Origin of the sequence: Pseudomonas sp. Irchel s3h17, from assembly GCF_900187505.1 — a bacterium.
Classification (GTDB): domain Bacteria; phylum Pseudomonadota; class Gammaproteobacteria; order Pseudomonadales; family Pseudomonadaceae; genus Aquipseudomonas.
In genome coordinates this window covers 1-56036 of the sequence record NZ_FYDL01000008.1, presented here as the reverse complement: position 1 = coordinate 56036, position 56036 = coordinate 1, and the positions used below count along the sequence as shown (strand labels likewise).

Here is a 56036-nt window from a genome sequence, read left to right as displayed (position 1 = left end):
AACAGCCCAATTACACAGGACCGAGCACTCCTCAAGAACCGGAGCCTGAAGCCTGTCCGCTACGGATTTGGTTGCACAAACAGACGTATCGACCATAAGTCGAATTGCCTCCCGCACGCTGAAGTGAGTTCATAGGAACCCTGAAGCCGGTGGGTAGCGTCTGTCGAAGTTGCGAAAAATTGCGAAGATTCGGACATGGCGATCCTGGCCATGGGTGACCCGGGGCACAACAGAACATGCCCTGTAACTCCTGGCAGCTATGCCGACAATTTGGTGCTGCAGATTTTGGAGACGCGTTAAATGGCGCATAACGAAGCAGTCGACGTGGTATTGGTTGGGGCGGGCATCATGAGTGCCACCCTCGCCGTGCTGCTCAAAGAGCTCGACCCCGCGATCAAGCTGGAAGTCGTCGAGCTGATGGATTCCGGTGCCGCGGAGAGTTCCAACCCGTGGAACAACGCCGGTACCGGTCACGCCGGGCTGTGTGAGCTGAACTACACGCCACAGGCCGCTGACGGCAGCGTCGACATCAAGAAAGCCGTGCACATCAACACCCAGTTCGAGGTGTCGAAGCAGTTCTGGTCGTACCTGACCAAAAAAGGCACCTTCGGCTCGTCGAAATCCTTTATCAGCCCGGTCCCGCACCTGAGCTTCGTGCAGGGTGACGCTGGCGTTTCGTTCCTCAAGGAACGGTTCAAGGTGCTGAGCAGGCACCACGCCTTCACGGACATGGAATACACCGAAGACAAGGCAACAATGGCGCAGTGGATGCCATTGATGATGCCTGGTCGTCCGGCGGATGAAACCGTCGCCGCGACCCGTGTGATCAATGGTACCGACGTCAACTTCGGCGCCCTGACCAATCAGCTGCTCAAGCACCTGACCAGCGCACCCGATGCCCAGGTCAAGTACTGCAAGCGCGTGACCGGTCTCAAGCGTAACGCCAATGGCTGGACCGTCAGCATCAAGGACGTCAACAGCGGCAACACCCGTGATGTCGATGCCAGGTTCGTCTTCCTCGGCGCCGGCGGAGCGGCCTTGCCGCTGTTGCAAGCCTCGGGCATCGAAGAAAGCAAAGGCTTCGGCGGCTTCCCGATCAGCGGCCAGTGGCTGCGTTGCGACAACCCGGAAGTGGTCAAGCATCACCAGGCCAAGGTCTACAGCCAGGCAGCCGTCGGTTCGCCGCCGATGTCGGTGCCGCACCTGGACACCCGCGTGGTCGATGGCAAGACGTCCCTGCTGTTCGGACCTTATGCCGGCTTCACCACCAAGTTCCTCAAGCACGGTTCGTTCATGGACCTGCCGATGTCGGTACGCGCCGGCAACATCGGCCCGATGCTGGCGGTCGCGAAAAACAACATGGACCTGACCAAGTATCTGGTCAGCGAAGTGATGCAATCGATGGAACAACGCCTGGAATCGCTGCGTCGCTTCTACCCTGAAGCCAAGGCCGAAGACTGGCGCCTGGAAGTGGCAGGCCAGCGCGTGCAGATCATCAAGAAAGACCCGAAAAAGGGCGGCGTCCTGCAGTTCGGTACCGAACTGGTGGCGGCCAAGGACGGTTCTCTGGCGGCATTGCTCGGCGCTTCGCCGGGTGCCTCGGTGACCGTTTCGATCATGCTTGAGCTGATCGAGAAATGCTTCCCGAACAAGACCTCCGGTGAATGGGCTGCCAAGCTGGCAGAAATCTTCCCGGCCCGGGAAAAGGTTCTGGAAACCGACGCTGCGCTGTATCGCAAGATCAACACGCAGAACAATGTCGCCCTGGAACTGGTAGAAGAAAGCAGCGAGACCCCAAGCTTCGCTTGATCCTCGCCCATGAAAAACGCCCCGTTCTCCTTGAGAGCGGGGCGTTTTTTTTGCCGCTTCGAAAACCTTAGCCGCGTGCTTTGCGGATCAGTTCGATGTAGTCCTCGGCATTGCGCTGGTCCGAGACCAGGGCAATGAAGTCATTGCCGTGCTCATCCTTGCCATCGAAGTCATGGCCAGCCTCGACAAAGAACACCAGAAAACGCTCGAAATCGTCGATACGCAGGCCCCGGTAGGCCTTGATCAGTTTGTGCAGGGACGGTGAAGTCGTGTCAGCCGGCTCGAAATCGAGGAACAATTTGATCTGCGCATCGCCGATCTCGTCACCAATCAACTGCTTCTTATCTTTACGCATTGCCGACTCCAGCTCGCAGACATTTCGTTGGGCCGGCAGTTTACCCCTGCCCTGACCCAAGCCTCAACGACCAACCTTCAGCGCGAGCGCACGGCCCCGGTGTGCAGATCCGCCCAGACATGGCCATTGCCATAGCTGAGGAACTGGCAATACACCGTCCCGCTGCGCAGCAAGTCGATCACCACCCGGTACTGGGCCATTGGGTAATACAACGTGAGGGTCTTGGCCTGCTCGTCGTAAATCGGCTTTTTCAGGCTTTTGCTTTCGCCATCAAAGTTCACCAGCACCTGACTGATGCTCGCCCCTTTGTTCATGGCTTTGCCTTTGAGGCGAATCGTCAGGGGGGACGTGACCGGAATCGGTTGCTGGCTGGACTGGCGCTGGCTGCCGACCACCACCGAATACTCGGTCACCTGCAGCAATTGCTGCTGCTCGGGCGGCGTATCACGCAGGGTCAGGTCATCGGGGGGCAGAAACTGCCCGTGCATCAGCGCAGGGGCGGCCGCCAGCGGCAGGCTGACGCTCAATAACAGCGCGGCGCAACTGCGAATCAAAAGGCTCATGACGGGCTCCAGAATGCGGCTGAGCACTCTAGCATGGGCGCCAGGGCAGCAGACAAAGCAAAAGACCGCAGCCTGCGGGTTCGCGCAGATTGCGGTCTTCTGAAGGCCCTTGGGGGTCTTACATGCCTTTAACGGCGTAGATCCCGTTGGCGTTGCGCCAGTAACCCTTGTAGTCCATGCCGTAACCGAAGATGTAACGGTCGATGCATGGCAGGCCGACGAAGTCCGCCTTGAGATCAGGACGCGCCTTGCGGTCGTGGTCCTTGTCGATCAGTACGGCGGTGTGGACCTTGCGGGCGCCGGCGTGTTTGCAGAAGTCGATGATCGCGCCCAGGGTGTGACCTTCGTCGAGAATGTCGTCGATGATCAGCACGTCACGGTCGATGAACGACACTTCCGGCTTGGCTTTCCAGAACAGGTCGCCGCCGCTGGTTTCGTTGCGATAGCGGGTCGCGTGCAGGTAGGAAGCTTCCAGCGGAAACTTCAGATGAGTCAGCAGCTTTCCGGAGAAAATCAGGCCGCCGTTCATGACACAGAACACCACCGGATTGCTGTCAGCCAGTTGTTCGTTGATGTGTGCACCGACGCGGGCGATGGCCGCCTCGACTTCAGCTTCGGTGTACAGGCAGTCAGCCTCTCGCATGATTTGACGGATATGCTCGAGATCAGCGGACATGGCGCTCTCCAAGGGGGTGGCGGATTCGGAAAAGCGGGCAAAGGTACGCATCCAGACGAGCCAGATCAAGCGTTTCTGGACTAACGTACTGTATGTCTATAGGACAACACCCTCGGATAGATTAATCTAGGCCGGTTTTTTTGCCCGCCGCCGGAGCCTTTCCCTATGCCCATCCGTGAGATCCGCCACCCGCTGATCCGACACAAACTTGGCCTTATGCGCCGCGCAGACATTAGCACGAAGAATTTCCGTGAGCTTGCTCAGGAAGTCGGTGCACTGCTGACCTACGAGGCGACCAAAGACCTGCCCCTTGAATCCTATGACATCGAGGGCTGGTGCGGCACCGTTTCGGTCGAGAAAATCGCCGGTAAGAAAATTACCGTCGTGCCGATCCTGCGCGCCGGCATCGGCATGCTCGAAGGTGTACTGAGCCTGATCCCGGGCGCCAAAGTCAGCGCCGTGGGCGTGGCGCGCAACGAGGAAACCCTCGAAGCGCACACCTATCTGGAGAAGCTGGTTCCGGAGATCGACGAACGGTTGGCCATGATCATCGACCCGATGCTCGCCACTGGCGGCTCGATGGTCGCGACCATCGACCTGCTGAAAAAGGCCGGCTGCAAGGACATCTGCGCCATGGTCCTGGTGGCCGCCCCCGAAGGCATCGCCGTGGTAGAGAAGGCTCACCCGGACGTGACCATCTACACCGCCTCCATCGATCAGAAACTGAACGAACATGGCTACATCATTCCTGGGCTTGGCGATGCTGGCGACAAGATCTTCGGCACCAAGCAGAAGGACGCGTGAGCATGCAGGATGAGTTCAACGATCCGCTCTGGCGCCAGGTGTTGTCGGGTGCGCAGATGCTGTTCGTGGCGTTTGGCGCCCTGGTGTTGATGCCGCTGATTACCGGCCTCGACCCCAATGTCGCGCTGTTCACGGCGGGCCTGGGGACCATTTTGTTCCAGGTCGTGACCGGACGTCAGGTCCCGGTGTTCCTGGCGTCGAGCTTTGCCTTCATCACCCCGATCATTCTCGCCAAGGGCCAGTTCGGCCTGGCAGCGACCATGGGCGGGGTCATGGCGGCCGGTTTCGTCTACACCTTCCTGGGCCTGGCCGTGAAGATCAAGGGCACCGGGTTCATCGACCGCTTGCTGCCGCCGGTAGTCATTGGCCCGGTGATCATCTCGATCGGCCTGGCCATGGCGCCGATTGCCGCGAACATGGCCATGGGCAAGGCCGGCGACGGTACCGAGCTGATTCCTTACCAGACGGCAATGATGATCTCCATGCCGGCGCTGCTGACCACCCTGATCGTGGCGGTGTTCGGCAAAGGTATCTTCCGCCTGGTGCCGATCATCTCCGGCGTGCTGGTCGGGTTTGGCATGGCGTTTTTCTTCGGTGTCGTCGATACCGCGAAGATCGCCGCCGCGCCCTGGTTCGCGCTGCCGCAATTCACCGCACCCGAGTTCAACTGGCAGGCGATTCTGTTTATTGTCCCGGTGGCCCTGGCCCCGGCCATCGAACACATCGGCGGCGTGATCGCGGTCGGCAGTGTGACCGGTCGTGACTACCTGAAAAAGCCTGGCCTGCACCGTACGCTGTTTGGTGACGGGATCGCCACCACTGCAGCCGGCCTGCTCGGCGGCCCGCCCAACACCACCTACGCCGAAGTCACGGGCGCGGTGATGCTGACCAAGAACTACAACCCGAAGATCATGACCTGGGCGGCGATCTTTGCCATGAGCCTGGCGTTCATCGGCAAGTTCGGCGCGCTGCTGCAAAGCATTCCAGTGCCCGTCATGGGCGGGATTCTGTGCCTGTTGTTCGGTTCGATCGCGGCGGTGGGGATGAACACCATGATCCGCCACAAGATCGACCTGGGCGAAGCGCGCAACCTGGTGATTGTCTCGGTCACGCTGGTGTTCGGGATTGGCGGTGTGCTGGTCGGTACCGGTACCGGTCCGGATGACTTCGGCCTCAAGGGCATCGCGTTGTGCGCCATTGTGGCGATGGCGTTGAACCTGATCCTGCCGGGAAATGACGGCTGGAAGAAAAAACTGCCGGATGAACCGTCGTTGTAACCGACGACTCAATCCTCTGTGGCGAGGGAGCTTGCTCCCGCTGGGTCGCAAAGCGGCCCCAAGATCCTTGCAATCCATGAAGATTTTGTGAGTGCTGCGCACTCAAGCGGGAGCAAGCTCCCTCGCCACGACATACCCGCCTTCACTTCAATGTGTGTGTGTTCCTGCAAAACTATCGATGCCCTTTCACACAACCTCGCGGAACTGCGTTGAACCTGATCCTGCGGAGGAATAATGGCTGGAAAAAAACTGCCGGATGAGCCGTCGTTGTAACCGACGACTCAATCTCTGTGGCGAGGGAGCTTGCTCCCGCTGGGTCGCAAAGCGGCCCCAAGATCCTTGCAATCCATGAAGATTTTGTGAGTGCTACGCACTCAAGCGGGAGCAAGCTCCCTCGCCACGACATACCCGCCTTCACTTCAATGTGTGTGTTCCTGCAAAGCTATCGATGCCCTTTCACACAACCTCGCGGAACTGCGTTGAACCTGATCCTGCGGAGGAATAATGGCTGGAAAAAAACTGCCGGATGGGCCGTCGTTGTAACCGACGACTCAATCGCCTGTGGCGAGGGAGCTTGCTCCCGCTGGGTCGCAAAGCGGCCCCAAGATCCTTGCAATCCATGAAGATTTTGTGAGTGCTGCGCACTCAAGCGGGAGCAAGCTCCCTCGCCACGACATACCCGCCTTCACTTCAATGTGTGTGTTCCTGCAAAGCTATCGGCGCCCTTTCACACAAGGTGTTCAACGCCTGCGCCCACTGCGGGTCATCGTTCAGGCACGGCACCAGCACCAACTCCTCGCCGCCCGCCTCGCGGAACTGCTCCCGCCCACGATCACCGATTTCTTCCAGGGTTTCGATGCAGTCGGCGACAAACGCCGGGCACATCACCAGCACCTTCTTCACACCTTGTTTGGCCAACTGATCGAGACGGGCTTCAGTGTAAGGTTCGATCCATTTGGCGCGCCCCAACCGCGACTGGAATGACACTGACCATTTGCCGTCGGGCAACCCCATGCGCTCGGCCAATGCGGCCGCCGTGCGCAGGCATTGACCGCGATAACAGGTGGCAACCACCTCGGCAGGCGCACCGGCACAGCAATCGCCGCCGCCTTCAAAGCTATGGCCCGGGTTGAGCTTCTTCAGGTGCCGCTCCGGCAACCCGTGAAAACTCAGCAGCAGGTGATCGTAGTCCTGCTCAAGGTACGGCCTGGCACTGGCAGCCAAGGCATCGAGGTACTCGGGCTGATCGTAGAACGGCTGGAGAATCGAGAACTGCACATCCAGCTTCTTCTCACGCACGACCCGCCTGGCTTCCTCGACGACGGTCGTCACGGTGCTGTCAGCAAACTGCGGATACAGCGGTGCGAGCGTGACCTGCTTGATGCCTTGCGCAGCGATGCGTGTGAGCACCGTCTCAATCGACGGCTCGCCATAACGCATCGCCAGCTCGACCGGCCCTTGGGTCCACTGCGCGGTCATCACCTGCTGCAAGCGACGACTGAGCACCACCAGCGGCGAGCCTTCATCCCACCAGATCGAGGCATAGGCGTGGGCCGACTGCTCGGGGCGCTTGATCAGAATCAGCGAAACCAACAAGCGTCGCACCGGCCAGGGCAGGTCAATAACGTAGGGGTCCATCAGGAATTGATTGAGGTAGCTGCGCACGTCCGCGACTTGTGTGGAAGCGGGCGAGCCCAGGTTGACCAGGAGCAACGCGTGATCGGTCATGCAACGTCCTATTTCAAAGGCGGCTGGACAAGTCGTCCAGGGCCGCACGCAAATCAGTAAACCGGAAAGTGAAACCCGCCGCCATCAAGCGTGACGGCGTTGCCCGCTGGCCACCGAGCAGCAGCAGTGACAACTCGCCAAGGCCGACCTTGAGCACAAGGGATGGCAATGGCATGAACGCCGGCCGGTGCAGTACACCGGCCAATGTCTTGGCAAACTCGCGATTGCGCACCGGTTTGGGCGCGCAGGCATTATAAGGACCACTGGCGTCATTCTGATGCAGAAGAAAATCAATCAGGCCGATTTGATCCTCGATATGGATCCACGACATCCACTGCCGACCATTGCCAATCGGCCCGCCCAGCCCGGCTTTGAAGGGCAACAAGAGCCGCGACAAAAAGCCGCCGTCCGCCGACAGCACCAGGCCCGTGCGCACCAGCACCACGCGAATACCCAAGGCCTCGGCCCGCTGCGCGGTTTCTTCCCAGGCAATGCACAACTGGCTGGCGAAATCCTCGCTGACCGGGGGCGAGTCCTCGCTCAACTCACGTTCGCCACCGTCGCCGTACCAGCCCACGGCCGATCCGGAAATCATCACCCGCGGTTTCTGTTCGCGGCTGTCCAGCCATGCCAGCAGGGTTTCTGTCAGGCTGATCCGGCTACTCCAGAGCATTGCCTTGCGTCGATGGGTCCAGAGTCGGTTGGCGATGGGAGCCCCGGCCAGGTTGATCACCGCGTCCACCGATGCGGGGCCAATGTCTTCCAGGCGGCCAATGCCACGCACCTTGGCGCCACATAAGGCAGGCACCTTTTCCGGCTTGCGGCTCCACACCGTCAGGCTGTGCCCCTGGCTCAACCAGAGTCGGCACAGCTGACGTCCTATCAAACCAGTACCGCCGGTCAGCAATATGTGCATGACGTGTTCCTCGCGTGGCGTTTTACCCCGATCACTAGTCTATTTTTATAGGCAGGGATGTTTCGGATCGGGCGGCTCTGTGATTAACAATAGGCCAAGCTGCCAGAACGAGAACGCTGAAAGTTATACCAAAAAATAAAATTGTACAGGTTTGGCCCGAAGCGTAGCCTGTAGAGAAAGGTAAACGAGGCCCCCCATGACTGTACCCATCGCAATCATCGGCACCGGAATCGCCGGACTTTCTGCGGCACAAGCCCTGCAGGAAGCCGGGCACGTCGTGCAATTGTTCGATAAAAGCCGTGGCAGTGGCGGCCGCATGTCGAGCAAGCGCAGCGATGCTGGCTCACTGGACATGGGCGCACAGTATTTCACCGCCCGTGATCGCCGTTTCGTCACTGAAGTCCAGCGCTGGCATGCCAATGGCTGGGTCGCTGAATGGGCGCCTCAGCTCTACAACTTCCATGGCGGACAACTCAGTACCTCGCCGGACGAACAGACCCGCTGGGTGGGCACGCCCCGCATGAGCGCCATCACTCGCGCCCTGATCGGCGATACGGAAGTGCATTTCGCCTGCCGCATTACCGAAGTCTATCGTGGCGAAGAACATTGGCACCTGCAGGACGCCGAAGGCTTCACCCATGGCCCCTTCAGCCATGTCGTGATTGCGATGCCGGCACCCCAGGCCACGGCCTTGCTGGCGGCGGCACCGAAACTTGCCGGGGTTGCCGCGGGAGTAAAAATGGACCCGACCTGGGCCGTAGCCCTGGCCTTCGAAACGCCACTGGAAACGCCCATGGAAGGCTGCTTCGTCCAGGACAGCGCGCTCGACTGGCTGGCCCGCAATCGCAGCAAACCCGGGCGTGACAATACCCTGGATACCTGGATCCTGCATGCCACCAGCGCCTGGAGCCGACAACACATCGACCTGTCCAGGGAAGCGGTGATCGAGCAACTGCACGGTGCCTTCGCCGAGCTGTTGCACAGCGCCATGCCCGCCCCCAGCTTCAGCCTGGCCCATCGCTGGCTCTATGCCCGCCCGGCCGGCAACCATGAGTGGGGCGCACTGGCCGATGCCGACCTGGGCTTGTACGTGTGCGGCGACTGGTGCCTGTCCGGACGCGTAGAAGGCGCCTGGTTGAGCGGCCAGGAAGCTGCCCGCCGCTTGCACGCGCACCTGCAGTGAACACAATCGAATAAACAGGCCGCACGAACAACGCCCCGCGCCACCCCTGGCCTGCACCCACGAAAACTTATACAAACAATTTGACTTGTACATCATCGAATCTATGATCAAACAAAGCTGTACAGCGCCAATTACTTGTACAGGTTCAGATCCGAGGCACTTCGATGAACAGTCAGAGCGCGAGCAAACCGAAAATCGCTATCAGTGCCTGCCTGATGGGTGCCGAGGTCAGGTACAACGGCGGGCATAAAGCGTCCCGGCTGTGCAGCCAGGTCCTGGGCAATTACGTCGAGTGTGTCCCGGTGTGCCCCGAAGTCGCCATTGGCCTGGGGGTACCTCGCGAGCCGATTCGCCTGGTCGGCGACCTGCGGCAACCGCACGCCGTCGGCACCCTGAACCCCGAACTCGATGTCACCCAACAGTTGGCCGACTACGGGCAGCAGATGGCGGGTGAACTCGGCGACATCTGCGGCTATGTGTTCATGCAGAAATCACCCTCCTGTGGCCTGGAGCGGGTCAGGGTCTACCACACCAATGGCAACCCCCAGGACGGCGGCGCACGTGGCATCTACGCCCAGGCATTTTGCGCCCGACACCCAAGCATGCCGGTGGAAGAAGACGGCCGGCTCAACGATCCGATACTGCGCGAGAACTTCCTGACCCGAGTGTTCGTCTACGCCGCCTGGCAGGCCATGTTGCAAGCCGGGTTGAGCCGCCAGGGCCTGACCGACTTCCACGCCCGCTACAAGTACCTGCTGATGGCCCACAACCCGGTGCAATACAAGGTCTTGGGCAATCTGCTGGGCCGCTCGGACCCGAGCGATCCGAATGAGCTGGGCCCGCGTTACTTCAAGGCGCTGATGACCGCCCTCGCGCAATGCGCCACCCGCCGCACCCACAGCAACGTGCTGCAACACCTCGCCGGCTATTTCAAGCGCGCCATCAGCCGTGAGGATAAACAGGAAATGCAGCACCTCATCAGCCAGTACCGCCACGGCATCGTGCCGCTGGTGGTTCCCCTGACGTTGCTCAAGCATCACTTGCGCCAGCATCCCGACCCGTACGTTGCGCAGCAGGTCTACCTGCAACCGCACCCGGAAAATCTCAGCCTGCGAAATGCGATTTAAATGAAAAACCAACCCGATACCCTCGCCCAGGATGGCGGCGCCGGTTACCAACAGGCGCTGGCTGAAGGCTGGCTGCCGATCCGCGACGTGGCGCGCGTGACCGGCGTCAATGCCATCACCTTGCGCGCCTGGGAGCGCCGTTACGGGCTGATCGTGCCGCAGCGCAGCCCAAAGGGGCACCGCCTGTTCTCGGCCGACCATGTACAACGCATCCACACCATTGTGACCTGGCTCAACCGTGGCGTAGCCGTGAGCCAGGTCAAGCCGCTGCTCGACACGCCGCTGGCGTTCAGCACGGAGGTGGAAAGCGAATGGAAAGTCCTGCGCCAGAAACTGACCCGGTCCATCAGCCAGCTGGCCGAGCGGGAGGTCGACGATCTGATCAACCAGGCCATGTCGCTGTACCCGCCACGGACGTTGTGCGAGCAACTGCTGATGCCGCTGCTGGGCGAGCTCGAACAGCGCTGGCAGGGGCAGTTCGGCGCACGGATGGAACAACGGTTCTTCTATGGCTGGTTGCGCAGCAAATTGGGCGCCAGGCTCTACCACAACAACCGCCAGTTGCGCGGTGCGCCGCTGTTGCTGATCAACCACTCCGACCTGCCACTGGAGCCGCAACTGTGGCTGGCTGCCTGGCTGATCAGCAGCACCGACTGCCCGGTGGAAGTGTTCGACGGGCCGCTGCCGGCAGGCGAACTGGCCTTGGCGGTCGAGCACCTGCAAGCACGCGCGGTACTGCTGTATTCAAGCACGTCGATCAACCTCAAACAGCTGACAAGACTGCTGCACAACGTCAGTTGCCCAACCCTCATCGCCGGACCCACGGTGTGCATCCACCACACCGAACTGTCCGTGAGTACCACCAACTGCACTGATTTACTCCTCGCCAAAGACCCCTTGGCGGCCCACCAGATGCTGCTTGCGCGTGGACTCATTTAAATGCCCAAGGCCAACCCGACCCTGCAATTGATTTGGCTGCGTAACGACTTGCGCTTGCATGACAACACAGCGCTCTCGGCCGCCACGGCGCGCGGCCCGAGTGTGGCGCTGTACCTGTTGAGCGCCGAGCAATGGCTGGCCCACGATGATGCACCGTGCAAAGTGGACTTCTGGCTACGCAACCTGCGGCCATTGAGCCAGGCACTCGGCGAACTGAACATTCCCCTGCTGATCCGCAGCGCCCCCCACTGGGACGACGCCCCCGGGGTACTGGTCGCACTGTGCAACGAGCTGAACATCGAGGCCGTCCACGTCAACGAGGAATACGGCGTTCATGAGACACGCCGGGATACGGCCGTCAGCCAGGCCCTCGACGCCAGCGCAGTGGCTTTCCATCACTATCTGGACCAATTGCTGTTCAAGCCCGGCAGCGTGCTGACCAAGACCGGCACCTGGTTCAAGGTTTACAGCCAGTTCCGCAAAATCTGTCATGCCCGCTTGCAGGGCGCGCTGCCCCGGCTGGTGGCGCCCCCCAAGGCCCAGGCCCCCATGGCAATCGACAGCGACCCGATTCCCGAGCAGATCCCCGGCTTCGACACGCCGAGCGCACAGTTGCGCGCACTCTGGCCGGCAGGCGAGGACGAAGCGCTCCGACGACTTGAGTATTTCGCCCAGGCACAGATCCACTGTTACCAGGACGAACGCGACATGCCGGCCAAACCCGGCACCAGCCAGTTGTCGGCCTACCTCGCCGCCGGTGTGATTTCGCCCCGGCAATGCCTGCACGCCGCACTGCAAGCGAATCAGGGCGAGTTCGACAGTGGCAGCGTTGGCGCAGTGACCTGGATCAACGAGCTGCTGTGGCGCGAATTCTACAAACACATTCTGGTGGGCTACCCACGGGTCTCCCGGCACCAGGCCTTTCGCCCGGAAACCGAAGCCGTGGCCTGGCGCACAGCACCTGACGAACTGGCCGCCTGGAAAGAGGCGCGCACCGGCTTGCCCATCATCGACGCGGCCATGCGCCAACTGCTGGCCACCGGCTGGATGCACAACCGCCTGCGGATGGTGGTGGCGATGTTCCTGAGCAAAAACCTGTTGATCGACTGGCGTGAAGGCGAACGCTTTTTCATGCGTCACCTGATCGACGGCGACCTGGCGGCGAACAACGGTGGCTGGCAATGGAGTGCCTCCACGGGCACCGACGCGGCACCCTGGTTCCGGATCTTCAACCCGTTGAGCCAATCGGCAAAATTCGACCCCGAAGGGCTGTTTATCAAACACTGGCTGCCGGAGCTGGCCGGACTGGACAGCAAAGATATCCACAACCCGGCGGCCATGGGCGGATTGTTTGCCGTGGCAGGCTATCCGCTGCCCATCGTCAACCTCAGTCAAACGCGGGAGCGTGCACTGGCGGCGTTCAAACACCTGCCTGCGTCCCCGGACGGGTGTCGGGGCATAACGTGATGTACAGGTACCCACATTGGTTGACTGAAAGGAGAACGGGATGAGTCTCACGCCTCCACGGCGGTACTGGCTGACAGGCGCCAGCAATGGCATTGGCGCCGCTCTGACCGAAGAACTGTTGAAATCCGGTGCGCACCTGGCCGTCAGTGCACGCAAGAGCGCGTCCTTGAAGGTGCTCGCGCTGCGCTATCCCGGGCAAGTGCTGGTGGTCCCCGGTAACCTGACCAACAGCCAGACCGTGCGTGAAATCGGCGAACAGATCCAGCAGGCGTGGGGTGCGCTGGACAGCGTGATGCTCAACGCCGGCACCTGTGAATACGTCGACTCCCAACCGTTCGACCCATCGATCATCGAACATGTGGTGCGTACCAACCTGCTGGCCTGCAGCTATTGCACTGAAGCCGCCCTGCCCTTGCTACGTGCCGGCACGGCGCCCCATCTGGTGGGCATTGCCAGCCCGGTGACTTACCTGCCGCTGCCTCGGGCAGAGGCCCATGGCACGTCGAAGGCCGGCCTGCGTTACCTGTTTGAATCCTTGCGTATCGAACTGGCACCGGAGGGTATCGAAGTCACCATGGTCAGCCCCGGCGGGGTCGACACCGGACTGATCGAGGCAACGGAGTTCCCGATATCCCTGAGCTGGCCCGTCGATAAGGCAGCGCGGTACATCGTCGGGAAACTTAAACAGCGCCCATTGGAAATCGCCTTCCCGGCCTTGCATATGTCGCAACTGTGGCCACTGTCGAAACCGACTGACCAGGTCAAACTGGTGATCGGCAAACCCATGCTCAGGAGCTCGCCGCCCATCAAGGACTCGCCATGAGTGTCGCCGGCCGCAAGGCTGCGGCAAAACGTCCGTCAGAGCGTTCACACAGCCATGGCTCGCTGCCTTACACTGCCGGCCATGAACACCATCCCCCTCACCGAAATCGTCGAGCCTGCGGTCACCTGCTCAACCTGCGCGGCCTGCTGCTGCCAGCTCGAAGTCATGCTGATCACCGACACTGGCGTACCTGACCGGTTCATCGACACTGACGATTGGGGCGGGGAAGTCATGCTGCGCCTGGACGACGGCTGGTGCGCCGCACTGGATCGCGACACGATGATGTGCACCATCTACGAAAAACGCCCGCTGATCTGCCGGGAGTTCGAGATGGGGGCGCCAGAGTGCATCGAAGAGCGCCAGGGAATTGCGACGGCGTACCGCTGAGCGGTCGGATATTAACGGCCCGACTGACGCTTGGGTGGCAGCGACCCGCTGTTTGACGAACCAGGCTCGGAACAACAGAGGGTTTCCCACGCACAGCTGCCAGACTGACAGCTATGCAACCTGCACTACACCTCCACGCTTCAGCTGAAAAAACCTACAGCATTCAAAGAAGCGCCTGATTTAATTCCCTCCCCCTCCTCGCCTAGCGTGCTCGTCCCTACCGATCACATAAGGACGTGTCTGGCATGAGGCGCTATCACATCACCGTCGGAGCCAAAACCACCGTCAACGGCACCGTGCTTACCGGCTACGCATACAGCACCATCAATGGCCAGGCCATGGCCCGCGAAGGCGATGAGGTCGATTGCCCGGAATGCGACAGCACCGGGGTCATCGTCTGCGACGGCCCGCACCTGGTGGACCTGCTGGATGGCCGCCCCGCCGCCCTCGACGGCGACCTCTGCAGTTGCAAGTGCGACCCGCCGCCGCGACTGATTGCCAACCAGAATCTCAGGTGCCAGTTGTTCGACGATGTCGCGCCACGCCCCCGAGCCACTGCTCAACCCGCAGCGCCAACCGCACGCCACCCGGTAGCCGAGCCGCGCCCCTCCAGCTTCACCCCTGCACCGGCGCCGAACCGTCCCTCGTCGACCTTCGCGCCGCTGCCCGGACAGGTCTGCGAGAACCTCTGGCGCGAGTACCAGCAAAGAGCCGAAGCCATCGTGGCGCCAGGCGGCACCCTGATCGCCGATCCCAAGGCACGTAACCGCGCGATCAATGCCGCCTACGCCCAGCTCTGGCTACACGATCCGCGCTTGCAGTGGGCCGGGCTCGCCGCCTTCGCCTCGAAACAGGTGGGCTGTGGCCTGCTGCACGCCGCCGACTCGATCGACAAGATCCAGGCCGAACATGAAGCCGCACAGCACCTCAAGCGTAGCGCCAGGACAGGGTTGTTTGGCTTGTTCAGCAGCAGTGAAGATGAGCGGCAAGCGAAGCTGGGGGACTACGAGCAGGCACAACGGGACTACGAGCACGCCATCGGCAACAACCCGCTGCCGAGCATCGACCTCAGGCGCGAGGGTGAACCGCTGTCGATGGCGCAGCAGCTGTACCAGTATGTGTATGAGATGCTGGCCATGGGCAATACCACGCTGTTCCTGGACGTTTATCCGCTGCATGTTTTCTACAAGGAGCGGGGGTTGGGGGCGCTCGAAACCTGCCTGCCTTCGCGCAAGAATATTTATGGGTCTGACCAGTACCCCGTGCTATGGCCGGTCGGGCAGGAGACACTAGAGTTCGGTACTAATTATAAGGAAATCCTGCAAGCCTTCGAGGCCATTGAGGCTGGCAATATCGCCAAAAGTGTTGACCATCTTGCTAGGCACGAACAGGTCAATATTTTGCAACCGTCGATGTACAGCGACCCGAAACTAGTCGCTCTGCTGCGCGGCAATCACTTCTCTTATGTCACGAACTTTCCATCCGGCGTCGCTCAAGCTATCGAACTGACCCTGGCCAGCCAATGCCGGCCTGTCGATGACGGACGCACCATTGGCTTCAGCAACAACCCCGTAGCCGACCTGTCCGATATCCACCAGCGAATGGCGTTCGTGCTCAAGGCCGCGGCACAGTTTGATAATCTGTTACATAGCGGCAACCGCTACCAAATTCAGCAGTCGATTGAGGACATCGCCGCAGGTGGGGGCGTGCGATAAGCCTGACGCAACGTGTCGGTTGGCGACGCGGTGTGTTTGCACTCGCGGTCGCGGCCCTCATTGCATGGGCGGCGATTGCAGCGCAATCGGAAAAGGAAATCGTGCTGATGATAGGTGAACCTTACGAGGCCATGCGCCAGCGCTCCAGTGCGGCCATTGGTCCAGCCATTCCCGGGCAAGTGTCGTTCAACATTCCCCAGTCGGATGCCCGCCTGCTTTTCATAGACCCTCAATATGGGTTTGTGACCCCATTGGCCCGTTTCTTCACCGTTATCTACCGAAATGAGTTGATCTACAGTGTCCGAATGTCCCCACAAATCGAGCCGCTGCTACTCGACGATACACTCAAGGTCGTGCTGGAGCTGCAGGAGCAATGGCGCAAAGCCGGCTGGATACCGACCCGGGCCAATGACTTTCCACCGTTCGCCGACACCCCGCAATGGCGAGCTCAATTGCGAGACGTAAGTAAAGGGGGAACAACCTACTGGCAAGCGGGAAATCAGTACCAAGTGATGATGGTGGTCAATCGCTTCAGGGACTATAAGCGCCCCACTGAAGAGCGTTACCTCATCAAACTGCAGCTTGCCACGCCATGGGTGAAGCCATGACCCATCGCCTCGATGATGGACACACCATTGGTTTGGACAACAACCTCATGACCAACCTGTCCGACCTCCATCAGCGCATGCCTTTTGTGCTCAAGGCCGCGGCACAGTTTGACGAGCTGTTGCATGACGGCAACCGCTATCAGATCGAACAGGCGCTTCGGGATATCGCCGCAGGTGCGGGCGTGCGATGAGCCTGATGCAACGTCTGGGTTGGCGACGCGGTGTGATTGCACTCGCGGTCGCTGCCTGCATTGCGTGGGCGGCGATTGCAGCGCAATCGGAAAAGGAAATCGCGCTGGTAATTGGCGAACCTTACGAGGCCATGCGCCAGCGTTCCAGTGCGACCATTGGTCCAGCCATTCCTGGACGAGCCTGGTTCAATATGCCCAAGTCGGATGCCCGCCTGCACTTCATCGACCCTCACTTCGGGTTTGTGACCCCACTGGCTCGCTTTTTCACGGTTATGTTCGATGATGAATTGATCGACGGTGTCCGAATGTCCCCGCAAATCGAGCCGCTGCTACTCGACGATACACTCAAGGTCGTGCTGGAGCTGCAGGAGCAATGGCGCAAAGCCGGCTGGATACCGACCCGGGCCAATGACTTTCCACCGTTCGCCGACACCCCGCAATGGCGAGCTCAATTGCGAGACGTAAGTAAAGGGGGAACAACCTACTGGCAAGCGGGCAATCAGTACCAAGTGATGATGGTGGTCAATCGCTTCAGGGACTATAAGCACCCCACTGAAGAGCGTTACCTCATCAAACTGCAGCTTGCCACGCCATGGGTGAAGCCATGACCCATCGCCTCGATGATGGACACACCATTGGCTTGGACAACAGCCTCATGACCAACCTGTCCGACCTCCATCAGCGCATGACTTTTGTGCTCAAGGCCGCGGCACCGTTTGACGAGCTGTTGCATGACGGCAACCGCTATCAGATCGAACAGGCGCTTCGGGATATCGCCGCAGGTGGGGGGCGTGCGATGAGCCTGACGCAACGTGCGGGTTGGCGACCCCACAGGCTCTCTTTTTCACGGTTATGTTCGATGATGAATTGATCAACGGTATCCGGGCGGCAAATCGAACCGCTGCTGTTCGACGACACGCTCAAGCGTCGTGCTGGATTTGCAGGAGCAATGGCGCAAAGCTGGCTGGACGCCGATCCGGATCAAGGAAGACCCACCATTCGCCGACACGCTGCAATGGCGTGCCCAATTGCGGGACGTGAACAAAGGCGGTACGTCTTGCTGGCAAGCAGGCAACCCGTATCAAGCAATGCTGGTGGTCGGTCGTCTCGAGGACAATAAGCGCCCCGAAGAAGAGCGCTACCTCATCACGCTGGCAATGGCCAAGCCATGGGTCAGGCCTTGAGCCGGCACCTAGTTGTATGCCCGTGCTTGCACCCAAGCCAGGCCATCATTGCCCGCGACAACCATTTCACCAACGCGATGGAGAAACCTTTGCCGCCTACAGCGGCATCGTGTAGTGCAACGAGTAATTCTCGACACCGTCGTTCGGGTGGCTGATGCCGCCGTTGGAGTAATGAATGGCGCGAAACCCGACCTCGTGTCCGCCGGTAAAGCGCAGGCCGAAGCCAAAGCGGTCTTCGAACTGAAAAGACGATCCGAGCTGGTTGTCTTCCACTTCCGTATGAACAAACGCCGCCACGCCAATCCCGGCTTCCAGGTAAGGCTTGATGTTTTCCCCGGAGAATTCATAAACGAATACAGGCGAGAACGACAGGCTATGATTGCTCGATGTCTCGTCGCCATCCCAGAAGGTGTAGGCCCCGCTCCAGTAACCGGTCACGCGGCCGATGTCACTCTGCAACCAGCTCTTGTCCCAATCGAATTGCATACCCAGGCGGTAGACCATGGTCGATTCGCTGGTCTCACCCACCGCGAACTCCACACCGGCTGCTTGCGCGCCATAGCTTTGCCCCAAAAGTGCGGCTGCAATCGCAGCCAGGCAGAACAGTCGCTTCAGTCGCTTCATCAGAAACATCCTTTTCGCGAGCGTTTTTGTAGTTTTTTTGGCTTGGTAGTCGCTGCAATAGAATGAAGCCTTCGCGTGAACGTTCGGCCCGATTGAATCGCTTCCTGACAACGACCTACAGGCTGAAGCTTCGCACAACCCCGGCGTTATTCCAGAGTATCGGCAAGATATTTCCAAAGTGCTGCGCGCTGCCACTGGTCCAGAACTGCGCAGGGCTCGCCGGCCCCTCGGCCAGCAGTTCGCGTTCGGCCAGCAAGCGCTGGAGCTGTCGGGCCACCGCGGCACCGGTATCGATCAGGCTGATGTCGGTCGGAATCAGTTGCCTGAGCAACGGCTTGAGAAAGGGGTAATGGGTGCAGCCGAGAATAATGGTGTCGCAGCCGGCCGCCAACAAGGGTTCGAGGTAACCGCCCAGCAGAGCGCGCAATGCCGGGCTGTGCAGGTCCCCCGCTTCAATCAAGTCCACCAGGCCAGGGCAAGGTTGAGTGACGACCTGGACATCGGTCGCGAAACGGTCGAGCAAGGCCGCGAACTTGGCACTCTGCAAGGTGCCGGTAGTGGCCAGCACACCGACCACGCCACTGCGGGTCGCCGCCGCTGCCGGCTTGACCGCTGGCTCCATGCCAACGATTGGCCAGTGCGGGTAATCACGGCGTAGATCCGCGACACCCGCCACAGTGGCCGTGTTGCACGCCACGACGATCGCCTTGGCGCCCTGCGCCACAAAAAAATCGGCCATTACGCTGCAACGCTGGCGAATGAACTCCGGGGTTTTCTCGCCGTAGGGAATGTTCCCGCAATCACCGACGTACAGCAGTGATTCATTGGGCAGCAGTCGCTGGATTTCCGCCAGCACCGACAACCCACCGACGCCGGAATCGAATACGCCGATAGGCGCTTCACGCATGCTTGCCCCCACACACACTGCAACCTGGATCACGCTTGACCCGCAGTTCGCGGAAGCGGGTGCCCAAGGCATCGATCAACAACAAGCGCCCAACCAGCGGCTCACCGAACCCCACCAGCAGCTTCAGCGCCTCAAGCGCTTGCAGGCTGCCCACCAGCCCCACCAACGGGCCGATCACACCCGCCTCGCTGCAGGTCAGCTCGGCTTCGCTGCCGTGTCCGTACAAACAGTGATAACACGGGCTGTCGGCACGACGCGGGTCAAACACCGACAGCTGGCCTTCCAGGCGAATGGCCGCGCCACTGACCAGGGGTATGCGGGCCGCCACGCAGGCCGCATTCACCGCCTCACGGGTGGAAAAGTTGTCGGAGCAGTCGAGCACCAGGTCGACCGCCGATACCGCGGCGGCCAGTGAGTCTTCATCCAGCGCAGCGCGATGGGGGATCAACTGGATCTCGGGGTTGATCGCCTTCAGACGACCCATGGCCGAGTCGACCTTGCTCAGGCCGACGCTGTCGGTGTCATGAATGATCTGGCGTTGCAGGTTGGTCAGGTCGACCGTGTCGAAGTCCGCCAGATGCAACTGGCCAACCCCGGCCGCCGCCAGGTACAGCGCGACCGGCGCCCCCAGCCCACCGAGGCCGATGATCAGCACGCGGCTCTGCTTGAGTCGCAATTGACCGTCGATGTCGACGTGTTGCAACAGAATCTGCCGGCTATAGCGCAACAGCTCCTGATCATTCAGCACGGTAGACGCCCCAGACTGATACGTTCATGGCCGCCGAGGTCCTTGCGGCTGTGGACCTCTTCAAAGCCCTGGCTCAGCAACAGATCGCGCACGGCGTCGGCCTGATCGTAGCCGTGCTCGAGCATCAACCAGCCTCCGGCTTCCAGATGCTGCGGTGCCTGGTCAACGATCAAGCGCAAGTCATCAAGGCCGTCAGCGCCGGCCACCAGCGCACTGGCCGGCTCAAAACGCACGTCCCCGACCGCCAGGTGCGGGTCGGCAGCGGCAATATAAGGCGGGTTGCTGATAATCAGCGTGTAGCGATGCTCTTTCAACGCGCTGAACCAGTGACTGCTGAGCACACTGACATTGCTCAGGTGCAGACGCTGGCGATTGCGCTCGGCCAGGGCCACGGCTTCGAGGACCCGGTCCACGGCCGTGACCTGCCAGGCCGGCCGCTCGCTGGCCAGCGCCAGGGCAATCGCGCCACTGCCGGTGCCCAGGTCGAGTACCTTGGCCGGTGTCGCGGGCAACAGGTCCAGCGCGGTTTCCACCAGCAATTCGGTGTCCGGACGCGGGATCAGCGTGTGCGGTGCCACTTCCAGGTCCAGCTTCCAGAAACCCTGCTGGCCGAGGATATAGGCCACCGGCTCGCCGGAGCGACGACGCTGCAGGTACTCGGCAAAGACCAGCGCGGCTTCGCTGGGAACAATGCGCTCGGGCCAGGTGTGCAGGAAGCTGCGGGACTTGCCCAAGGCCGCGGCCAGCAGCAGCTCGGCATCCAGACGCGCGGTCGGCGAGTCAGGCAGGTCGGCGGCGCGTAACAAACTGGCAATGATGGTCATTTACTCACCTATCGCTGCCAGTTGGTCAGCCTGATACTCGGCCAGTAACGGCTCGATCACGGCATCAATGCCACCGGCAAGGATTTCATCAAGGGAATACAACGTCAGGTTGACCCGGTGGTCCGTGACCCGGCCCTGGGCAAAGTTGTAGGTGCGGATCCGCTCGGAGCGATCACCGGAGCCCACCAACAACTTGCGCTCACTGGCAATGGCATTGGCCGCGGCGCTGGTTTGCTGATCGTTGAGCTTGGCCGACAGCCAGGACATCGCCCGTGCCCGGTTCTTGTGCTGGGAGCGCTCTTCCTGGCATTCGACCACGATGCCCGACGGCAAGTGGGTAATCCGGATGGCCGAGTCGGTCTTGTTGACGTGCTGGCCACCGGCACCGGAGGACCGATACGTGTCGACGCGCAAGTCCGATGGATTGATCTCGATCGCTTCCTGCTCGTCAGGCTCCGGCAATACCGCCACGGTGCAGGCCGAAGTGTGGATACGGCCCTGGGATTCAGTGGCCGGAACCCGTTGCACGCGGTGCGCGCCGGATTCGAACTTCAGCTTGCCGTAGACGTTGTCGCCTTCGACGCGTGCAATGACTTCTTTATAGCCACCGTGTTCGCCTTCGTTTTCCGAGAGAATCTCGACCCGCCAGCCACGTCGTTCGGCGTAACGCGAATACATGCGGAACAGGTCGCCGGAGAAGATCGCCGCCTCGTCACCGCCGGTGCCGGCGCGGATCTCCAGGAACACGTTGCGTCCGTCGTTCGGGTCCTTGGGCAGCAGCATGCGTTGCAGGCTGGCTTCGAGTTCGATCAGTTGCTCCTTGGCTTCGCGGACTTCTTCCACGGCCATTTCGCGCATGTCCGGATCGCTGTCCTTGAGCAGCGCCTGAGCGCCCTCAAGGTCGTCCTGTACTTTGAGCAGCTGCTTATAGGTGGCGACAATCGGCTCGACTTCCGCGTACTCCTTGGAGTAGGTACGGAACTTGTTCTGATCGGAAATGACTTCGCCATCGCCGAGCAAGGCGGTCAGTTCCTCGAAGCGGTCCTGGAGGATGTCCAGCTTATTGAGCAGTGACGCTTTCATTGCGTTTTTTTATCCGAAGAGCTATCCGACGCGCCCTCACCGAGGGCAAAGAGTTCCTGGGCCATGGCCAACGCATCGAGGCGGCCTTCGGCAGTCAGCTTTTTCAACTGCACGCTTGGGGCGTGCAGCAGTTTGTTGGTCAGGCCTCGGGCCAGTTGCACCAGCACATCCTCGGCACTGCTGCCGTTGGCGAGCATGCGCTGGGCCTTTAGCAGCTCTTCGTCACGCAGGCGTTCGCTCTGTTGACGATAGGCTTTGAGGACGTCGACCGCCGCCAGCTCACGCAGGCGAACCATGAAATCGTCGGCGCCAATGGACACCATCTCTTCCGCCGCCTGGGCTGCACCCTGGCGGCTCTTGAGGTTCTCGGCAACCACTTCGTGGAGATCGTCGACGCTATACAGATAGACGTCGTCCAGCTCGCCCACTTCCGGCTCGATATCCCGAGGTACGGCGATATCCACCATGAAAATCGGTTTGTGCTTGCGCAATTTCAAGGCGCTTTCCACCGCGCCCTTGCCCAGGATCGGCAATTGGCTGGCCGTGGAGCTGATCACGATATCGCTGCGCACCAGCTCCGCCGGGATGTCCGAGAGCAACACAGCGTGGGCACCAAACTGCTCAGCAAGGAGGCTTGCGCGCTCCAGGGTCCGGTTGGCGACGACGATCCGCTTCACCCCCAGCTCATGCAAATGGCGGGCGACCAGGGTAATGGTCTCGCCAGCGCCGATCAGCAACGCCTGGCTGCGCTGCAGGTCGCTGAAGATCTGTTTGGCCAGGCTGACCGCGGCAAACGCCACGGACACCGGGTTTTCACCGATCGCGGTGTCGGTGCGCACTTGCTTGGCGGCGTTGAAGGTCGCCTGGAACAAACGCCCCAGCAGCGGGCCGATGGTGCCGGCTTCGCGCGCCACGGCATAGGCCGATTTCATCTGGCCGAGAATCTGTGGCTCGCCCAGCACCAGCGAGTCGAGCCCGGAGGCGACCCGCATCATGTGACGAACTGCCGCATCCTCTTCATGCACATAAGCACTCGCGCGCAGCTCATCGAGGCTTAAATGATGGTAATCGGCCAACCAGCGCAGCACCCCATCCGCCGAAAGATGATCCTGTTCTATATAGAGTTCGCTGCGATTGCAGGTGGAGAGGATCGCAGCTTCGCGGCTGTCGGTGAGTCGGCAGAGCTGCTGCAGGGCCTCAACCAGCTGTTCCGGAGTAAACGCCACGCGCTCGCGGACGTCTACGGAAGCAGTCTTGTGGTTAATACCAAGTGCAAGGAAGGCCATTCAAGGTCGCTGATGATGTCGAGAAGCCGACAATTGTCCTACTTCGCCAGACTCAGAACAACCACCGTTGACTATTGTCCTAATGCCTTGTGTCTTTAAAGGCCCCCTGTAGGAGCGAGCTTGCTCGCGAAAAACTCAAGGGCATCACGCTTATTCAGGGTGTCCGCTTCATCGTTGACGACCATCGCGAGCAAGCTCGCTCCTACATAAAGAGATTAAGAGCGCCCCGGTTATGTTTGGCCGAAGGCTTGTGTCATGATGATCCGACCGCAGGTTAGTCGTCCTCTTCCTATATGAATAGATCTTCCGCGTTGCTCCTCGCTTTTGTCTTCCTAAGCGGCTGCCAGGCCTTGGCACCCGTTTCGACGGACGGTACGCCGCCGGTTGAAGGCAGCACTCCAGCCCCTGAAAAGCCCAAGGTCTACAGCTCGTTCAGCGAAGACACTATCTTCAGCCTGTTGAGTGCCGAACTGGCCGGTCAGCGCAATCGCTACGACATTGCCCTGGACAACTACGTGACCCAGGCCATCAATACCCAGGATCCTGGCATCTCCGAGCGCGCCTTTCGCATCGCCGAGTACCTGGGCGCCGACCAGGCCGCGCTCGACAGCGCACTGATCTGGGCGAAAAACGCCCCGAACGACCTCGAGGCACAACGCGCCGCCGCCATACAACTGGCGCGCAGTGGGCGTTATGACGACTCCATGGTCTATATGGAGAAGGTCCTGCAAGGCAAGGGCGATACCCATTTCGACTTCCTTGCCCTGTCGGCAGCCGATACCGACCAGGACACCCGCAACGGCCTGATGAAAAGTTTCGACCGTTTGTTGCAGCGTCACCCGAACAACGGTCAGCTGATTTTCGGCAAGGCCTTGCTGCTGCAGCAGGACGGTGACTCCCAGGGCGCACTGACCCTGTTGGAAAACCATCCACCGGAAGAAGGCGAAATAGCGCCGATCCTCCTGCGCGCACGCTTGCTGCAAAGCCTCAATCGTGGCGATGAGTCGCTGCCGCTGCTGAAAAAAAGCATTCGCAAGTACCCGGACGACAAACGCCTGCGCCTGACCTATGCTCGCCTGCTGGTTGAGCAGGACCGCATGGACGACGCGAAAACCGAGTTTTCAAGCCTGGTCCAGCAGTACCCGGAAGACGACGAACTGCGTTACTCCCTGGCACTCGTTTGCCTGGAAGCCAAGGCCTGGGAAGAAGCCAAGGGCTACCTGGAAGACCTGATTGCCCGGGACAGCCACGTCGACTCCGCGCACCTTAACCTGGGGCGCATCGCCGAAGAGCGCAATGACCCCCAAGGTGCCCTGATCGAGTATGGCCAGGTTGCCCCGGGCGCCGATTACCTGCCGGCCCAGTTGCGCCAGGCCGACATCCTGATGGACAACGGGCGTACCGCCGAAGCCCAGGCCCGCCTGGCGAAAGAGCGCGATGAAGAACCGGACTATGCGATCCAGCTGTACCTGATCGAAGTCGAAACCCTGTCCGCCAATAAACACGAAGACCGTGCCTGGGCCATCCTCGACAAAGCCTTGAAGCAGTACCCGGATGACCTGAACCTGCTGTACACCCGGGCCATGCAGGCGGAAAAACGCAATGACCTGGCGCAGATGGAAAAAGACCTGCGACAGATCATCAAGCGCGACCCGGACAACGCCATGGCACTCAACGCCCTGGGTTATACCCTGTCCGATCGCACGACCCGCTACGCCGAAGCCAAGTCCCTGATCGAAAAAGCCCATCAATTGAGCCCGGAAGACCCGGCAGTTCTCGACAGCCTCGGCTGGGTGAATTTCCGCCTGGGCAATCTCGATGACGCCGAGCGCTATTTGCGCCAGGCCCTGGAACGCTTCCCCGACCAGGAAGTCGCCGCGCACCTGGGCGAAGTCCTGTGGGCCAAGGGCCAACAACGCGAAGCCAGAAAAATCTGGGCCAAGTTCCTCAAGGAACAGCCTGACAGCCCCATCCTGCGCAGCACCATCAAGCGCCTGACCGGATCCGAGACCCTTTAACATCATGTTTTTGCGCCACGTTATCGTTTTCAGCTTCATCGCCCTGCTCGCCGGCTGTGCGGGTTTTGGTGCCCGTGAATCCCTCGAGGGTCAAGGCAACCCCGCGCAATGGCGCGTGCAAAAACAGCAACTGACAGCCCTCGATGGCTGGCAGATCGACGGCAAGATCGGCATTCGCGCCCCGAAAGACTCGGGTAGCGGCACCCTGTTCTGGCTGCAGCGCCAGGATTACTACGATATCCGCCTCTCCGGCCCTCTGGGTCGTGGCGCAGCCCGCCTGACCGGTCGCCCCGGCGACGTCACGCTGGAAGTTGCCAACCAGGGTCGCTACACCGCGCCAAGCCCGGACGCCCTGCTCGAAGAACAGATGGGCTGGAAGCTGCCGGTGTCCAATCTGGCCTGGTGGGTTCGCGGACTCCCGGCGCCGAGCAGCAAAAGCCGCTTGTCGCTGGATGCCAACAGCCGCCTGGCCAGCCTTGAGCAAGACGGCTGGAAGGTCGAATACACCGCCTATACACAGCAAAACGGTTACTGGCTGCCCGAGCGGATCAAACTGCACGGCCGCGACCTTGATGTCACGCTGGTGATCAAGGCCTGGCAACCTCGCAAGTTGGGCCAATGACATGCCTGCACATCGCCTGACGCTGCCTTCGCCGGCAAAACTCAATTTGATGCTGCATATTCTCGGTCGCCGTGAAGACGGTTATCACGAACTGCAGACGCTGTTTCAATTTCTCGACTACGGCGACGAAATCACCTTTGCGGTGCGCGATGACGGCGTCATTCACCTGCACACCGAATTCGAAGGCGTCCCCCATGACAGCAATCTGATCGTCAGGGCCGCCAGGAAAATCCAGGAGCAATCCGGTTGTTCGCTGGGCGTTGATATCTGGATCGAAAAAATCCTGCCCATGGGGGGTGGAATCGGCGGTGGCAGTTCGAATGCCGCCACCACCCTGCTGGGCCTCAACCATCTCTGGCAACTGGGTTGGGATGAAGATCGCCTGGCCGCCCTGGGCCTGACACTGGGCGCGGACGTCCCGGTTTTCGTGCGTGGCCACGCGGCTTTCGCCGAGGGCGTGGGAGAAAAGCTCACCCCTGTAGACCCTGCCGAGCCATGGTATGTCGTGCTCGTACCGCAAGTATCTGTAAGTACAGCAGAAATTTTTTCAGATCCATTGTTGACACGTAACTCATCTCCCATTAAAGTGCGCCCCGTTCCCAAGGGAAACAGTCGAAATGACTGCTTGCCGGTGGTCACAAGGCGTTATCCAGAAGTACGTAACGCTTTGGATTTGTTAGGTAAATTTACCGAAGCAAAACTCACCGGAACTGGAAGTTGTGTGTTTGGGGGCTTCCCAAGCAAAGCTGAAGCTGATAAAGTCTCGGCCCTTCTCACAGAGACCCTTACAGGGTTTGTAGCAAAAGGAAGCAACGTTTCGATGTTGCATCGCAAGCTACAAGGTCTGCTCTAAAAGGAATCGAGTACTGGGTACTCGTTGCAACAGATACAGGGGCGTCGCCAAGCGGTAAGGCAGCAGGTTTTGATCCTGCCATGCGTTGGTTCGAATCCAGCCGCCCCTGCCATTTTCCTATACTCATCCAGGTATACCCTCAGCCTTCAGGTACTGCGCGTGTCCAAGATGATGGTCTTTACGGGGAACGCCAACCCCGATCTGGCTCGACGTGTCGTACGTCAGCTGCATATCCCTCTCGGTGACATCTCTGTCGGTAAATTCTCCGACGGCGAAATTACAGCCGAGATCAATGAAAACGTCCGCGGTAAAGATGTCTTCATTATTCAGCCGACTTGCGCTCCGACCAACGATAACCTGATGGAACTCGTCGTGATGGCTGATGCCTTCCGTCGCTCCTCAGCCACTCGAATCACTGCGGTGATCCCCTACTTTGGTTATGCCCGACAGGATCGCCGTCCGCGTTCCGCACGTGTGGCTATCAGCGCGAAAGTCGTCGCTGACATGCTTACCGTCGTCGGCATCGATCGTGTTCTCACGGTTGATCTGCATGCTGACCAGATCCAGGGCTTCTTCGATATTCCGGTAGATAACATCTACGGCTCCCCTGTATTGGTGGATGACATCGAAGACCAACGCTTCGAAAACCTGATGATCGTGTCCCCGGACATTGGTGGCGTCGTGCGTGCACGTGCCGTTGCCAAGTCCCTGGGCGTGGATCTCGGGATCATCGACAAGCGCCGTGAGAAAGCCAATCACTCTGAAGTGATGCATATCATCGGTGATGTCGAAGGGCGTACCTGTATCCTGGTTGACGACATGGTCGATACCGCCGGCACCCTGTGCCACGCGGCTAAAGCCTTGAAAGAGCATGGCGCTGCCAAGGTCTTTGCCTACTGCACACACCCTGTGCTGTCGGGTCGGGCGATCGAGAACATTGAAAATTCCGTGCTGGACGAGCTGGTGGTGACCAACACCATCCCGCTGTCCGCAGCAGCACAAGCCTGTGCACGTATCCGTCAACTGGATATCGCACCGGTTGTTGCCGAAGCGGTTCGCCGCATCAGCAACGAAGAATCGATCAGCGCGATGTTCCGCTAAGGGCCCTGCCCTTCGGACACATCTCAATGACGAAAAGCGCCCCGCCCCGGCATTCCTGTCGGGGCGGGGCTTTTTTGCCCATATCGCCTTTAGCGCTGGTCGCAAACGCTGGGGCGAATGTGGTTATTTTGGAGATACAACATGAACGATTTTACTCTGAATGCTGAAGCGCGTTCCGACCTGGGGAAAGGTGCGAGCCGCCGCCTGCGTCGTCTCGCAAGCCTGGTTCCAGCTGTAGTTTACGGTGGCGAAAAAGCCCCTGAATCCATCAGCATGCTGGCTAAAGAAGTTGCCAAACTGCTCGAAAACGAAGCGGCTTACAGCCACATCATCGAGCTGAACATTGGTGGCACCAAGCAAAACGTCGTGATCAAAGCCCTGCAACGTCACCCGGCCAAAGGCCACGTGATGCACGCTGACTTCGTACGCGTTGTAGCGGGCCAGAAACTGACCGCTATCGTTCCAGTGCACTTCATCAACGAAGCTGCTCCGGTCAAGAAAGGCGGCGAAATCTCGCACGTTGCTTCGGAAATCGAAGTTTCCTGCCTGCCAAAAGACCTGCCTGAGTTCATCGAAGTCGACCTGGCTGACGCCGAAATCGGTTCGATCGTTCACCTGTCCAACATCAAGGCCCCTAAAGGCGTTGAATTTGTTGCTCTGGCTCACGGTAACGACCTGGCTGTTGCCAACGTTCACGCTCCACGTGTTGCTCCAGAAGCTGCAGAAGGCGCTGCAGAGTAATTCACTCTGTACGCCGGAGTGATCAAGTAACATCGCGGACTGGAACGTAGCGAGAAAGCGGGCGGGAACGCGGAGTTTACATCATGGTAAATGAGCACTTTTCGTCCACTTTCGCCGCACACACCTATTGCTGCGATGTTATCCACCACTCCATAGAAGGGCCCCTGACGTGACTGCCATCAAACTGATCGTTGGCCTGGGAAATCCAGGCGCCGAATACGAACAGACCCGGCATAACGCAGGGGCCCTTTTTGTTGAGCGCATCGCGCACGCACAAGGTGTGAACCTTGTGGCCGATCGCAAATATTTCGGCCTGACCGGACGCTTCTCGCATCAGGGTCAGGATGTTCGCCTGCTGATTCCCACGACCTACATGAACCGTAGCGGCCAGGCCGTAGCGGCGCTTGCCGGTTTCTTCCGCATCAAGCCGGAGGAAATACTCGTGGCGCATGACGAACTCGACCTGCCTCCCGGCGTTGCCAAGCTCAAACAGGGCGGCGGGCATGGCGGTCACAACGGGTTGCGCGACATCATCGCGCAACTGGGCAACCAGAATACCTTCTATCGCTTGCGGCTCGGTATTGGCCACCCAGGCGTTGCCAGTATGGTTTCAAACTTTGTCCTGGGTCGCGCGCCTCGCGCCGAACAGGAAAAACTCGATGCCAGCATCGACTTTGCCCTCGGCGTGCTGCCGGATATCTTCGCCGGTGAATGGAACCGCGCGATGAAAAACCTGCACAGCCAGAAGGCCTGACTCTAACTCCTCGGGGAAACACCATGGGATTCAATTGCGGCATCGTCGGCCTGCCTAACGTCGGTAAGTCCACCCTGTTCAACGCCCTGACCAAATCCGGTATCGCGGCCGAGAACTTCCCCTTCTGCACCATCGAGCCGAACAGCGGTATCGTGCCGATGCCGGATCCACGCATGGACGCCTTGGCAGCCATCGTCAATCCAAAGCGCATCCTGCCGACCACCATGGAATTCGTCGATATCGCGGGCCTGGTCGCCGGCGCGTCGAAAGGTGAAGGCCTGGGCAACAAGTTCCTGGCCAACATCCGTGAAACCGATGCCATCGCCCACGTGGTCCGCTGCTTCGAAGACGAGAACGTGATTCACGTCTCCAACAGCGTCGACCCGAAACGCGACATCGAGATCATCGACCTGGAACTGATCTTCGCCGACCTCGACAGCTGCGAAAAGCAACTGCAGAAAGTCGCCCGCAACGCCAAGGGCGGTGACAAGGACGCAGTCGTCCAGAAAGGCCTGCTGGAGCAATTGATCGCTCACTTCACCGAAGGCAAGCCAGCGCGCAGCCTGATGAAGAACATGAGCGCCGATGAGAAAGCGGTGATCCGCGGCTTCCACCTGCTGACCACCAAGCCAGTGATGTACATCGCCAACGTTGCCGAAGACGGCTTCCACAACAACCCGCTGCTCGACGTGGTCATGGCCATTGCCGAAGAAGAAGGCGCGGTTGTGGTTCCGGTGTGCAACAAGATCGAAGCGGAAATCGCCGAGCTGGATGACGGCGAAGAGAAAGACATGTTCCTTGAGGCCCTGGGCCTTGAAGAGCCTGGCCTGAACCGTGTGATCCGCGCGGGCTACGAAATGCTCCACCTGCAGACCTACTTCACCGCCGGTGTCGAAGAAGTCCGCGCCTGGACCGTCCGCGTCGGTGCCACCGCACCACAAGCTGCTGGCGTGATCCACACCGACTTCGAAAAAGGCTTCATCCGCGCCGAAGTGATCGCCTACAACGACTTCATCCAGTACAAAGGCGAAGCCGGTACCAAGGAAGCCGGTAAATGGCGCCTGGAAGGCAAGGATTACATCGTCAAGGACGGTGACGTGATGCACTTCCGCTTCAACGTGTAAGACACCCGCCCACGAAAAAGCCGCGTTTATTCGCGGCTTTTTTGTACCTGAAAATCCTCCCTGAGGGAGCGAGCCTGTTCGCTCCCTCAGGGGTTGGCGTTGAATCATACCTTTTTGGTACGAGGCAGAAACACCGCCAACAGCCCGAACAACGGCAGGAACGAACACAAGAAGTACACGTATTCGATGCCATGGATGTCTGCGAGGTACCCCAGCAGGGCCGCACCGATCCCGCCGAAACCGAACATCAGGCCGAAGAACACCCCGGCAATCATGCCGACATTACCCGGTACCAGTTCCTGGGCGTAGACCACGATGGCCGAGAACGCCGAGGCCAGGATGAAGCCGATCACCACGCTCAGGACGCTGGTCCAGAACAGGTCGACGTGAGGCATGAGCAGGGTGAACGGCGCAACACCGAGGATCGAGAACCAGATCACGGCCTTCCGGCCGATCTTGTCGCCAATCGGTCCACCGAAAAAGGTCCCCGCCGCCACCGCCCCGAGAAACAGGAACAGGTGCAATTGCGAACTGGCCACCGACAGGTCGAATTTCTCGATCAGGTAGAAGGTGAAATAACTGGTCAGGCTGGCCATGTAGAAATATTTGGAGAACACCAGCAGCCCCAGGACCACCAACGCACTGATCACCCTGCCCTTCGACAGGCCGTGAGTCGCCGCCTGGCCCTGTTTGAGCTTGAACAGGCTCAAGTGATTGGCGTACCAGCGGCTGATGCCATACAGCACCACCAGCGCGAATACCGCGAACAGCCCGAACCAGGCCACATTACCCTGGCCGAACGGAATGATGATCGCCGCCGCCAGCAGCGGCCCGAACGCTGAACCGGCGTTGCCACCGACCTGGAAGGTCGACTGCGCCAGACCGAAGCGCCCGCCCGAGGCCAGTCGCGCCACACGGGAAGCTTCCGGGTGAAAGGTCGAGGAGCCGATGCCGATCAGCCCCGCCGCCAGCAGGATCAACGGAAAACTGCCGACCTGAGACATCATCAGAATGCCGATCAGGGTGCAGATCATGCCCATTGGCAGCAGATAGGGCTTGGGGTGCCGATCGGTGTAATAACCGACCCACGGCTGCAACAGCGAAGCGGTGAGCTGGAAGGTCAAGGTAATCAGGCCGACCTGGGTGAAGGTCAGGCCATAATTGGCCTTGAGCATCGGATAGATCGACGGCAGCACGGACTGAATCAGGTCGTTGATCAAATGCGCCAGCGCCACCGCGCCGATGATGCGCATGACCAAGGGGCTGCTGTGTGAGGTTGCGGACGCGGCTGAAGCGGCCGCTTGGGGGGGACTGGTTGCCATGAGAGTTTCCATACAGCGGATGGGAGCGCATTTGCCGGTGCGCCAATGTGCCATTTTTCACGGTGGCAGCGCCATCCCCTTAGCCTGCTAACGAGTTTTTAGGTTCCACGCTCCACCCCGAAAGCAAGGCACTGCGCCCCCATGGCAGACCGTTTGAGCAGGGTTGAAGCGGATTTGTCGTGGTTTTTTCCGGGTCAGGAGGATAAGCGGTTGAAAGCGTAGAGAAATATTTTAGATTTATGCTTGACACATCGTCGTTCCAAGCCAATAATGCGCGCCACTTGGCTACATAGCTCAGTTGGTTAGAGCATAGCATTCATAATGCTGGGGTCCGGGGTTCAAGTCCCTGTGTAGCCACCAAGTACTAAAAACGGCTTACCGAAAGGTAGGCCGTTTTTTTATGCCCGCAGAAAAGTGCCCGCCCAATGGCCGGCACCGTACATTCGCGGTGCCGGCCATCGACGACCCTCCTAAAGCGTCGGCAAGGCGGACAACGCCTTCTCCCAGATTTGCCGCGTACGGACCCAGACCATTTCCTGCCAGTCAGGGTCCGCCGGATAAAACTGCTCCAGCAGATCGAGCTTGATCCGACGCCCTGCTGCGTCACACGGGTCGCCGTGCAAGTGCAGCCAGTGATCGTCACGCAGGTGCTCATGCACCGCCTCCCCCGGGTAGGTTCCGCATTCAATGACAAAGGGCATCAAGCGCACCTGCGGCAAGGCATCGAGCAGCGCCTGGGAGGTGTAGCCAGTAGCGCTCGTAGCGATCCCGGTTTCGCTGTGGCTGCGCGCGCCCGTCTGCACGGTGTAGAGCCACGGACCATAGAGGGCCTGCGCCTCCTGCAACGCCGGATAGACGGCCTGGGTGACGGTCAGTAACATCGGATGCCCATACTCGCCGGCACCGGTATGCAGGTCGAAGCACAGGGCCACTTCGGCCCGGGAAAGATGCGCCGCAATAATCTGGTGCAAGGTGCGATTCGACCAGCTCGGTGCCCGCCCGCCGTAAAACAGGCCATCGGGATGGCTGTGCTGGCCACCTTCGACAATCGCCATCACCGCCGGCCAGCCCTGCTCGCCCAACTGCGTGGCCAGCAAGGCATCGGCTCGATCACGCTCCGGCCCTCGCAACGGGTCGAACGCGTAGATCGCGTGCAGCGCCGCATAGGCCCGGTTGTCCGGTAGCGGTGAGTCGAAGTTCAGGTGATTGCGGTTCAGGTCGATGTTGTCTTCGTTGACCCGACGCAGCCATGCGGTGCCCCACGGATTGATCAAATGGATCATCACCACCGCGACATCATCCGGCAGCGAGCGCTTGCCCAGCGCCTGGAGCCATTTGCTCTGGCAGTCCGAGCCATAGAAGCCTTCCACACCGTGCGTGCCGCTCAAGGCCACCAGGAGGCGTTTGGCATCGGGGTCACCCAGCACGGCAACGTCGGTGCTCAAGGCCTCACCGAACGGCCCCTTGAGTGGGTGCGGGTACTCGGTCAACCGGGCGCCGGCGGCCGTCGCTGCCGCGAGGAAACGTTCACGCTGCGCACGGTAGCTTGGCTGATCTGGAAACTCGGTCTGCATGTCGGCCTCTTGTTGTTCTGGATGAAGGTCCCGTGCCCTCGACCCTACAGAAAATACACCTGTTGATGAAGGACAAAAGCCCCCTTCCCTGTCCCAGCGCGCAGCAACCCAGCGTTGCAGCTGACCCTTCACGCCGATACAGTCCCCCCGAATCTTTTATCCAACGGACGGAGTGCCACGTGTTTCCAGCCTTCCCCTTGAGCCGCTACCGCCTCTGCGCCTTGTCGCTCATCGTCAGCGCCCTGACCCTCGCCGCCTGCAACGCCCCACCGGTCAGCTCCCTGCCCACCGCGCCCGAGGTGGCGTCGGGGTATCGCACCGACCTGCAGACCCAATACGCCGGCAAACACATGGCCGCGGCCGCCAACCCGCTGGCCGCCGCAGCCGGGCGTGAAATGCTGCGCCAAGGTGGCTCGGCCATCGACGCAGCGATTGCCATGCAAGCGGTGTTGACGCTGGTAGAGCCGCAATCCTCGGGGATCGGTGGCGGTGCATTGATCGTGTTGTGGGATGGCAAGGCCGTGCGCACCTACGACGGCCGCGAAACCGCGCCGGCCGGCGCCAACGAAAAACTCTTCCTGCAAGCTGACGGTCAACCGATGCCATTCCCTCAGGCGCAGATTGGCGGGCGCTCGGTCGGTACTCCGGGGGTGTTGCGCGCGCTGGAACTGGCCCATCAAAAACACGGCCGCCTGGCCTGGGCAAAACTGTTCGAGCCGGCCATCGCGCTGGCTGAAAAGGGCTTCGCGATCTCGCCACGCCTGCACACGATGATCGCTTCCGATCCGTTCCTGCCGCGCTCGCCCGACATGTCCGCGTACTTCCTCAATGCCGATGGCAGCCCGAAAGCCGTCGGCACCCTGCTGAAGAACCCGGCGCTGGCCAAGGTGCTCACGCGCATCGCCGCAGAAGGCCCGAACGCGCTGTATCAAGGCCCGGTGGCCGAGGAAATCGTGGCCAGGGTTCAGGGCCACGCCAACCCCGGCAGCCTGTCGCTCAATGACCTCAAGGGCTACAGCGCCAAGGAGCGCGCGCCGCTGTGCACCGACTACAAGCGCTGGCAGGTGTGCGGCATGCCGCCTCCGTCCTCGGGCGGGATTGCCGTGGCGCAGATCCTCGGCACCTTGCAGGCCCTGGAGACCCGCGACAAGCGCTTCGCCCTGGCACCTCTCAAACCGCTCAAGAGCAACAAGCCGGCCGGCCTCGAGCCGGCACCTGAAGCCGTGCACCTGATCGCTGAAGCCGAGCGCCTGGCCTACGCCGACCGGGCGCTGTACGTCGCGGACTCAGACTTCGTCCCGGTGCCGGTCGCCGGCCTGGTCTCCCCCGCTTACCTGGCCAGTCGTGCAACGCTGATCGGTGAGCGCAGCATGGGCACTGCCAAACCGGGCACACCGCCGGGCGTCCAACTGGTCTATGCGCCAGACCGCTCGCCACTGCGCATCTCCACTTCGCAAGTGGTGGCCGTGGACGATCTGGGCGGTGCCGTGTCCATGACCACCACGGTTGAGGCGGCGTTCGGCTCGCATCTGATGGTGCAGGGCTTCATGCTGAACAATCAGATGACCGACTTCTCGTTCATCCCCGAAGAAAACGGCCAGCCGGTGGCCAACCGCATCGAACCCGGCAAACGTCCGCGTTCGTCCATGGCACCGACACTGATCTTCGATCGCCAGAGCGGCGAACTGCTCGCCACCGTCGGCTCGCCCGGCGGCTCACAAATCATCGAGTACGTCGCCAAGTCGGTGGTCGGCATGCTCGACTGGAACCTCGACCCGCAAGCGGCCATCAGCCTGCCGAACTTCGGCAGCCGCAACGGCCCCACCGAACTGGAGAAAGGCCAGTTCAGCCCGGCGCTGATCCAGGCGCTCAAGGATAAAGGGCACGTGGTGAACGAAATCGACATGACCAGCGGCACCCAGGCCATCGTCCGGGTGCGTGATGCACAGGGCAACGCCTCGTGGGCCGGCGGGGCCGATCCACGGCGCGAGGGAGCAGCGCTGGGGGATTGATTGGGGATGCAAACAAGAAAGGGCTTACTTCGAGGTAGGCCCTTTTCTATGGGATATGGCACCGAATCATCCTGCTCGCCAAGCCGGACGCCGACAGCCATGAACCCGGCAAAGGCCTAGCATCCTGCCTGCTCGCCAAGGCAGCTCATCGCCTCTTCTTTTCGCAGCCTTGAAACAGTCCCAGCATGGGACTAGGATCATCCCATGAGAATCATCGCCATCAGTCATCTGAAAGGTTTCTGGGAGAAATTCCCGGACTCTGAACAATCTTTCCTGGCCTGGATTGACGAAGCAAAGAACGCGAACTGGTGTACCCCTGCGGATATCAAAGCGCACTTTGGCAGTGCCAGCATCCTCAAGGAACGCAGGGTCGTCTTCAACATCAAGGGCAACGACTACCGGCTCGTTGTCTCTGTGGCCTATCGCTTCGGGGCCATTTACATAAAGTTTGTCGGCACCCACCAGCAGTACGACGCTATCGATGCCGATACCGTTGAAATGGAGTAACCCATGAATATCCGTCCGATTCATACCGAACAGGACTACCGCGCAGCCCTCAAGGAAGTGTCTGCTCTATTCGACAATGAACCAGAACCGGGCACCCCGGAAGGTGACTACTTTGACGTCATGATCACCCTCATTCAGGCGTACGAAGCAAAGCAGTTCCCAATCGATCTACCCAACCCTATCGATGCGATCAAGTTCCGCATGGAACAATCGGGGTTATCCGCCGCGGACCTGGCGCCCGCCATCGGCCGGACAAACAGGGTGTATGAGGTGCTCAACGGCAAACGAGCACTGACGCTGCCGATGATCTGGAAGCTTCATGAGCTGTTCGGAATCCCGGCAGAAAGCCTGATCAAACCCGCCAGAAGCCATTAACCACTTCAGCGGCGTAAACCTCGCAAGCTGTCGAGTGCAGGACATTCATTTCGCCTTCAGAAAAACCTACGTGCAGGCTTGAGCTTTACCCTAGGACAACGAATAGGCTGGTTCCAGCAGCCAAAAAAGGAGGTTACATGCTGACCATCGGCCAAATGGCCCGTATTCACGGGCTCACCACCAAGACCCTGCGCCACTACGACAGCATCGGTCTGTTCGCCCCCGCACTGACCGGGCGTGACAACGGCTATCGCTACTACCGCCCCGAGCAGATCATCACCCTGGGGCGTATCGTCTGGCTCAAGCAGTTGGGCATGGCGCTGGAAGATATCCGCATGCTGGTCGACAACGGCAGCCTGGACAGCGTCATCAGCCTGCGTGAGTCCCTGCAAGCGCATGCCCGCACACTGCAAAGTGCGATTGCCCGCGATCAGCAGGTGCTCGACCGCCTCACCCGCTATCTGGCGCAACCGGAACGCAGCCTGCCGGCACCGCAGACGCCCGAGCGAATCCTTTATCCCGCCCTGCGCATCATGGGCATGAGCTGGCAACAGCAGGACGAAGGCAGCATCGCGCAGATGTGGCAGCGGTTCCTTCCGCGGGAAGAGGAGATCGACCGGTTGCAGGATCCGGTCGGCACCTTTGGCGTCTGCCAGCCGCTGGACGACGGTCAATGGCGCTATGTCGCAGGCTTGCCGGTGAGTGCCGATGCACCGCTGGTGCAGGGCATGGTGGAGCTGCAGATTCCAGCTCGGCACTACGCCCGGGTCGAGCACCACGGCAGCGTCACCACCCTGCCGGAGACCTTCCGCGCGGCTTACAGCGAATGGCTACCGGCTGCGGGCATGGCGCCCGATGAGGGGATGGAGTTCGAATACTGCGGTGAGCGGTTCCTGGGGCCGATGCACCCGGACAGCGTGACCGAGTTGTACATCCCGCTGAAAAACTGACGGCCAGCACAGTCTTTGCAGGCTGCGCCCTCATCCTGACGCAGCAAGACGCAGATGAATCAGCGCCAGCCGCTGGCCCTGCCTGTCCTGACGCTCTTCGATCGAAAACGGTGTGAACCCGAGCTTGGGATAGAGCAACAAGCCGGCCACATTGGTGTTGAAGCAGGACAACGTCACCTCGCCCGCCTGGTGCCGGGTCCGGGCGATGGCGATCATGTGCTCGATCAACTGTGCACCGATCCCCTGCCCCCTGGCCTGCGGATCGACAATCACATTGCCGAGGGTGCAGGTGCCGCCGGTTTCCCAACGATAGAAGTTGGCGAACCCCACCACGACGCCATCCCGCTCGATCACCGTGGAGTCCGAGCGCTTGTCGATCGAACCCTGCAGTTGCTCCGGGGTAAGCGGCCAGGTCGCGGCGGGAAAGAAAAAGAACTGCTCCGTCCGGTCACGGGCAAAACTGCAAATACGCGGGATGTCCTGCTCGTTTACCGCTCGAAAACTGATGCTCATGTTCGGGTCTCCTTGTCCCTTGGGGGCTCAACCATCCCCATAGCTTTTACTCGACCTACAGTCCATCGATCAACCGGGAATCCGGCTGACAGCCAACCTGCGCCTGAGCTAACGTGTCCGTCATTGCCAATCCGGCCACGAAGACTTCCCATGGGCAAGCCAAACCTCCTCACCGACTGGTTCCATCGCGCTCCCAAAACGGGTGGTGTGGAGCGTATCGAGGCCTTTTTCTCGGGGCATGGCTACGACCTTCACCGCCACGACACCTATGCCATTGGCCGCACCCTGTCCGGCGTACAAAGCTTCCAGTATCGCGGTGGCTGGCGGCACAACCTGCCGGGCGCAACCATGGTGCTGCACCCGGATGAAGTCCACGATGGCGAAGCCGGCACCGACGATGGTTTCAAGTACCGGATGCTGTACGTCGAACCGGCCCTGATCCAGCAGATACTCGGTGGACAGCCCCTGCCCTTTATCAAGACCGGCATTTCCACCGACCCCCGCTTGTTCGCCGCCACCGACGTCTTGCTGCAAAGCCTGGACCGCCCGCTCGACCCACTGGAGCAACAAGACGCGCTGTTCGACCTGGCCCAGGCCATGAACGCGGTTTCCGGCGTCTGCGCCCGTCGCCAGCACTTCGACTATGTGGCGGCCGAGCGCGCTCGCGAATTCATGCACAGTGCCCTGGACCAGGCCGTGACCCTGGACCAACTGGCCGAACACAGCGGGCGCGATCGCTGGGGCCTGTCGCGGGACTTTCGCTTGCTGTTCGGCACCAGCCCCTACCGCTACCTGACCATGCGCCGCCTGGACCTGGTGCGCTCGCTGCTGATCGCGGGCGAGTCACTGACCCAGGCGGCACTGATCGCAGGCTTCAGCGATCAAAGCCACATGACCCGGCAATTCGGCAAAGCCTACGGCCTGTCGCCCGCGCGCTGGATGAAAATGCACCGTCCCTGAGCGACGCACAATCGTGCAAGAAGTACGCGGCCGCGCTCGCTAGTGTCGAGCTGAATCAACCGATGAGCGCCTGGTCATGAAGTCCTATCAAAGCCTGAATTTCGCCAACAAGCTGCAGCAGATCAACGAGCATTGGTCGCCACGGGTCATCGCCGAAATGAACGACTATCAGTTCAAGGTGGTGAAGCTGCTGGGGGATTTCATCTGGCATGATCATCAGGATACCGACGAGACCTTTATCGTCCTTGAGGGACAACTACGGATCGACTTTCGCGATGGACAGGTGCTGGTGTCCGCCGGCGAAATGTACGTCGTGCCCAAGGGCGTCGAGCACAAGCCCTTTGCCGAACAGGAAGTCCGGCTGCTGCTGATCGAACCCAAGGGCGTGCTCAATACCGGCCATGAAGGTGGCGAACGCACGGCGCTGAATGATCAGTGGGTCTGAAGTACGACACCGAGAATGTCGTCCGTGGCTTTGCGGGCAGGGACAACGCGCTATAGTCCGCCCTGCACCACCGTCTATCACAGGAGAGTCACGCATGGGTCAATCACGCGCAGCGCTGTTCGATGGCATCGCCCACCAACTGGGCCATCGCTTTGATGGTGAACTACGTATTGGCGGCAACTACGTGCCCGCCGTACAGCAGGGCGACCAGGTCTACGTCAGCGGACAAATCCCGCGTATCGACAATACGGTGATGGTGGTAGGACGGGTCGGCGCCGAAGTGTCCCTGGAGCAAGGTCGACACGCCGCCAGGATTTGCACGATGCGCGCCCTGGCCATCCTCGCGCAGCGGCTCGGCGACCTGGACGCCATCCAGAAAGTATTGCGCATCAACGTCTACGTACGCAGCGCCGAAGACTTCACCCAGCAAAGTGAAGTGGCCGATGGCGCCTCGGAAGTGCTCTACGGGATCTTTGCCGACGCCGGCGTGCATACGCGCACCTCGGTCGGCGTGTATCAGTTGCCCAAGGGCGCCGCGGTCGAGGTCGACATGATTGTCGCGCTCAAGCCTGCAGCGGCGCCGGTTGGCGAAGACGATATCAGCGATTGAGATGCCTCAAGGGCAACAGGTCGCGCCAGGCTGTAGGGCGACCTGCGGCAAACGCGAGCCGAAGTACAGCGCCGCGCCCACGCCCACCACCCCCATCACCGCGCAAAACATCACGCAAATCCAAGGGCTCCAGGGCATCAGGCCAATCAGCAACAACGGCGTGATGCTGGCCCAGATCGCATAGGCGATGTTGTACGTGAACGAAATCCCCGAGACCCGGATTCGCGCCGGAAACAGACTGACCATCACCGACGGTACCGCGCCCACGACCCCGCAACTCAAGCCGGCAATGGCATACGCCAGGCCGATCCACTGCCCACCACCGATCAGGCTGGCATAGAGCACGCCAATCCCCAGCGGCAGCAGCAGGCTATAGAGCATTACGGTGCGCCAGGCACCGATACGGTCGACGATGACACCGGCAATCACGCACCCGATGTTCAAGAACACGATACCCAGGCTGCTCAGGGCAAAGGTATGGCTGGCGGTCATGCCGAAGGTCTTCTGCATCATGGTCGGGGTGATGACCACAAAGGTCACCACGGCCGAGGTCAGCACGCAGGTCAGGATCACCGCTGGCAACATCGCCATCCGATGCTCACGCAGCACCGTGCGCAACGGCAACTCGGTGTGCCGTTCGCGACTGGCGTGCATGGCCATGAACACCGGGGTTTCATTGAGCCAGCGGCGCAACCACACACCGATCACACCGAATACGCCGCCCAGCAGAAACGGATAGCGCCAGGCGTGATCAAGAATTTCCGCCGGGCTGAATGCCTGCGCCAGCAAGGTCGCGGTCAATGCGCCGATCAAGTAGCCGAACGTCAGGCCGGCCTGCAAGAAGCCCAGGGCATACCCCCGATGACCGGTGGGAGCATGCTCGGCGACGAACACCCAGGCACTGGGTACTTCACCGCCCACTGCCGCCCCCTGGAACACCCGCAGCAGCAGTAACAGCAAGGGCGCGAAATAGCCGATCTGGGCGTAGGTCGGCATGATTCCGATCAGCAGGCACGGCAACGCCATCATCAGGATACTCAGGCTGAACACCTTCTTGCGCCCCAGTCGATCCGCGAAATGCGCCATCAGAATCCCGCCCAGGGGGCGCGCCAGGTAGCCGGTGACAAAAATCCCGAAGCTTTGCAGCAGGCGCAGCCACTCTGGCATTTCCGGCGGGAAGAACAGCTGGCTGAGGGTCAGGGCGAAAAATACGAAAATGATGAAGTCGTAGATTTCCAGCGCTCCGCCGAGCGCCGCCAGGCCCAGGGTCTTGTAGTCGGACCGGGAAAACGGCGCGGGACGAGTGACAGGGATGGCAGTCATAAACAGGCTCGAAAAATAGACAAAAAAACACGGCGCCCATGGTCTACGCAAACGCGCTCCCGGACAACCCGTTAGACCATAGTCCTAGATGTGCAAAACAGCACCGCAAAAACGCCTTGATTGAATTACTGTTGCCGGCTGACCAACAGGGCCCCCAGAGCCCTGCTGGCACCCCAATAAACATAAGAAAATCGAGGTACTTGCGTGTCTACCGATATCGAAGACAGCCGCTCCGCCCGCTTTGCCCTTCGCTGCTCAAACTTTGCCGAGCGCTGGTTTCCCGACTCCTGGGTCTTCGCGGCACTCGCGGTGATCATCGTCGCTGTCGCCACCATGGCCATGGGCGCCAAGCCCACCGATGCCGCCATGGCCTTCGGCGACGGCTTCTGGAGCCTGATCCCGTTCACCATGCAAATGGCCTTTGTGGTGATCGGTGGTTATGTGGTCGCCAGTTCGCCACCGGCGGTGAAACTGATCGATCGCCTGGCTCGCGTGCCGAAAAATGGCCGCTCGGCCGTGGCCTGGGTCGCGCTGATTTCCATGGTCGCATCCTTGTTGAACTGGGGGCTGTCACTGGTGTTTGGCGGTTTGCTGGTACGCGCGCTGGCCCGACGCACCGATTTGCGCATGGATTACCGCGCCGCCGGTGCCGCCGCTTACCTGGGACTCGGCGCAGTCTGGGCGCTGGGGCTGTCCTCGTCGGCGGCCCAGTTGCAGGCCAACCCGGCCAGCTTGCCGCCTTCGATCCTGTCGATCACTGGCGTCATCCCGTTCACCGAGACGATTTTCCTCTGGCAGTCCGGCGTCTTGTTGCTGGCGCTGGTCGTGGTCTCGCTGGTGGTCGCCTACGCCACCGCCCCCGGCCCGAACTCTGCCCGTGACGCCAAAGACTGCGGCGTCGACCCCAGCTTCAGCCTGCCAGCGCTGGCCCCTCGTTCCCGCCCCGGCGAATGGCTGGAATACAGCCCGCTGCTGACCATTTTGCTGGTGCTGCTGGCGGCCGGCTGGTTGTTTCATGAGTTTTCGACGAAGCCGGCGATCAGTGCGATCTCGGGGCTCAATACCTACAACTTCCTGTTTCTGATGCTCGGGGCACTGCTGCACTGGCGTCCGCGCAGCTTCCTCGACGCCGTGGCCCGTGCGGTGCCCACCACCACCGGTGTGATGATCCAGTTCCCGCTGTACGGCTCCATCGCGGCGTTGATGACCGTGGTCAAAGGCACTGATGGCCAGTCCCTGGCGCACCATATCTCGAGCTTTTTCGTCAGCATTGCCTCCCATGACACGTACGCGGTGCTGATGGGCGTGTATTCGGCCATTCTCGGTTTCTTCATTCCATCCGGGGGTGGCAAATGGATCATTGAGGCGCCGTATGTGATGCAGGTCGCCAATGACCTGGAGTACCACCTAGGCTGGGCCGTGCAGATCTACAATGCCGCCGAAGCGCTGCCCAACCTGATCAACCCGTTCTACATGCTGCCGCTGCTCGGCGTACTGGGGTTGAAGGCGCGGGACTTGATCGGGTTTTCATTCGTGCAATTGCTGGTGCACACGCCGCTGGTGCTGTTTCTGTTGTGGGCACTGGGGACGACGCTCCAGTATGTGGCGCCCGTGATGCCTTGATCCGAGGCCCTGCAAGGGTGGCACACGTAACACGTGCAGCGTTTCAGACTGATACTGGACCTTGCGTCATCAATCGTTTCAGTATGTCTTGCTCCCCGCTTCCGGGGCCCACGCTGAAAAGGATCTGAGCATGTTCAAACTCCCAGGATTGAGCCTCACCTTCGCCGCCCTTGCCTTGAGTACCACCGCCCTCGCCGATACCCAGCTGAAACTGGGCAGTACCGAGCGGGTCACGCGGTTGTTCGCCTACCCCAACAACTGCAATGTGATTTGCTATCGCGACTGGACGCTGGAACAAACGGTCGAGCACTACCTGACCCAAAGCGTTCGGCGCGATGGCTACCGCAACGCAACAGTCAGGGTAAGCACCGACAAGCAGCAGCTCGTCGCTGATATCCGCGGCGTACCAAAAGGCTACGCAAAACCGCTGAGGGCATTACTCGATGCCGGGGACCTGGCCCACAATGGTGCCAACAAACTCAATGCCGACGGCAAGTGGGCATACAGTTGGTACCTGTTCCTGCCCTTGGGCATGGCGCTGGAAAACCGCAAGAGCGTCGAGTTGCTGCACTTCCCACCGGACTATTCGCTGACTCAGGCCCAGGATTACCTGGAATCGAAGACCACCGACCGCTGGGCAACGCTGTTGACCGTCAATGGCATTGCCGCCGAACAAACGCCGGCCTTCCAGACCATCATCGACATCGCGCCGATTGCGGCCCCTTCCAATGCCGGCAAGGACCTTGAAGGCGTCTACGGTTACTTCAAGGACTACCAGACCACCATGGTCAGGCAATTCAGCCAGACCGCCAGCGGCGTGACCTTGCCAATGGTCGCGTTCGGCGCACCGGTGCGTAACTGGATCAAGGAACAGTATGGGCCGACCGTGGCCGTACTGGGCCTGGCCCATATCAACCCGACCCCAAGCGTGACGGTGCCGGTGCTGGGCTCCAACCATCCCAGCTATATCTGGTACGCCGCCGACCCCGAGAACTATGAAGGCGATCAGGCCAAGGCCGATGCCGTGGGTTTGAAAGTGATGGGCCAGGACTTGAGCGCCGCTTGCTGGCAGGCCGGCATGGGCAGCAAACCGTCCAGTGACCCGAGCGCACAGCTCACATCCTGTACACAAAACTGGCAGGTGACCCAGAAAGCGAAGACCTGCGAGCTGTTCTATACCTCAATCCGCGGGCTGACACCCGGGCAGGCCACAGCCAAATGCTCGGCCCCGGACATCAAACCCCAACTCGAGCAGCTCCGGGCGCCGTTGCCGGCGCTTGCGCAGGCAGCCCCGCCTCTTTAAACCGGCTTGCCGGCTTGCTGCGTCAGCTTTCACTGACGCAGCAAGTAGGCACTCTCTCCTGTCAATACTGACAGTAGACCTGCGATTCCATTTGCGCGACGCTTGGTTCGTACCCCAGGGGCTGCAGGGCTGACAGGATGGCCCGTCGACGGTAGTCGCAGCGCTGAACAGACAAGGATCTGTCATGAAAACCCAGGCCACGGCTCGGCTACGCCCGAGTACCTGTATTTACCCCTATGAAACGCTCAGTGCGAATCAGGGCTATCCATCCCTGGCCGACTTCGAAGTCGGCGGCAGCAATGATCATCCCCCCTCGGGGATCAAGGCCCAGCGTCATTACCAGCGCATCACGCGAATGTGCCGTGTCTCCGGGCAACTGACACATGTCCGTCAATTGCATACCGTTCAGTTGGTACCGGGTGTTCATGTCTACGACCAGTACTTCTGCGGGCGGTTGCCACACTCATGCGACCCCAATGTCTTTCTCGACATGAGTGAGCTGTGGTTATGGGCATTGCACGACATCAAGCCAGGCACCTGGTTGTGCATGGACTACACCAGCACCGAAGAAAAACTGCTGCGCCAGTTCGCCTGTCGGTGTGGTTCAGCGGAATGCCGAGGCTGGATCACCGGTTACGATGAGCCGCCAAACGCCGAAGGTCGGCTGTTTCTGCAGCACTGGCACCGGCACGGCCCCCAATAGCAGGGGGCCGGGGTCTTTTACACGGCGCCAACCGGGCGCAGGCGGTACTGCGGCGGCAATTGCTCGAAACCGCTGATGGTCGCGTTCAGGCTTTTCCAGCGACCGTCCTTGATGCCGTAGATGCAGCCATGAATCGACAGGCTCTGCCCGCGATGCCAGGCATTCTGGATAATGCTGGTATGACCGACGTTGGCCACTTGCTGGATGACATTGAGCTCGCAGAGACGGTCGACACGCTCTTCTTCGGTCGGCAGCTGGCCAAGGGCTTCGCGATGCTCGTAATACAGGTCACGGATCGAGCGCAGCCAGCCGTCGATCAGGCCCAGCTGGCGGTCCTGCATCGAGGCGCGCACGCCGCCACAGCCGTAGTGGCCGGTCACCAGGATGTGTTTGACCTTGAGCACGTCGACTGCGTACTGGATCACCGACAGGCAGTTGAGGTCGGTGTGCAGCACCACGTTGGCAACGTTTCGGTGGACGAACAGGTCACCCGGCAACATACCGACGATTTCGTTGGCCGGCACCCGTGCATCGGAGCAGCCGATCCACAAGTATTCAGGCGTCTGCTGTCGGGCCAGCTTGGCGAAGAAGTCAGGATCTTCCTGCTTGATCGCATCGGCCCAGCGCTCGTTGTTATCAATCAGATCTTGTAATTCGTTCATGCTCTGAAGCCTCAAGAATGGTGCGCTGATTTGACAGACAAGCGTCCGCCGGGGTCACGCCGGTGATGCAGATAACCTCAGATACAGGCTGTGCGGGAATCTTCCCGCCCGGTACCTGTCCACACTATAAGTAGATACGCAGTATGAGGCGTTGCCATGACCGAATCACGACGTCCGTTCAATTCGGTGCAACCGGAACCCATCGACGACAACGAGGATCGCATGGGTTCGATGCGCGAACTGGACTTCAATGAACAGCCATCCAGGGCAAAAATCGGTGATACCGATCCGCACCCCGAGCGCCAACGGCGACCCGCCGGTGAAGCATCGACAGGGACGACCGATGAGGAGCATGACGCCACCGACGATGACCTGAGCCCGGAAACCCTGATTCGCGAAGACGGTGCCCGCGACGCGCTGGAAGCCGATGAAAGCTTCAGCCCCGACTGGGACCTGAGCATTGTCGGTGAAGCCGACATCGGGGGTGGCAAAGGCCTGGATGAAGCCGAACTGGCGCAGCGCGACCCGCTCGACCGCAAGCGCTGATCCTCTGCCCTCGCCGGGGTCGCCTCAATCCACCAATGTGCAGGCCATGACGACAGCATCTTCACGCCCGCCTACCGCCGGATAGTAATCACGACGGCGGCCGACTTCGTTAAAACCGTAACGCTCGTACAGGCGGAAGGCGGCGCGGTTGCTGTCGCGCACCTCCAGGAAACACTCCCGGGCCTGTGCGGCGTAGGCACGGGACATCAGGTGCTCCAGCAGCATCAGGCCCAGGCCGCGCCCCTGGCTTTCCGGCTTGACCGTGATATTGAGCAGGTGTGCCTCATCCAGGATGATTTGCACCACCCCGTGGCCCACCTGTTGTTGCCCCTCGAACATCAGCCAGATCTGGTACTTGCCCAGGCCATCGAGAAAGATCCCGCGGGTCCAGGGATGACTGAACGCCGCGTATTCGATCTTCAGTACAGCGTCCAGATCCGCTTCGGTCATCGGGCGGAACGATACAGCATCACTCATTTGATTCTTTCCAACGCGCCATCAGCCGACGCATGGCTTGCCAGACTTCAGCCTTACGCTGTGGCTCTTCCATTAATAACTCCAGGCCAGGCAGCGCCCAGACCGACCCCAGGCCTTCGACCTGAAGCTCACGGTTGTAGCTTTCGGCATTGGCCTCACCGGCAAAACGCACCGCCGGCAGGCCGATCAGCCACAGGCACACGCAGGGAGCGTCTTCCAGGCGAGCCGACAAGAAGCCTTGAACAAAGTCGCGCGCCGCTTCCGGCCCCTGATCCAGGGTGCCGCGGGCCAGCAGCGGCCAGCGCACCGGTTCACCGACAATTTGCGGGCTGTCCGGCAGTCCGGCTGCGCGCAGCATGTCCTTGAGCAGCAAGTAGGCCGGATCCCGGCTCTGGAACGCTTCGCCTGTGGGTAATTCCACCAACAGCAGGCAGCGGCCGGCACGCAGCAATTGCAGGGCAAAACGCGGTGGCGGGACCTGTGGGGCCTTGGCCGCCACTGGCGCGGCGTCGGCCTCCTCGACCGGTTTGCTTGCCGGGCGTGCCACCGTGGGCGTCGGGCGCGGCACCTCGATCTTGACCCGCTCAGCCGGCTTGGCCAGCGGTTGCGCAACGGCATTCGTTACCTGTGCCTGCGCAACCGGCGCTTCGGGCAAAGGTTCCAGCGCTTGCAGCAACTCGGGCCGCGACGGGGCGGCAAAGGGCAATTCGGTGCGCGGCAGCCAACTGACCACCTGCATGGCGGTCAGATAAGCGCGACGGCGGGACTCGATAAGCAAAGGTCGGCCACTTGTGGATAACTGAGGTACGGGATTCTACCGCCCTTCGCTGAAGATCGCCCGCTGTTGATCAATAGAAAAACGACTGTCCGTCCCGTCAATCCCGCGAGGGTGATGCCCATCGCACGCGATGCAGTACAATCGCTGCTTTTAATCGCCAACCAGCCGGCCAATCCAATGATCGAACCCAAGCGCGTCTTGCGCGCCCTCGCCGAACACTGGGCACTTCTGGAGCCGCTGTGCGAGCATTTCGACCAAGGCACACTGAGCCTCAACGAACTGCGCTTACAGCTGGCCGCCCAGCAACTGGACAGCACGCCACAGGACATTACCAGCCTGCTGGACGTGTGGATCCGCCTCGATATTCTGGTTCCGGTGGCCAAAAGCCCGAACCGCTTTGAACTGAACGCGCAGATCCACGACTTCCTCGCCTACCTGCGCCGTGAGCACCGCTTGGGCCTGTGCCTGGAAATCGAAGCCTATCTGCGGCACCTGGAGCGGCTGGCCGGCTACATTCAGGACGCCTTCGACGTCCGTGATGGCAACGACCTGGCGCGCCAGCTGCGCTTGCTCGACATGCGCGTGCGTGACGTGCTGAAAAAGCTCGCCAACGATGAACAGGCCCTGGTGGCCGTCGCCGAGCGGGCCAAGACCAGCGACCGGCAGATCCCGCTGCGCCAGCGCTATGCCGAGGTACTGGCGACCTGGGATGAATACGTCGAGCCGATGATCCAGCTGGTGAACGCCGACGGCGCCTTCGAACAGGGGGTGCGCAAGGTCGAAAACGTGCTGTTGCGCATGCTCACCGAGCAGCAACGCCTCGGTCATCTGGTCGACGATGACATGCTGCTGCGTACCCATGCGCGGATTCTGGAAATGCAGACCAGCGCCCAGCTGACCTTGCGCCACGCTCGCGAACTGCTGCTGCCGTTGCGTGAAGAGGCCCGCCGGCACAATGCCGTGACCCGTGGCGCGGCGCTGGCCTTGTCGATGATCCGCCGCAAGGGCATCGACGCCGTACCGCAAGCCGCCATGCCGATGTTCACCCGGCCGCAAAGCACCTTCCTGGGCAGTGCCAGCCAGGTCGAAGCCTACGTGTATGCCCTGGCGCGTTTCGAACCGAAACCGGCGCTCTTCCCCAAGTCTCACAAGACACAGAAAGGCGAAGCCCCGCGTGCCCCGCGTACCGTTCGGGAAATGCTCGAACGCTGCGAAGGCGCGCTGCCGATGCCGGACCTGATGTCCTGGTTGCTGGAGCAGGAACCGGACGGCGCAACCGACGAGTTGCTGTACTGGTTTTCCCGCCTGTCACGGGACAAGCGCTTCCAGCGTGAACGCCTGGAGCGCCGCGACTACCATACTCACGAGCACCAGGTCAGCCTGCGCTCCTTCGCCCTGCTCTCGGCCGGCACAGACGCCACCGAGAATTCCGCGAGCACTCCCCATGCATCTTGATCTTTGTGAACTGTCTCAGCTGGCCCCCATCTTTCGCGAACTGTTCAAGGGTTACCACGTCAGCCGCCGTGATCCCGAGCTGTATGCCCAGCTGTCGAACTTTCAGGACCAATACCGCACCTTGTTCAAGGCCCTGGGCTTTGAGCTGGTGTGCGACACCCGTGGTTTCTACTACTTTGTGCCGGATCTCGCCGCCGCGGCGGTGAACAAGACCGCCCAGCGCCTGGCGTTGTTCACCTTCATCCTGGTCGAGCACCTGGCCGACCAGGGGCGCGACCCGATTGCCGTCCTTGATGGCGGCAGCCTCGGTCGCGACGAGCTGCCGTCGTTGCTGGAAAAGTACCGTGACCTGTTCATCCAGGCCGAAGTGCAAACCCAGGAAGAGCTGGAAGAAAAAATCATGCGCCGCATGACCCAGCTGGGCTTCGCCAACGAAGAGAACGGCGTCTACCGCTTTCTGCCGCCCATGCACCGTTTCCTCGACGTTTGCCTCTCAGTCCAGCAGGACCGTGACCTGGCGGCCAGCCTGCACAGTGTGCTGCCATTGCCGGCTCCGGTGCTGATCGACGACGACAGTGATGAAAAACTGCTGCAAACCGATGATCCGCTGGACCTGAGCGAATTCGAAGGTGAGGAAAGCGAAGAAAACGCCCTCGCCCGCGCCATTGCCGAAGAACAGGAAATCGACGCATGAGCAAGGAACGTTACGGCATTCGCCGCTTTGCCCTTCTGAACACCGCCGGCTACAGCCTCGGCCTGTTCCCGCTGGAAGAGCCGCTGTCGGTCTACGGCGCGAACAACCTCGGCAAGTCCGCCTCGATCAACGCCTTGCAGTTTCCGATTCTGGCGCGCATGTCGGACATGAGTTTTGGCAAGTACAGCCTGGAACAATCGCGGCGTTTCTACTTTGCCTCCGACACCAGCTACATCCTGGTGGAAGTCTCGCTGCCTCACGGCCCCCACGTGATCGGCGTGGTCGGGCGCGGCCCGGGCGGTGGTTTCGGTCACCAGTTCTTTGCCTACGCCGGCAAACTGGACCTGGCCCACTACCAGAAGAACGACACCTGCCTGCGCCAGAAAGAGCTGTTCACCAACCTTGAACGCGAGGGGCTCAAAGCCTACGAGCTCAAGCCGGACGAACTGCGTCGCCTGCTGGTCGGCGGTCACACCTCGATTCCACTGGACCTGACGCTGATCCCGCTGCGCTCCACCAGCGAACAGAGCCTCAAGACCTTCCGCGCGCTGTTCATCAACCTGCTGCACATGCGCGAAATCACCGCGGCCAAGCTCAAGCAACTGTTCCTCGATGCCTTCGAACACAGCCTGCGTTCCGGCAGCGTCGATTACATTGCCGCGTGCGAAGAAGCCTTCCGCGATGTACGTCGCATGGAGCAGGACTACAACTCGCTGGTCACCGCCGGTCCCTTGGTCGAAGCCCTCGCGTCAGGCGTTACCCAGCGCAACATCCTGCGCGGCAAATTGCACCGCATCTCGCCACTGTTGGACTCCCTGCTCGGCACCTGGTCGGACTACGCCAGCGCACGCAAGGAAGAGCTGACGATCCAGGCCGAGCACTATCGCAACGAGCAGGACGCGCTGCAAAACGATCAGCGTGGCGGCACTCAGGAGCTGATGCGCCTGGAGCGTGAGATCACTGGTATCCAGCGCTGGCTCGGCGAGTTGTCGGTCCTCAAGCATCGCTTCGCGTTGGTGGATGACGTCAAACTGCTTGAACAGCAATTGTTGGCCGCCAAGGACGCCCACGACGAACTGGCCGGTGCACTGGCGCAATCGCGTCAGTTCAGTGCCGAAGACCTCGATGAGCGTCTGCGGGATCTGGAAAAGCGCCTGAAGTCGGTCAGGCAGCAACTCGACAACGCCGACAACAACAGCTACGCCCGCCTGCGTGAAGAGTTCTCGCAACAGGACGTCGAACGCTTGATGCGCCTGTTCAACAGTGCATTGTTCAGCTTGCCGCTGGGCGAACATGGCATCGCGCTGGACGAAGACGGTCAGTGGGTCAAATCCATGGAGCTGATCCTGGATGGCTTCAAGGGCGAACGCTTCGAAGTCCCGGGCCTGTCCATCGACCTGTCGCACATTGAGCCGCCGGCCTTGCAAGCACTGGCTGACCGCGCCGCGCTGCGCGATCAGAAAGAGCGCCTGGACAAAGAGCTCAAGCAACTGAAGACCCAGCAGGCGGTTGCGGCTGACCGCGCCGCGAGCAAGACCCAGACCGAAGCGCTGTACCAGCAGGTACTGGACGCGCAGAAAGCCCTGGAGGACTTCCGTCGCACGCAAACCCTGAGTGCCGAAGAAGGTGACAAGCTGGAACAGTTGGCGCAGATGGAAGCCGCGCAGGACGAACTCACGCGCTCCAGCGACGCCTTCACCGAACGCGTCCAGCAACTGTCGGCCAAGCTGCAACTGGTCGGCCGGCAGATCGGCGACATGGAAGCCAAGCAGCGCACCCTCGACGACGCCCTGCGCCGCCGTCAGTTGCTGCCGGCCGACCTGCCGTTCGGTACCCCCTTCATGGACCCGATCGATGATTCCATGGATAACCTGCTGCCGCTGCTCAATGACTATCAGGACAGCTGGCAGGGCTTGCAGCGGGCTGATGGCCAGATCGATGCGCTGTACGCCCAGGTGCGCCTCAAGGGCGTGGCCAAGTTCGACAACGAAGACGACATGGAGCGTCGCCTGCAACTGCTGATCAACGCTTACGCACACCGTACCGACGAAGCCCTGACCCTGGGCAAGGCGCGTCGCGCGGCGGTCACCGACATTGCGCGCACCCTGCGTAACATCCGCAGCGACTACGACAGCCTTGAACACCAACTGGCCCTGTTCAACCGCGAGATCAACAAGCGTCAGGTCTCCAACCTGCAAAGCTTCCGCATCGTGCTGGCGCCGAACAAGGAAGCCCTCAAGCATATCGACCAGATCATCCACAGCGCCGGTCAATATGAAGAAGGCGAAACCCTGTCGGTGTTCGACCTGAGCCAAAGCGCCGAGCAGGACAACAAGAACGAAGAGGCCAAGGAATACCTGGCACGCCTGGTGGCGGCGAACCACAACCAGCTCGGCCTCAAGGACCTGTTCGAACTCGCGTTCGAGATCACCAAGGTCAACGGCCAGCCCGTGATCCACACCGACATCGATGGCGCGGCCTCCAACGGCACCACCATGACCATCAAGGCGCTGACCAACATGTACTTGTTGCTGCACTTGATGGACCGTGACCTGGCCGGGCGGGTGCGTTTGCCGTACTACCTCGACGAGGCGGCCGACATTGACGAGAAGAACCAGGCAGCATTGTTGGAAACCAGCCTGCAACTGGGCTTCGTGCCAATTCTGGCCAGTGTGAAGCCACAGGTCTGCGCCAGTGTGGCGATCGACCTGGAAGGCGGCAGTGGACCGAACGGCATCTACATCGATGAGGCGGACTGGAAGTTCATTCGCCGCCATGACGAGGTGAAAACCACCGTCAAGGTCGAGGAAGACGAACCCGAGCTGGATGCGATCTGACTTGCTTTAATCGGTTCCAATGAAAAGGCCGCGATCCCATGGATCGCGGCCTTTTTTGTGGGCATCGCTCAGCCTTCGATGAAGGCGGCCTCCAGACTACTTGCCCAGAGGAATCTTCGGCGCCCAGACCAGCCACTCGTCCTCGAACTTGTCGAACAAGGGGAAGGTCTGCTGCACTCGCGCAGGGTTGCCCATGCGTTCCCCATCCGGCGTGGCGAAGGCAATACCGCCCTGAATCAGGGTTTCCAGCGATTCGGTGCGTACCGTCGCGCCCTTGAACAGGCTGTAGTCCAGGCCAAAACCACTGCTGTTCCAGAAACGCGTGCCGCTACGCACCAGAGGCACGTACTTGGGCTCGATCAGGATATGAATCAGCACCCGATCCGCGGTTTGACCCAGCTCGTAGCCGGTCACCTTGCCGACCGTGATTTCCCGGTAAGTCACTGGCACACCGGTCTTCAGCGAACCGCGGCGAGCAGCGCTCAACACCAGGCTCAAGCCCGCTTCCTGGGCCACAGCTTCAGGCGGCTGAGGCAGCGCGACGAAGCTCGTCTGCGGACCGAGACTCTTCGCGGCGGGTTGAACCTCGATGTATTGCCCGGTCACCAGGGTTTCCAGATTGGAAGTCTTGATCAGCCCAAGCTCCGGCTTGACCACCCAGAACTGGCTGCCGGCCCGGGCAATGCGCTCCGGCACTTCGGTAATGCGCGCAGTGAGCAGCACGGACTGCAGGTCGTCGCTGAGATCGACATCTTCGACCTTGCCGACATCCAGCCCTTTGTAGCGAATCGGCGTACCGGTGCGCAGACCGTCTGCACGGTCGAGCTTGATCGTGACCACGGTACCTTTCTGAGTCGCCTCTTCATGGTCGGCGAACAGGTGGAAACGCGGGATACGCTTTTGCAGGGGGGCCGTGGCCTCCGGTGTATCGAAGGCAATACCACCAGCCATCAGGCTTTGCAGGGACTCGCTTTTGACTTGAATCCCGTTGAGGCCACCGGTCAGGGTGATGCCGCTGGCATTCCAGAATCGTGTCGAGGCGTTGACCAGTCCTTCGTACTCTTTTTCGATATGTACGCCGATGAGCAACTGTTTCTTCCTCCGCGAGAACTGATAGCTCTGTACCGAACCAACCTTGACCTGCTTGTAGAGAATCGGACTGCCGACCTCCAGCGAACCCAGGTTTTCAGTGAACAGCACCAGGTGCAAGCCCGGTGCGCGCAAGTCCAGCGGTGGCGCCTTTGCCCGAGCTTCAAAATCGCGCTTGGGGGCACTGCCCTTGTCGCCAGGCCGCACGGCGATGTAGTTGCCCTTGACCAAGGCTTCCAGCCCAGTGATACCGGCCAGAGAAATCGACGGCTTGACCACCCAGAACTGAGTGCCTTCGACCAGATAATCCTCGGCCAACGGGTCAAGGGTCAATTCGGCAGTGGCGCTGGACAGATCAGAGTCCACCTTGAGCCCCTTGAGGGTACCGACCTCAATCCCTTTGTACATGACCGGTGTATGGCCAGCCTGCAGGCCCTCGAAATCACCCAGTTTCACTTTCACGCGAATACCGGCCTGGGCCGCATCGAAGTCTTCAAAGAGACGGAACGGCAGGCTCGGATCCGTAGGCGGGCTGTCTTGGCGGTTTTCCGGTGTAGCGAACGCGATACCGCCGGCAACGATGCTGGCCAGCGACTCACTGCGAATTTTCACACCCGACAGGTTGGCATCGATACTGACCCCGCTGGCATTCCAGAAACGCGTATGTTTGCGTACCAGGCTGGCGTAAGTCGGCTCGATATACACTTTGATCTCGACGGTGCTCTGATCTTCGGACAGCAGGTAGCTCTTCACCTGACCGACCTGGATCTGCTTGTAGAACACCGGGCTGCCGCGGTTCAGGGAACCCAGTCGATCAGCCTTGATGGTCAGGTGCAAACCCGGCTTGGAATCGGAAAGCGGTGGTTCCTCCGCCAGGGCCTTGAACCTGCGGGCGGACTCGCCCTCCCCCGGACTGATGGCGACGTAGTTACCCGATACCAGGGTTTCCAGGCCGGTGATCCCGGCCATAGTCACGCTCGGCTTGACCAGCCAGAAACGCGTGCTGGTCTTGAGGTACTGCCCCACATCCTTGTTCATCTCGATGGTGGCAATCACTCCGCGGCTTTTGCCAGCATCATCGAGCGTGAGGCTTTTGACCTTACCGATCGACATGCCCTTGTAAACGACCTCGGTCTTGTTGGCCTGAATGCCTTCACCGCTTTCAAAACGGACCTGTACCTCTATTCCGGTCTCGTTGTAGGCACGCCAGCCCAACCATCCGCCAATCACCAAGGCGATCAGGGGCAACACCCAGATAGCCGACCAGTTGGAAGCCGGTCGGGTTTTAGCTTTAGGCAAATCAGTCATGGTCGTCGTCCGACTCCGTGTTATCCCAAATCAGTCGGGGATCAAAAGTTACTGCAGCAAGCATTGTCAGAATCACCACACTGGCGAAGGCCACCGCACCGAAATTTGCCTCGATAGTGGCGAGCCGACCAAAGTTGACTACCGCCACCAGAATGGCGATGACGAATATATCCAGCATTGACCATCGGCCAATGAACTCGATAAAGCGGTACATCACAATGCGTTGCCGGGCGGATAAAGGCTGGCGGCGCTGCACCGAAAACAGTAATAGGGCGATACCGACCAACTTGAAGGTCGGCACCAGGATACTGGCGATGAACACCACGGCAGCGATGGGCAACATCCCATGCTGAACGAGAGCGATCACACCGGACATGATCGTGTCGCCCTGACCCTGCCCTAACGCGCTGATCGTCATGATCGGCAACACATTTGCGGGGATATAGAGAATGGCGGCCGTGATCAACAACGCCCAGGTACGTGCCAGACTGTCTGGCCGGCGAGCATGAACCAACGCACCACAACGTGTGCATGTCTGCTCGTCGGTACCCGGTTCCTGCTTGTTCAGTTGATGGCACTCAGCACAAATCAGAATGCCCGCATCAATCGCCCGCATGAGCATCCTCCCCTGACAGTGCTTCCCAAATCTGATGGGGCGACATCACCACCTCTAGCCAGACCTGGGTCAACAACAAACTGATAAAGCAGACCAGGCCAACGCCTATCGTGATCGAGGCCAGGTCGGCCAGCTTGACGATGGCCACCAACACGCCCATCAAATAGACCTCAAGCATCCCCCAATCGCGCAAATGGTGATAAATGCGATAGAGCAACAGGCCGTAGCTGCGTCCGATATCAAAACGAATACTGAGCAACACCGACAACTGACAGAGCAGCTTGAGCAACGGGATTCCCATGCCGCACAGGAATACCACCACTGCCACACCTTGCATGCCCGTGTCGAACAGGCCAAGGACACTACTCCAGACAGTGTCGTGCGACGACTGCCCGAGCAAATGGAGTTCCATGATGGGTAAAAAGTTCGCCGGAACGAACAGCAGTAACGCCGCGATCACCAAGGCAAGGCTACGCTCCACGACATTGTGCCGATGTGCATAGAGTTCATAGCCGCAGCGCGGGCACAGGGCTTTCTCGTCATGGGCGAGCGGCGGCTTGTGCATCAGCAAGTCGCACTCATGGCACGCCACCAAGTTCTCCAGCGGTAAATCTGACAGCCCGGAGGCGTCAACCGGATCTGGCATAAAGGACTCTGTTTCTAAAAGTAAGGGTTCTATTCTAGTGTTCTGGCTCAGAAATAACTGAGCAATTTTGTCTCAATCCTGAAATGTACATTTCTGCGGACAAAACAAAACCCCTACCTGCATACGCAGATAGGGGTTTCGGAGTTTAATCTTGACGATGACCTACTCTCACATGGGGAAACCCCACACTACCATCGGCGATGCATCGTTTCACTGCTGAGTTCGGGATGGGATCAGGTGGTTCCAATGCTCTATGGTCGTCAAGAAATTC

Annotated in this window: 56 protein-coding genes, 2 tRNA genes, 1 rRNA gene and 1 pseudogene; 38 read left to right on the top strand and 22 right to left on the bottom strand. The window is 60.5% G+C overall.

Features of this window, described 5'->3' with window-relative positions; genetic code table 11:
• The first annotated feature begins 300 nt into the window (after positions 1 to 300).
• Positions 301 to 1809: a malate dehydrogenase (quinone) gene (gene mqo, locus CKW25_RS12960; protein ID WP_095079736.1), complete on the top strand. Its 1509-nt coding sequence runs from the start codon at positions 301 to 303 to the stop codon at positions 1807 to 1809.
• A gap of 67 nt (positions 1810 to 1876) precedes the next feature.
• Here the strand turns inward: mqo and CKW25_RS12955 are convergent, their stop codons facing one another.
• The 3 genes from CKW25_RS12955 to CKW25_RS12945 all read right to left on the bottom strand — a co-directional run bounded on the left by CKW25_RS12955 (position 1877) and on the right by CKW25_RS12945 (position 3403).
• Positions 1877 to 2164 carry a PA4642 family protein gene (locus CKW25_RS12955; RefSeq protein WP_095079735.1) on the bottom strand — a complete coding sequence of 96 codons (288 nt, stop codon included), beginning with the start codon at positions 2162 to 2164 and terminating at the stop codon, positions 1877 to 1879.
• A 77-nt stretch (positions 2165 to 2241) separates the two neighbouring features.
• Positions 2242 to 2727, bottom strand: coding sequence for a hypothetical protein (locus CKW25_RS12950; RefSeq protein ID WP_095079731.1), 486 nt, complete (start codon positions 2725 to 2727; stop codon positions 2242 to 2244).
• Between the two features lie 118 nt (positions 2728 to 2845).
• Positions 2846 to 3403, bottom strand: coding sequence for a hypoxanthine-guanine phosphoribosyltransferase (locus tag CKW25_RS12945; RefSeq protein ID WP_095080052.1), 558 nt, complete (start codon positions 3401 to 3403; stop codon positions 2846 to 2848).
• A 165-nt stretch (positions 3404 to 3568) separates the two neighbouring features.
• Here CKW25_RS12945 and upp point away from each other — a divergent pair, with 165 nt between their 5' ends.
• Positions 3569 to 4207, top strand: a complete 639-nt coding sequence (gene upp, locus CKW25_RS12940; RefSeq protein ID WP_095079728.1) for a uracil phosphoribosyltransferase — start codon at positions 3569 to 3571, stop codon at positions 4205 to 4207.
• A 2-nt stretch (positions 4208 to 4209) separates the two neighbouring features.
• Positions 4210 to 5484: a uracil-xanthine permease family protein gene (locus CKW25_RS12935; protein ID WP_095079726.1), complete on the top strand. Its 1275-nt coding sequence runs from the start codon at positions 4210 to 4212 to the stop codon at positions 5482 to 5484.
• Between the two features lie 690 nt (positions 5485 to 6174).
• Here CKW25_RS12935 and hemH read toward each other — a convergent pair.
• Entirely contained in the window at positions 6175 to 7212 is a 1038-nt protein-coding gene (gene hemH / locus CKW25_RS12920) for a ferrochelatase (RefSeq protein ID WP_095079724.1), read from the bottom strand.
• A gap of 13 nt (positions 7213 to 7225) precedes the next feature.
• Positions 7226 to 8128, bottom strand: a complete 903-nt coding sequence (locus tag CKW25_RS12915) for a TIGR01777 family oxidoreductase (protein ID WP_095079722.1) — start codon at positions 8126 to 8128, stop codon at positions 7226 to 7228.
• 196 nt (positions 8129 to 8324) lie between these two features.
• Between CKW25_RS12915 and CKW25_RS12910 the strand changes: the two genes are divergently transcribed.
• The 12 genes and pseudogenes from CKW25_RS12910 to CKW25_RS12860 all read left to right on the top strand — a co-directional run.
• Positions 8325 to 9311, top strand: a complete 987-nt coding sequence (locus CKW25_RS12910) for an NAD(P)/FAD-dependent oxidoreductase (protein ID WP_095079720.1) — start codon at positions 8325 to 8327, stop codon at positions 9309 to 9311.
• Positions 9312 to 9475: 164 nt separating this feature from the next.
• Positions 9476 to 10438, top strand: a complete 963-nt coding sequence (locus CKW25_RS12905) for a DUF523 and DUF1722 domain-containing protein (RefSeq protein WP_095079718.1) — start codon at positions 9476 to 9478, stop codon at positions 10436 to 10438.
• A complete protein-coding gene (locus CKW25_RS12900; protein WP_095079716.1) occupies positions 10439 to 11377 on the top strand; it encodes a MerR family transcriptional regulator in 939 nt (312 codons plus the stop codon).
• Positions 11378 to 11398: 21 nt separating this feature from the next.
• The gene (gene phrB, locus CKW25_RS12895; RefSeq protein ID WP_095080051.1) at positions 11399 to 12844 is read left to right on the top strand and encodes a deoxyribodipyrimidine photo-lyase; all 1446 of its coding nucleotides are present in this window, start codon (positions 11399 to 11401) and stop codon (positions 12842 to 12844) included.
• A 40-nt stretch (positions 12845 to 12884) separates the two neighbouring features.
• Complete coding sequence (locus CKW25_RS12890; protein WP_095079715.1) at positions 12885 to 13667, top strand: SDR family oxidoreductase; 783 nt, start codon at positions 12885 to 12887, stop codon at positions 13665 to 13667.
• A gap of 81 nt (positions 13668 to 13748) precedes the next feature.
• On the top strand, positions 13749 to 14054 hold the full coding sequence (locus CKW25_RS12885; RefSeq protein WP_095080050.1) for a YkgJ family cysteine cluster protein: 306 nt from the start codon (positions 13749 to 13751) through the stop codon (positions 14052 to 14054).
• A 245-nt stretch (positions 14055 to 14299) separates the two neighbouring features.
• Positions 14300 to 15769, top strand: a complete 1470-nt coding sequence (locus CKW25_RS12880) for a PAAR domain-containing protein (RefSeq protein WP_095079713.1) — start codon at positions 14300 to 14302, stop codon at positions 15767 to 15769.
• Positions 15766 to 16377, top strand: a complete 612-nt coding sequence (locus CKW25_RS12875; protein ID WP_095079711.1) for a hypothetical protein — start codon at positions 15766 to 15768, stop codon at positions 16375 to 16377. The genes CKW25_RS12880 and CKW25_RS12875 overlap by 4 nt, the downstream gene beginning before the upstream one ends.
• Positions 16374 to 16568 (top strand): hypothetical protein, encoded by a 195-nt coding sequence (locus tag CKW25_RS12870; protein WP_143497319.1) that lies wholly within the window; start codon positions 16374 to 16376, stop codon positions 16566 to 16568. Before CKW25_RS12875 ends, CKW25_RS12870 begins: the two co-directional genes overlap by 4 nt.
• The gene (locus tag CKW25_RS12865) at positions 16565 to 17176 is read left to right on the top strand and encodes a hypothetical protein (RefSeq protein WP_095079707.1); all 612 of its coding nucleotides are present in this window, start codon (positions 16565 to 16567) and stop codon (positions 17174 to 17176) included. Before CKW25_RS12870 ends, CKW25_RS12865 begins: the two co-directional genes overlap by 4 nt.
• Positions 17173 to 17439 carry a hypothetical protein gene (locus CKW25_RS26235; protein WP_143497317.1) on the top strand — a complete coding sequence of 89 codons (267 nt, stop codon included), beginning with the start codon at positions 17173 to 17175 and terminating at the stop codon, positions 17437 to 17439. The genes CKW25_RS12865 and CKW25_RS26235 overlap by 4 nt, the downstream gene beginning before the upstream one ends.
• Positions 17385 to 17752 (top strand): annotated as a pseudogene (locus tag CKW25_RS12860) (hypothetical protein); the annotation flags it as partial. The gene CKW25_RS26235 and the pseudogene CKW25_RS12860, both read left to right, overlap by 55 nt.
• Before the next feature lie 96 nt (positions 17753 to 17848).
• On the opposite strand, the gene CKW25_RS12855 reads toward CKW25_RS12860, so the two are convergent.
• The 6 genes from CKW25_RS12855 to hemA form a co-directional block, all read right to left on the bottom strand.
• Positions 17849 to 18367, bottom strand: a complete 519-nt coding sequence (locus tag CKW25_RS12855; protein WP_095080049.1) for an acyloxyacyl hydrolase — start codon at positions 18365 to 18367, stop codon at positions 17849 to 17851.
• Positions 18368 to 18491: 124 nt separating this feature from the next.
• Positions 18492 to 19283 (bottom strand): glutamate racemase, encoded by a 792-nt coding sequence (murI, locus tag CKW25_RS12850; protein ID WP_095079705.1) that lies wholly within the window; start codon positions 19281 to 19283, stop codon positions 18492 to 18494.
• Positions 19276 to 20031 (bottom strand): molybdopterin-synthase adenylyltransferase MoeB, encoded by a 756-nt coding sequence (locus tag CKW25_RS12845; RefSeq protein WP_095079703.1) that lies wholly within the window; start codon positions 20029 to 20031, stop codon positions 19276 to 19278. The genes murI and CKW25_RS12845 overlap by 8 nt, the downstream gene beginning before the upstream one ends.
• Positions 20025 to 20855: a peptide chain release factor N(5)-glutamine methyltransferase gene (gene prmC / locus CKW25_RS12840; RefSeq protein ID WP_095079701.1), complete on the bottom strand. Its 831-nt coding sequence runs from the start codon at positions 20853 to 20855 to the stop codon at positions 20025 to 20027. Before prmC ends, CKW25_RS12845 begins: the two co-directional genes overlap by 7 nt.
• A complete protein-coding gene (gene prfA, locus CKW25_RS12835; RefSeq protein ID WP_095079699.1) occupies positions 20856 to 21938 on the bottom strand; it encodes a peptide chain release factor 1 in 1083 nt (360 codons plus the stop codon).
• The gene (gene hemA / locus CKW25_RS12830) at positions 21935 to 23224 is read right to left on the bottom strand and encodes a glutamyl-tRNA reductase (protein ID WP_095079697.1); all 1290 of its coding nucleotides are present in this window, start codon (positions 23222 to 23224) and stop codon (positions 21935 to 21937) included. The genes prfA and hemA overlap by 4 nt, the downstream gene beginning before the upstream one ends.
• 293 nt (positions 23225 to 23517) lie before the next feature.
• Here hemA and CKW25_RS12825 point away from each other — a divergent pair, with 293 nt between their 5' ends.
• From CKW25_RS12825 to ychF, 8 genes are all read left to right on the top strand, one after another.
• Positions 23518 to 25242: a tetratricopeptide repeat protein gene (locus CKW25_RS12825; RefSeq protein ID WP_095079694.1), complete on the top strand. Its 1725-nt coding sequence runs from the start codon at positions 23518 to 23520 to the stop codon at positions 25240 to 25242.
• A 4-nt stretch (positions 25243 to 25246) separates the two neighbouring features.
• On the top strand, positions 25247 to 25864 hold the full coding sequence (gene lolB, locus CKW25_RS12820) for a lipoprotein insertase outer membrane protein LolB (RefSeq protein ID WP_095079692.1): 618 nt from the start codon (positions 25247 to 25249) through the stop codon (positions 25862 to 25864).
• Position 25865: 1 nt separating this feature from the next.
• Complete coding sequence (ispE, locus tag CKW25_RS12815) at positions 25866 to 26717, top strand: 4-(cytidine 5'-diphospho)-2-C-methyl-D-erythritol kinase (RefSeq protein ID WP_095079691.1); 852 nt, start codon at positions 25866 to 25868, stop codon at positions 26715 to 26717.
• 37 nt (positions 26718 to 26754) lie between these two features.
• Positions 26755 to 26829 (top strand) — tRNA-Gln (locus tag CKW25_RS12810).
• Between the two features lie 47 nt (positions 26830 to 26876).
• Positions 26877 to 27818, top strand: coding sequence for a ribose-phosphate pyrophosphokinase (locus CKW25_RS12805; RefSeq protein ID WP_003171603.1), 942 nt, complete (start codon positions 26877 to 26879; stop codon positions 27816 to 27818).
• A 141-nt stretch (positions 27819 to 27959) separates the two neighbouring features.
• Positions 27960 to 28559, top strand: coding sequence for a 50S ribosomal protein L25/general stress protein Ctc (locus CKW25_RS12800; RefSeq protein ID WP_095079689.1), 600 nt, complete (start codon positions 27960 to 27962; stop codon positions 28557 to 28559).
• A gap of 169 nt (positions 28560 to 28728) precedes the next feature.
• Positions 28729 to 29313: an aminoacyl-tRNA hydrolase gene (gene pth / locus CKW25_RS12795; protein WP_003208389.1), complete on the top strand. Its 585-nt coding sequence runs from the start codon at positions 28729 to 28731 to the stop codon at positions 29311 to 29313.
• Positions 29314 to 29336: 23 nt separating this feature from the next.
• The gene (ychF, locus tag CKW25_RS12790) at positions 29337 to 30437 is read left to right on the top strand and encodes a redox-regulated ATPase YchF (protein WP_095079687.1); all 1101 of its coding nucleotides are present in this window, start codon (positions 29337 to 29339) and stop codon (positions 30435 to 30437) included.
• Between the two features lie 104 nt (positions 30438 to 30541).
• On the opposite strand, the gene CKW25_RS12785 is transcribed toward ychF, so the two are convergent.
• Positions 30542 to 31759 (bottom strand): MFS transporter, encoded by a 1218-nt coding sequence (locus tag CKW25_RS12785; protein WP_095079686.1) that lies wholly within the window; start codon positions 31757 to 31759, stop codon positions 30542 to 30544.
• A gap of 283 nt (positions 31760 to 32042) precedes the next feature.
• Between CKW25_RS12785 and CKW25_RS12780 the strand changes: the two genes are divergently transcribed.
• Positions 32043 to 32119 (top strand) — tRNA-Met (locus tag CKW25_RS12780).
• Between the two features lie 110 nt (positions 32120 to 32229).
• Here CKW25_RS12780 and CKW25_RS12775 read toward each other — a convergent pair.
• Positions 32230 to 33333 (bottom strand): DUF2817 domain-containing protein, encoded by a 1104-nt coding sequence (locus tag CKW25_RS12775; protein ID WP_095079684.1) that lies wholly within the window; start codon positions 33331 to 33333, stop codon positions 32230 to 32232.
• Positions 33334 to 33512: 179 nt separating this feature from the next.
• On the opposite strand from CKW25_RS12775, the gene ggt reads away from it, so the two are divergent.
• The 4 genes from ggt to CKW25_RS12755 all read left to right on the top strand — a co-directional run bounded on the left by ggt (position 33513) and on the right by CKW25_RS12755 (position 37177).
• Positions 33513 to 35345 carry a gamma-glutamyltransferase gene (gene ggt, locus CKW25_RS12770; RefSeq protein ID WP_095079683.1) on the top strand — a complete coding sequence of 611 codons (1833 nt, stop codon included), beginning with the start codon at positions 33513 to 33515 and terminating at the stop codon, positions 35343 to 35345.
• 204 nt (positions 35346 to 35549) lie between these two features.
• The gene (locus tag CKW25_RS12765) at positions 35550 to 35852 is read left to right on the top strand and encodes a type II toxin-antitoxin system HigB family toxin (RefSeq protein WP_095079681.1); all 303 of its coding nucleotides are present in this window, start codon (positions 35550 to 35552) and stop codon (positions 35850 to 35852) included.
• Positions 35853 to 35855: 3 nt separating this feature from the next.
• Positions 35856 to 36227, top strand: coding sequence for a type II toxin-antitoxin system HigA family antitoxin (locus CKW25_RS12760; protein ID WP_095079679.1), 372 nt, complete (start codon positions 35856 to 35858; stop codon positions 36225 to 36227).
• A 137-nt stretch (positions 36228 to 36364) separates the two neighbouring features.
• Entirely contained in the window at positions 36365 to 37177 is an 813-nt protein-coding gene (locus CKW25_RS12755; RefSeq protein ID WP_095079678.1) for a MerR family transcriptional regulator, read from the top strand.
• A 30-nt stretch (positions 37178 to 37207) separates the two neighbouring features.
• On the opposite strand, the gene CKW25_RS12750 is transcribed toward CKW25_RS12755, so the two are convergent.
• Positions 37208 to 37690 carry a GNAT family N-acetyltransferase gene (locus tag CKW25_RS12750; RefSeq protein ID WP_095079676.1) on the bottom strand — a complete coding sequence of 161 codons (483 nt, stop codon included), beginning with the start codon at positions 37688 to 37690 and terminating at the stop codon, positions 37208 to 37210.
• Between the two features lie 150 nt (positions 37691 to 37840).
• On the opposite strand from CKW25_RS12750, the gene CKW25_RS12745 reads away from it, so the two are divergent.
• The 3 genes from CKW25_RS12745 (at position 37841) to CKW25_RS12735 (ending at position 39705) form a co-directional block, all read left to right on the top strand.
• Positions 37841 to 38650 (top strand): AraC family transcriptional regulator, encoded by an 810-nt coding sequence (locus CKW25_RS12745; protein WP_095079674.1) that lies wholly within the window; start codon positions 37841 to 37843, stop codon positions 38648 to 38650.
• A 76-nt stretch (positions 38651 to 38726) separates the two neighbouring features.
• Positions 38727 to 39095 carry a cupin domain-containing protein gene (locus CKW25_RS12740; RefSeq protein ID WP_095079673.1) on the top strand — a complete coding sequence of 123 codons (369 nt, stop codon included), beginning with the start codon at positions 38727 to 38729 and terminating at the stop codon, positions 39093 to 39095.
• 94 nt (positions 39096 to 39189) lie between these two features.
• On the top strand, positions 39190 to 39705 hold the full coding sequence (locus CKW25_RS12735; protein WP_095079671.1) for a RidA family protein: 516 nt from the start codon (positions 39190 to 39192) through the stop codon (positions 39703 to 39705).
• 6 nt (positions 39706 to 39711) lie between these two features.
• On the opposite strand, the gene CKW25_RS12730 is transcribed toward CKW25_RS12735, so the two are convergent.
• The gene (locus CKW25_RS12730) at positions 39712 to 41028 is read right to left on the bottom strand and encodes an MFS transporter (protein ID WP_095079669.1); all 1317 of its coding nucleotides are present in this window, start codon (positions 41026 to 41028) and stop codon (positions 39712 to 39714) included.
• 204 nt (positions 41029 to 41232) lie between these two features.
• On the opposite strand from CKW25_RS12730, the gene CKW25_RS12725 reads away from it, so the two are divergent.
• From CKW25_RS12725 to CKW25_RS12715, 3 genes are all read left to right on the top strand, one after another.
• Positions 41233 to 42651, top strand: a complete 1419-nt coding sequence (locus tag CKW25_RS12725) for a short-chain fatty acid transporter (RefSeq protein WP_095079667.1) — start codon at positions 41233 to 41235, stop codon at positions 42649 to 42651.
• A gap of 130 nt (positions 42652 to 42781) precedes the next feature.
• Entirely contained in the window at positions 42782 to 43954 is a 1173-nt protein-coding gene (locus tag CKW25_RS12720) for a hypothetical protein (protein ID WP_095079665.1), read from the top strand.
• A gap of 184 nt (positions 43955 to 44138) precedes the next feature.
• Positions 44139 to 44657, top strand: coding sequence for a lysine methyltransferase (locus tag CKW25_RS12715; protein ID WP_095079663.1), 519 nt, complete (start codon positions 44139 to 44141; stop codon positions 44655 to 44657).
• Between the two features lie 17 nt (positions 44658 to 44674).
• Here CKW25_RS12715 and can read toward each other — a convergent pair whose 3' ends face one another.
• Entirely contained in the window at positions 44675 to 45319 is a 645-nt protein-coding gene (gene can / locus CKW25_RS12710) for a carbonate dehydratase (protein WP_095079662.1), read from the bottom strand.
• Between the two features lie 156 nt (positions 45320 to 45475).
• Between can and CKW25_RS12705 the strand changes: the two genes are divergently transcribed.
• Positions 45476 to 45865, top strand: a complete 390-nt coding sequence (locus CKW25_RS12705) for a serine kinase/phosphatase (RefSeq protein ID WP_095079659.1) — start codon at positions 45476 to 45478, stop codon at positions 45863 to 45865.
• A gap of 24 nt (positions 45866 to 45889) precedes the next feature.
• Here CKW25_RS12705 and rimI read toward each other — a convergent pair whose 3' ends face one another.
• Both rimI and CKW25_RS12695 read right to left on the bottom strand, forming a co-directional pair.
• Complete coding sequence (gene rimI, locus CKW25_RS12700; protein WP_095079658.1) at positions 45890 to 46342, bottom strand: ribosomal protein S18-alanine N-acetyltransferase; 453 nt, start codon at positions 46340 to 46342, stop codon at positions 45890 to 45892.
• A complete protein-coding gene (locus CKW25_RS12695; protein WP_095079657.1) occupies positions 46335 to 47081 on the bottom strand; it encodes an energy transducer TonB in 747 nt (248 codons plus the stop codon). The genes rimI and CKW25_RS12695 overlap by 8 nt, the downstream gene beginning before the upstream one ends.
• Before the next feature lie 216 nt (positions 47082 to 47297).
• Here CKW25_RS12695 and mksB point away from each other — a divergent pair, with 216 nt between their 5' ends.
• From mksB to mksF, 3 genes are read left to right on the top strand one after another with little or no spacing between them, the layout of a single operon-like run.
• On the top strand, positions 47298 to 48575 hold the full coding sequence (gene mksB / locus CKW25_RS12690) for an Mks condensin complex protein MksB (RefSeq protein WP_172736510.1): 1278 nt from the start codon (positions 47298 to 47300) through the stop codon (positions 48573 to 48575).
• Positions 48565 to 49269: an Mks condensin complex protein MksE gene (gene mksE / locus CKW25_RS12685; protein ID WP_095079653.1), complete on the top strand. Its 705-nt coding sequence runs from the start codon at positions 48565 to 48567 to the stop codon at positions 49267 to 49269. Before mksB ends, mksE begins: the two co-directional genes overlap by 11 nt.
• Complete coding sequence (gene mksF, locus CKW25_RS12680) at positions 49266 to 52106, top strand: Mks condensin complex protein MksF (protein WP_095079652.1); 2841 nt, start codon at positions 49266 to 49268, stop codon at positions 52104 to 52106. Before mksE ends, mksF begins: the two co-directional genes overlap by 4 nt.
• 96 nt (positions 52107 to 52202) lie before the next feature.
• On the opposite strand, the gene CKW25_RS12675 is transcribed toward mksF, so the two are convergent.
• The 4 genes from CKW25_RS12675 to rrf form a co-directional block, all read right to left on the bottom strand.
• Positions 52203 to 54503, bottom strand: coding sequence for a PqiB family protein (locus tag CKW25_RS12675; protein ID WP_095079650.1), 2301 nt, complete (start codon positions 54501 to 54503; stop codon positions 52203 to 52205).
• The gene (locus CKW25_RS12670; RefSeq protein WP_095079648.1) at positions 54496 to 55119 is read right to left on the bottom strand and encodes a paraquat-inducible protein A; all 624 of its coding nucleotides are present in this window, start codon (positions 55117 to 55119) and stop codon (positions 54496 to 54498) included. Before CKW25_RS12670 ends, CKW25_RS12675 begins: the two co-directional genes overlap by 8 nt.
• Positions 55106 to 55765, bottom strand: a complete 660-nt coding sequence (locus tag CKW25_RS12665) for a paraquat-inducible protein A (protein WP_095079647.1) — start codon at positions 55763 to 55765, stop codon at positions 55106 to 55108. The genes CKW25_RS12670 and CKW25_RS12665 overlap by 14 nt, the downstream gene beginning before the upstream one ends.
• A gap of 149 nt (positions 55766 to 55914) precedes the next feature.
• Positions 55915 to 56030: ribosomal RNA gene (gene rrf / locus CKW25_RS12660) — 5S ribosomal RNA — on the bottom strand.
• Between the last annotated feature and the right edge of the window lie 6 nt (positions 56031 to 56036).

Excerpts from the sequence above, each read along its gene's own strand:
- mqo (WP_095079736.1), top strand. The coding sequence starts at position 301 with ATGGCGCATAACGAAGCAGTCGACGTGGTATTGGTTGGGGCGGGCATC.
- CKW25_RS12955 (WP_095079735.1), bottom strand. The coding sequence starts at position 2,164 with ATGCGTAAAGATAAGAAGCAGTTGATTGGTGACGAGATCGGCGATGCG.
- CKW25_RS12950 (WP_095079731.1), bottom strand. The coding sequence starts at position 2,727 with ATGAGCCTTTTGATTCGCAGTTGCGCCGCGCTGTTATTGAGCGTCAGC.
- CKW25_RS12945 (WP_095080052.1), bottom strand. The coding sequence starts at position 3,403 with ATGTCCGCTGATCTCGAGCATATCCGTCAAATCATGCGAGAGGCTGAC.
- upp (WP_095079728.1), top strand. The coding sequence starts at position 3,569 with ATGCCCATCCGTGAGATCCGCCACCCGCTGATCCGACACAAACTTGGC.
- CKW25_RS12935 (WP_095079726.1), top strand. The coding sequence starts at position 4,210 with ATGCAGGATGAGTTCAACGATCCGCTCTGGCGCCAGGTGTTGTCGGGT.
- hemH (WP_095079724.1), bottom strand. The coding sequence starts at position 7,212 with ATGACCGATCACGCGTTGCTCCTGGTCAACCTGGGCTCGCCCGCTTCC.
- CKW25_RS12915 (WP_095079722.1), bottom strand. The coding sequence starts at position 8,128 with ATGCACATATTGCTGACCGGCGGTACTGGTTTGATAGGACGTCAGCTG.
- CKW25_RS12910 (WP_095079720.1), top strand. The coding sequence starts at position 8,325 with ATGACTGTACCCATCGCAATCATCGGCACCGGAATCGCCGGACTTTCT.
- CKW25_RS12905 (WP_095079718.1), top strand. The coding sequence starts at position 9,476 with ATGAACAGTCAGAGCGCGAGCAAACCGAAAATCGCTATCAGTGCCTGC.
- CKW25_RS12900 (WP_095079716.1), top strand. The coding sequence starts at position 10,439 with ATGAAAAACCAACCCGATACCCTCGCCCAGGATGGCGGCGCCGGTTAC.
- CKW25_RS12890 (WP_095079715.1), top strand. The coding sequence starts at position 12,885 with ATGAGTCTCACGCCTCCACGGCGGTACTGGCTGACAGGCGCCAGCAAT.
- CKW25_RS12885 (WP_095080050.1), top strand. The coding sequence starts at position 13,749 with ATGAACACCATCCCCCTCACCGAAATCGTCGAGCCTGCGGTCACCTGC.
- CKW25_RS12880 (WP_095079713.1), top strand. The coding sequence starts at position 14,300 with ATGAGGCGCTATCACATCACCGTCGGAGCCAAAACCACCGTCAACGGC.
- CKW25_RS12870 (WP_143497319.1), top strand. The coding sequence starts at position 16,374 with ATGACCCATCGCCTCGATGATGGACACACCATTGGTTTGGACAACAAC.
- CKW25_RS12865 (WP_095079707.1), top strand. The coding sequence starts at position 16,565 with ATGAGCCTGATGCAACGTCTGGGTTGGCGACGCGGTGTGATTGCACTC.
- CKW25_RS26235 (WP_143497317.1), top strand. The coding sequence starts at position 17,173 with ATGACCCATCGCCTCGATGATGGACACACCATTGGCTTGGACAACAGC.
- murI (WP_095079705.1), bottom strand. The coding sequence starts at position 19,283 with ATGCGTGAAGCGCCTATCGGCGTATTCGATTCCGGCGTCGGTGGGTTG.
- prmC (WP_095079701.1), bottom strand. The coding sequence starts at position 20,855 with ATGACCATCATTGCCAGTTTGTTACGCGCCGCCGACCTGCCTGACTCG.
- prfA (WP_095079699.1), bottom strand. The coding sequence starts at position 21,938 with ATGAAAGCGTCACTGCTCAATAAGCTGGACATCCTCCAGGACCGCTTC.
- hemA (WP_095079697.1), bottom strand. The coding sequence starts at position 23,224 with ATGGCCTTCCTTGCACTTGGTATTAACCACAAGACTGCTTCCGTAGAC.
- CKW25_RS12825 (WP_095079694.1), top strand. The coding sequence starts at position 23,518 with ATGAATAGATCTTCCGCGTTGCTCCTCGCTTTTGTCTTCCTAAGCGGC.
- lolB (WP_095079692.1), top strand. The coding sequence starts at position 25,247 with ATGTTTTTGCGCCACGTTATCGTTTTCAGCTTCATCGCCCTGCTCGCC.
- ispE (WP_095079691.1), top strand. The coding sequence starts at position 25,866 with ATGCCTGCACATCGCCTGACGCTGCCTTCGCCGGCAAAACTCAATTTG.
- CKW25_RS12800 (WP_095079689.1), top strand. The coding sequence starts at position 27,960 with ATGAACGATTTTACTCTGAATGCTGAAGCGCGTTCCGACCTGGGGAAA.
- ychF (WP_095079687.1), top strand. The coding sequence starts at position 29,337 with ATGGGATTCAATTGCGGCATCGTCGGCCTGCCTAACGTCGGTAAGTCC.
- CKW25_RS12785 (WP_095079686.1), bottom strand. The coding sequence starts at position 31,759 with ATGGCAACCAGTCCCCCCCAAGCGGCCGCTTCAGCCGCGTCCGCAACC.
- CKW25_RS12775 (WP_095079684.1), bottom strand. The coding sequence starts at position 33,333 with ATGCAGACCGAGTTTCCAGATCAGCCAAGCTACCGTGCGCAGCGTGAA.
- CKW25_RS12765 (WP_095079681.1), top strand. The coding sequence starts at position 35,550 with ATGAGAATCATCGCCATCAGTCATCTGAAAGGTTTCTGGGAGAAATTC.
- CKW25_RS12760 (WP_095079679.1), top strand. The coding sequence starts at position 35,856 with ATGAATATCCGTCCGATTCATACCGAACAGGACTACCGCGCAGCCCTC.
- CKW25_RS12755 (WP_095079678.1), top strand. The coding sequence starts at position 36,365 with ATGCTGACCATCGGCCAAATGGCCCGTATTCACGGGCTCACCACCAAG.
- CKW25_RS12750 (WP_095079676.1), bottom strand. The coding sequence starts at position 37,690 with ATGAGCATCAGTTTTCGAGCGGTAAACGAGCAGGACATCCCGCGTATT.
- CKW25_RS12745 (WP_095079674.1), top strand. The coding sequence starts at position 37,841 with ATGGGCAAGCCAAACCTCCTCACCGACTGGTTCCATCGCGCTCCCAAA.
- CKW25_RS12740 (WP_095079673.1), top strand. The coding sequence starts at position 38,727 with ATGAAGTCCTATCAAAGCCTGAATTTCGCCAACAAGCTGCAGCAGATC.
- CKW25_RS12735 (WP_095079671.1), top strand. The coding sequence starts at position 39,190 with ATGGGTCAATCACGCGCAGCGCTGTTCGATGGCATCGCCCACCAACTG.
- CKW25_RS12730 (WP_095079669.1), bottom strand. The coding sequence starts at position 41,028 with ATGACTGCCATCCCTGTCACTCGTCCCGCGCCGTTTTCCCGGTCCGAC.
- CKW25_RS12720 (WP_095079665.1), top strand. The coding sequence starts at position 42,782 with ATGTTCAAACTCCCAGGATTGAGCCTCACCTTCGCCGCCCTTGCCTTG.
- CKW25_RS12715 (WP_095079663.1), top strand. The coding sequence starts at position 44,139 with ATGAAAACCCAGGCCACGGCTCGGCTACGCCCGAGTACCTGTATTTAC.
- can (WP_095079662.1), bottom strand. The coding sequence starts at position 45,319 with ATGAACGAATTACAAGATCTGATTGATAACAACGAGCGCTGGGCCGAT.
- CKW25_RS12705 (WP_095079659.1), top strand. The coding sequence starts at position 45,476 with ATGACCGAATCACGACGTCCGTTCAATTCGGTGCAACCGGAACCCATC.
- rimI (WP_095079658.1), bottom strand. The coding sequence starts at position 46,342 with ATGAGTGATGCTGTATCGTTCCGCCCGATGACCGAAGCGGATCTGGAC.
- CKW25_RS12695 (WP_095079657.1), bottom strand. The coding sequence starts at position 47,081 with ATGCAGGTGGTCAGTTGGCTGCCGCGCACCGAATTGCCCTTTGCCGCC.
- mksB (WP_172736510.1), top strand. The coding sequence starts at position 47,298 with ATGATCGAACCCAAGCGCGTCTTGCGCGCCCTCGCCGAACACTGGGCA.
- mksE (WP_095079653.1), top strand. The coding sequence starts at position 48,565 with ATGCATCTTGATCTTTGTGAACTGTCTCAGCTGGCCCCCATCTTTCGC.
- mksF (WP_095079652.1), top strand. The coding sequence starts at position 49,266 with ATGAGCAAGGAACGTTACGGCATTCGCCGCTTTGCCCTTCTGAACACC.
- CKW25_RS12675 (WP_095079650.1), bottom strand. The coding sequence starts at position 54,503 with ATGACTGATTTGCCTAAAGCTAAAACCCGACCGGCTTCCAACTGGTCG.
- CKW25_RS12670 (WP_095079648.1), bottom strand. The coding sequence starts at position 55,119 with ATGCGGGCGATTGATGCGGGCATTCTGATTTGTGCTGAGTGCCATCAA.
- CKW25_RS12665 (WP_095079647.1), bottom strand. The coding sequence starts at position 55,765 with ATGCCAGATCCGGTTGACGCCTCCGGGCTGTCAGATTTACCGCTGGAG.